Annotated in this window: 55 protein-coding genes, 14 tRNA genes and 4 rRNA genes (2 of these 73 running past the window's edge); 7 read left to right on the forward strand and 66 right to left on the reverse strand. The window is 50.2% G+C overall.

Features of this window, described 5'->3' with window-relative positions; genetic code table 11:
* Positions 1-830, forward strand: partial view of an AraC family transcriptional regulator gene (locus NST43_RS27150; RefSeq protein WP_339220460.1) — the 3' portion only. 34 nt of this gene lie to the left of the window's left edge; only the last 830 of its 864 coding nucleotides appear in the window; its start codon lies beyond the left edge, outside the window; the stop codon is at positions 828-830.
* Here NST43_RS27150 and NST43_RS27155 read toward each other — a convergent pair.
* From NST43_RS27155 to NST43_RS27170, 4 genes are all read right to left on the reverse strand, one after another.
* Entirely contained in the window at positions 799-1,032 is a 234-nt protein-coding gene (locus NST43_RS27155) for an AAA family ATPase (RefSeq protein WP_339220462.1), read from the reverse strand. The two genes, NST43_RS27150 and NST43_RS27155, sit on opposite strands and share 32 nt — an antisense overlap.
* 366 nt (positions 1,033-1,398) lie before the next feature.
* Positions 1,399-2,844 (reverse strand): caspase family protein, encoded by a 1,446-nt coding sequence (locus tag NST43_RS27160; protein ID WP_339220464.1) that lies wholly within the window; start codon positions 2,842-2,844, stop codon positions 1,399-1,401.
* Positions 2,845-3,034: 190 nt separating this feature from the next.
* Entirely contained in the window at positions 3,035-3,535 is a 501-nt protein-coding gene (locus tag NST43_RS27165) for a hypothetical protein (protein WP_339220466.1), read from the reverse strand.
* 145 nt (positions 3,536-3,680) lie between these two features.
* On the reverse strand, positions 3,681-4,469 hold the full coding sequence (locus NST43_RS27170) for a hypothetical protein (RefSeq protein WP_339220467.1): 789 nt from the start codon (positions 4,467-4,469) through the stop codon (positions 3,681-3,683).
* Between the two features lie 180 nt (positions 4,470-4,649).
* Between NST43_RS27170 and NST43_RS27175 the strand changes: the two genes are divergently transcribed.
* A complete protein-coding gene (locus NST43_RS27175; RefSeq protein WP_339220468.1) occupies positions 4,650-4,889 on the forward strand; it encodes a hypothetical protein in 240 nt (79 codons plus the stop codon).
* Positions 4,890-5,183: 294 nt separating this feature from the next.
* Here the strand turns inward: NST43_RS27175 and glmS are convergent, their stop codons facing one another.
* From glmS to NST43_RS27235, 12 genes are all read right to left on the reverse strand, one after another.
* Positions 5,184-7,016: a glutamine--fructose-6-phosphate transaminase (isomerizing) gene (gene glmS / locus NST43_RS27180; protein WP_209991757.1), complete on the reverse strand. Its 1,833-nt coding sequence runs from the start codon at positions 7,014-7,016 to the stop codon at positions 5,184-5,186.
* Positions 7,017-7,672: 656 nt separating this feature from the next.
* Complete coding sequence (glmM, locus tag NST43_RS27185) at positions 7,673-9,013, reverse strand: phosphoglucosamine mutase (protein ID WP_339220470.1); 1,341 nt, start codon at positions 9,011-9,013, stop codon at positions 7,673-7,675.
* Between the two features lie 112 nt (positions 9,014-9,125).
* Positions 9,126-10,577, reverse strand: a complete 1,452-nt coding sequence (locus NST43_RS27190; RefSeq protein ID WP_339220472.1) for a CdaR family protein — start codon at positions 10,575-10,577, stop codon at positions 9,126-9,128.
* Positions 10,570-11,403 carry a diadenylate cyclase CdaA gene (gene cdaA / locus NST43_RS27195; RefSeq protein WP_209991754.1) on the reverse strand — a complete coding sequence of 278 codons (834 nt, stop codon included), beginning with the start codon at positions 11,401-11,403 and terminating at the stop codon, positions 10,570-10,572. The genes NST43_RS27190 and cdaA overlap by 8 nt, the downstream gene beginning before the upstream one ends.
* Positions 11,404-11,614: 211 nt before the next feature.
* Positions 11,615-12,229 (reverse strand): zf-HC2 domain-containing protein, encoded by a 615-nt coding sequence (locus NST43_RS27200; protein ID WP_036724508.1) that lies wholly within the window; start codon positions 12,227-12,229, stop codon positions 11,615-11,617.
* A gap of 99 nt (positions 12,230-12,328) precedes the next feature.
* Entirely contained in the window at positions 12,329-12,895 is a 567-nt protein-coding gene (gene sigW / locus NST43_RS27205; RefSeq protein ID WP_036696241.1) for an RNA polymerase sigma factor SigW, read from the reverse strand.
* 648 nt (positions 12,896-13,543) lie between these two features.
* Positions 13,544-16,336 carry a phosphoenolpyruvate carboxylase gene (gene ppc, locus NST43_RS27210; RefSeq protein ID WP_339225540.1) on the reverse strand — a complete coding sequence of 931 codons (2,793 nt, stop codon included), beginning with the start codon at positions 16,334-16,336 and terminating at the stop codon, positions 13,544-13,546.
* 299 nt (positions 16,337-16,635) lie between these two features.
* Positions 16,636-16,914 carry a holin gene (locus tag NST43_RS27215; RefSeq protein ID WP_209991898.1) on the reverse strand — a complete coding sequence of 93 codons (279 nt, stop codon included), beginning with the start codon at positions 16,912-16,914 and terminating at the stop codon, positions 16,636-16,638.
* Positions 16,914-17,624, reverse strand: coding sequence for a M15 family metallopeptidase (locus tag NST43_RS27220; RefSeq protein WP_339220475.1), 711 nt, complete (start codon positions 17,622-17,624; stop codon positions 16,914-16,916). Before NST43_RS27220 ends, NST43_RS27215 begins: the two co-directional genes overlap by 1 nt.
* Positions 17,596-17,988 carry a hypothetical protein gene (locus NST43_RS27225; RefSeq protein WP_339220477.1) on the reverse strand — a complete coding sequence of 131 codons (393 nt, stop codon included), beginning with the start codon at positions 17,986-17,988 and terminating at the stop codon, positions 17,596-17,598. The genes NST43_RS27220 and NST43_RS27225 overlap by 29 nt, the downstream gene beginning before the upstream one ends.
* A complete protein-coding gene (locus NST43_RS27230; protein WP_339220479.1) occupies positions 17,975-18,196 on the reverse strand; it encodes a hypothetical protein in 222 nt (73 codons plus the stop codon). Before NST43_RS27230 ends, NST43_RS27225 begins: the two co-directional genes overlap by 14 nt.
* Positions 18,174-18,485, reverse strand: coding sequence for a hypothetical protein (locus tag NST43_RS27235; protein ID WP_339220481.1), 312 nt, complete (start codon positions 18,483-18,485; stop codon positions 18,174-18,176). Before NST43_RS27235 ends, NST43_RS27230 begins: the two co-directional genes overlap by 23 nt.
* A gap of 287 nt (positions 18,486-18,772) precedes the next feature.
* On the opposite strand from NST43_RS27235, the gene NST43_RS27240 reads away from it, so the two are divergent.
* Positions 18,773-20,035 (forward strand): IS110 family transposase, encoded by a 1,263-nt coding sequence (locus NST43_RS27240; protein ID WP_339220483.1) that lies wholly within the window; start codon positions 18,773-18,775, stop codon positions 20,033-20,035.
* Between the two features lie 511 nt (positions 20,036-20,546).
* On the opposite strand, the gene NST43_RS27245 is transcribed toward NST43_RS27240, so the two are convergent.
* The 19 genes from NST43_RS27245 to NST43_RS27335 form a co-directional block, all read right to left on the reverse strand.
* The gene (locus NST43_RS27245) at positions 20,547-20,678 is read right to left on the reverse strand and encodes a hypothetical protein (RefSeq protein ID WP_339220485.1); all 132 of its coding nucleotides are present in this window, start codon (positions 20,676-20,678) and stop codon (positions 20,547-20,549) included.
* Positions 20,679-20,734: 56 nt separating this feature from the next.
* The gene (locus tag NST43_RS27250; RefSeq protein ID WP_339220487.1) at positions 20,735-21,208 is read right to left on the reverse strand and encodes an XkdW family protein; all 474 of its coding nucleotides are present in this window, start codon (positions 21,206-21,208) and stop codon (positions 20,735-20,737) included.
* 16 nt (positions 21,209-21,224) lie between these two features.
* A complete protein-coding gene (locus NST43_RS27255; protein WP_339220489.1) occupies positions 21,225-22,688 on the reverse strand; it encodes a hypothetical protein in 1,464 nt (487 codons plus the stop codon).
* 11 nt (positions 22,689-22,699) lie between these two features.
* Positions 22,700-23,311 carry a putative phage tail protein gene (locus NST43_RS27260; protein ID WP_339220491.1) on the reverse strand — a complete coding sequence of 204 codons (612 nt, stop codon included), beginning with the start codon at positions 23,309-23,311 and terminating at the stop codon, positions 22,700-22,702.
* Positions 23,312-23,313: 2 nt separating this feature from the next.
* Positions 23,314-23,649 carry a phage tail protein gene (locus NST43_RS27265; RefSeq protein WP_339220492.1) on the reverse strand — a complete coding sequence of 112 codons (336 nt, stop codon included), beginning with the start codon at positions 23,647-23,649 and terminating at the stop codon, positions 23,314-23,316.
* A 12-nt stretch (positions 23,650-23,661) separates the two neighbouring features.
* A complete protein-coding gene (locus NST43_RS27270; RefSeq protein ID WP_339220494.1) occupies positions 23,662-24,684 on the reverse strand; it encodes a DUF2793 domain-containing protein in 1,023 nt (340 codons plus the stop codon).
* Position 24,685: 1 nt separating this feature from the next.
* Complete coding sequence (locus NST43_RS27275) at positions 24,686-25,099, reverse strand: hypothetical protein (protein ID WP_036724526.1); 414 nt, start codon at positions 25,097-25,099, stop codon at positions 24,686-24,688.
* 2 nt (positions 25,100-25,101) lie between these two features.
* Positions 25,102-26,160, reverse strand: coding sequence for a baseplate J/gp47 family protein (locus tag NST43_RS27280; protein WP_339220496.1), 1,059 nt, complete (start codon positions 26,158-26,160; stop codon positions 25,102-25,104).
* Positions 26,153-26,581, reverse strand: coding sequence for a DUF2634 domain-containing protein (locus tag NST43_RS27285; protein ID WP_339220498.1), 429 nt, complete (start codon positions 26,579-26,581; stop codon positions 26,153-26,155). Before NST43_RS27285 ends, NST43_RS27280 begins: the two co-directional genes overlap by 8 nt.
* Positions 26,578-26,871, reverse strand: coding sequence for a DUF2577 domain-containing protein (locus NST43_RS27290; protein WP_339220500.1), 294 nt, complete (start codon positions 26,869-26,871; stop codon positions 26,578-26,580). Before NST43_RS27290 ends, NST43_RS27285 begins: the two co-directional genes overlap by 4 nt.
* Positions 26,872-26,876: 5 nt before the next feature.
* Complete coding sequence (locus NST43_RS27295) at positions 26,877-27,839, reverse strand: hypothetical protein (RefSeq protein ID WP_339220502.1); 963 nt, start codon at positions 27,837-27,839, stop codon at positions 26,877-26,879.
* 12 nt (positions 27,840-27,851) lie between these two features.
* On the reverse strand, positions 27,852-28,598 hold the full coding sequence (locus tag NST43_RS27300) for a LysM domain-containing protein (protein WP_339220503.1): 747 nt from the start codon (positions 28,596-28,598) through the stop codon (positions 27,852-27,854).
* Position 28,599: 1 nt separating this feature from the next.
* Positions 28,600-30,567, reverse strand: a complete 1,968-nt coding sequence (locus tag NST43_RS27305) for a hypothetical protein (RefSeq protein ID WP_339220504.1) — start codon at positions 30,565-30,567, stop codon at positions 28,600-28,602.
* 192 nt (positions 30,568-30,759) lie between these two features.
* Positions 30,760-31,182, reverse strand: a complete 423-nt coding sequence (locus tag NST43_RS27310; RefSeq protein WP_036696211.1) for a phage portal protein — start codon at positions 31,180-31,182, stop codon at positions 30,760-30,762.
* A 166-nt stretch (positions 31,183-31,348) separates the two neighbouring features.
* Positions 31,349-31,819 (reverse strand): phage tail tube protein, encoded by a 471-nt coding sequence (locus NST43_RS27315; protein WP_036724540.1) that lies wholly within the window; start codon positions 31,817-31,819, stop codon positions 31,349-31,351.
* Between the two features lies 1 nt (position 31,820).
* Positions 31,821-33,143, reverse strand: a complete 1,323-nt coding sequence (locus NST43_RS27320; protein WP_339220506.1) for a phage tail sheath family protein — start codon at positions 33,141-33,143, stop codon at positions 31,821-31,823.
* Positions 33,143-33,349, reverse strand: a complete 207-nt coding sequence (locus NST43_RS27325; protein ID WP_339220508.1) for a hypothetical protein — start codon at positions 33,347-33,349, stop codon at positions 33,143-33,145. Before NST43_RS27325 ends, NST43_RS27320 begins: the two co-directional genes overlap by 1 nt.
* Entirely contained in the window at positions 33,346-33,768 is a 423-nt protein-coding gene (locus tag NST43_RS27330; protein WP_339220509.1) for a DUF6838 family protein, read from the reverse strand. Before NST43_RS27330 ends, NST43_RS27325 begins: the two co-directional genes overlap by 4 nt.
* Before the next feature lie 376 nt (positions 33,769-34,144).
* Positions 34,145-34,642: an ArpU family phage packaging/lysis transcriptional regulator gene (locus NST43_RS27335; RefSeq protein WP_209991897.1), complete on the reverse strand. Its 498-nt coding sequence runs from the start codon at positions 34,640-34,642 to the stop codon at positions 34,145-34,147.
* Between the two features lie 304 nt (positions 34,643-34,946).
* Here NST43_RS27335 and NST43_RS27340 point away from each other — a divergent pair, with 304 nt between their 5' ends.
* Together NST43_RS27340 and NST43_RS27345 are read left to right on the forward strand one after the other, a co-directional pair.
* Entirely contained in the window at positions 34,947-35,387 is a 441-nt protein-coding gene (locus NST43_RS27340) for a helix-turn-helix domain-containing protein (RefSeq protein WP_209991737.1), read from the forward strand.
* 45 nt (positions 35,388-35,432) lie between these two features.
* Positions 35,433-35,846: an ImmA/IrrE family metallo-endopeptidase gene (locus NST43_RS27345; protein ID WP_209991896.1), complete on the forward strand. Its 414-nt coding sequence runs from the start codon at positions 35,433-35,435 to the stop codon at positions 35,844-35,846.
* A gap of 80 nt (positions 35,847-35,926) precedes the next feature.
* Here the strand turns inward: NST43_RS27345 and NST43_RS27350 are convergent.
* From NST43_RS27350 to NST43_RS27445, 20 genes are all read right to left on the reverse strand, one after another.
* Positions 35,927-36,000 (reverse strand) — tRNA-Pro (locus NST43_RS27350).
* 18 nt (positions 36,001-36,018) lie between these two features.
* Positions 36,019-36,092 (reverse strand) — tRNA-Gly (locus tag NST43_RS27355).
* A 17-nt stretch (positions 36,093-36,109) separates the two neighbouring features.
* Positions 36,110-36,183 (reverse strand) — tRNA-Pro (locus tag NST43_RS27360).
* Between the two features lie 29 nt (positions 36,184-36,212).
* Positions 36,213-36,289: transfer RNA gene (locus NST43_RS27365), tRNA-Arg, on the reverse strand.
* 8 nt (positions 36,290-36,297) lie between these two features.
* Positions 36,298-36,372: transfer RNA gene (locus NST43_RS27370), tRNA-Gly, on the reverse strand.
* Positions 36,373-36,379: 7 nt separating this feature from the next.
* Positions 36,380-36,463, reverse strand: a tRNA-Leu gene (locus NST43_RS27375).
* Between the two features lie 16 nt (positions 36,464-36,479).
* Positions 36,480-36,552, reverse strand: a tRNA-Lys gene (locus tag NST43_RS27380).
* A gap of 5 nt (positions 36,553-36,557) precedes the next feature.
* Positions 36,558-36,631, reverse strand: a tRNA-Gln gene (locus tag NST43_RS27385).
* A 53-nt stretch (positions 36,632-36,684) separates the two neighbouring features.
* Positions 36,685-36,760, reverse strand: a tRNA-Val gene (locus NST43_RS27390).
* A 36-nt stretch (positions 36,761-36,796) separates the two neighbouring features.
* Positions 36,797-36,871, reverse strand: a tRNA-Glu gene (locus NST43_RS27395).
* A 12-nt stretch (positions 36,872-36,883) separates the two neighbouring features.
* A tRNA-Thr gene (locus tag NST43_RS27400) sits at positions 36,884-36,959 on the reverse strand.
* 1 nt (position 36,960) lies between these two features.
* Positions 36,961-37,036: transfer RNA gene (locus NST43_RS27405), tRNA-Asn, on the reverse strand.
* Positions 37,037-37,045: 9 nt separating this feature from the next.
* Positions 37,046-37,162 (reverse strand): 5S ribosomal RNA (rrf, locus tag NST43_RS27410).
* A 77-nt stretch (positions 37,163-37,239) separates the two neighbouring features.
* Positions 37,240-40,168 (reverse strand): 23S ribosomal RNA (locus NST43_RS27415).
* A 224-nt stretch (positions 40,169-40,392) separates the two neighbouring features.
* A tRNA-Ala gene (locus NST43_RS27420) sits at positions 40,393-40,468 on the reverse strand.
* Between the two features lie 28 nt (positions 40,469-40,496).
* Positions 40,497-40,573: transfer RNA gene (locus tag NST43_RS27425), tRNA-Ile, on the reverse strand.
* Between the two features lie 47 nt (positions 40,574-40,620).
* A 5S ribosomal RNA gene (rrf, locus tag NST43_RS27430) occupies positions 40,621-40,737 on the reverse strand.
* 125 nt (positions 40,738-40,862) lie between these two features.
* A 16S ribosomal RNA gene (locus NST43_RS27435) occupies positions 40,863-42,421 on the reverse strand.
* The 16S, 23S and 5S rRNA genes sit together here with 14 tRNA genes alongside, the layout of an rRNA operon.
* A 350-nt stretch (positions 42,422-42,771) precedes the next feature.
* Positions 42,772-43,002, reverse strand: coding sequence for a hypothetical protein (locus NST43_RS27440; protein WP_036692450.1), 231 nt, complete (start codon positions 43,000-43,002; stop codon positions 42,772-42,774).
* Between the two features lie 194 nt (positions 43,003-43,196).
* Positions 43,197-43,862, reverse strand: coding sequence for a stage II sporulation protein M (locus NST43_RS27445; RefSeq protein WP_339220512.1), 666 nt, complete (start codon positions 43,860-43,862; stop codon positions 43,197-43,199).
* Positions 43,863-43,941: 79 nt separating this feature from the next.
* Between NST43_RS27445 and pdaB the strand changes: the two genes are divergently transcribed.
* Positions 43,942-44,745 (forward strand): polysaccharide deacetylase family sporulation protein PdaB, encoded by an 804-nt coding sequence (gene pdaB, locus NST43_RS27450; RefSeq protein WP_339220514.1) that lies wholly within the window; start codon positions 43,942-43,944, stop codon positions 44,743-44,745.
* A gap of 28 nt (positions 44,746-44,773) precedes the next feature.
* Here pdaB and NST43_RS27455 read toward each other — a convergent pair whose 3' ends face one another.
* Both NST43_RS27455 and NST43_RS27460 read right to left on the reverse strand, forming a co-directional pair.
* Entirely contained in the window at positions 44,774-45,595 is an 822-nt protein-coding gene (locus NST43_RS27455; protein WP_209994345.1) for a PPK2 family polyphosphate kinase, read from the reverse strand.
* A 132-nt stretch (positions 45,596-45,727) separates the two neighbouring features.
* Positions 45,728-46,318 (reverse strand): KinB-signaling pathway activation protein, encoded by a 591-nt coding sequence (locus tag NST43_RS27460; RefSeq protein ID WP_339225541.1) that lies wholly within the window; start codon positions 46,316-46,318, stop codon positions 45,728-45,730.
* Between the two features lie 128 nt (positions 46,319-46,446).
* Here NST43_RS27460 and gerD point away from each other — a divergent pair, with 128 nt between their 5' ends.
* Positions 46,447-47,160 carry a spore germination lipoprotein GerD gene (gene gerD, locus NST43_RS27465; RefSeq protein ID WP_339220517.1) on the forward strand — a complete coding sequence of 238 codons (714 nt, stop codon included), beginning with the start codon at positions 46,447-46,449 and terminating at the stop codon, positions 47,158-47,160.
* Positions 47,161-47,227: 67 nt separating this feature from the next.
* Here the strand turns inward: gerD and NST43_RS27470 are convergent, their stop codons facing one another.
* The 9 genes from NST43_RS27470 to NST43_RS27510 all read right to left on the reverse strand — a co-directional run.
* Positions 47,228-48,337, reverse strand: coding sequence for an Mrp/NBP35 family ATP-binding protein (locus NST43_RS27470; protein WP_209994349.1), 1,110 nt, complete (start codon positions 48,335-48,337; stop codon positions 47,228-47,230).
* A 95-nt stretch (positions 48,338-48,432) separates the two neighbouring features.
* Positions 48,433-49,179: an N-acetylmuramoyl-L-alanine amidase CwlD gene (cwlD, locus tag NST43_RS27475; protein ID WP_339220519.1), complete on the reverse strand. Its 747-nt coding sequence runs from the start codon at positions 49,177-49,179 to the stop codon at positions 48,433-48,435.
* A gap of 72 nt (positions 49,180-49,251) precedes the next feature.
* Positions 49,252-50,427: a sulfate adenylyltransferase gene (gene sat / locus NST43_RS27480; RefSeq protein ID WP_339220521.1), complete on the reverse strand. Its 1,176-nt coding sequence runs from the start codon at positions 50,425-50,427 to the stop codon at positions 49,252-49,254.
* Positions 50,428-50,536: 109 nt separating this feature from the next.
* Complete coding sequence (locus tag NST43_RS27485) at positions 50,537-51,229, reverse strand: phosphoadenylyl-sulfate reductase (protein WP_339220523.1); 693 nt, start codon at positions 51,227-51,229, stop codon at positions 50,537-50,539.
* A gap of 312 nt (positions 51,230-51,541) precedes the next feature.
* Positions 51,542-51,904, reverse strand: a complete 363-nt coding sequence (locus tag NST43_RS27490; RefSeq protein ID WP_339220525.1) for a hypothetical protein — start codon at positions 51,902-51,904, stop codon at positions 51,542-51,544.
* Between the two features lie 4 nt (positions 51,905-51,908).
* Positions 51,909-52,187 carry a hypothetical protein gene (locus NST43_RS27495; protein ID WP_339220527.1) on the reverse strand — a complete coding sequence of 93 codons (279 nt, stop codon included), beginning with the start codon at positions 52,185-52,187 and terminating at the stop codon, positions 51,909-51,911.
* Positions 52,188-52,777: 590 nt separating this feature from the next.
* The gene (locus NST43_RS27500) at positions 52,778-55,813 is read right to left on the reverse strand and encodes a hypothetical protein (RefSeq protein ID WP_339220529.1); all 3,036 of its coding nucleotides are present in this window, start codon (positions 55,811-55,813) and stop codon (positions 52,778-52,780) included.
* A 12-nt stretch (positions 55,814-55,825) separates the two neighbouring features.
* A complete protein-coding gene (locus NST43_RS27505) occupies positions 55,826-56,377 on the reverse strand; it encodes a phage tail protein I (RefSeq protein ID WP_339220530.1) in 552 nt (183 codons plus the stop codon).
* Positions 56,370-57,403, reverse strand: the 3' portion of a protein-coding gene (locus tag NST43_RS27510) for a baseplate J/gp47 family protein (protein ID WP_339220531.1). It continues 94 nt past the right edge of the window; the window shows 1,034 of its 1,128 coding nt (coding positions 95-1,128); its start codon lies beyond the right edge, outside the window — the gene reads right to left on this strand; it ends in the stop codon at positions 56,370-56,372. The genes NST43_RS27505 and NST43_RS27510 overlap by 8 nt, the downstream gene beginning before the upstream one ends.

Consider the following 57,403-nt stretch of genomic DNA (forward strand, 5'->3'; position numbering starts at 1 on the left):
AGCAATTGGCTGCGCTCATCCTACGCCATGCTCCATCTGCAGGCACCCACCAGACGCTCATTCCTTCCTTGCAGTTAATGCACGCAACAGATGTAGCAGAACCGCTGGAGTCTGTCTATAAGCCATCGATCTGCGTCGTTGCCCAAGGAGCCAAAGCAGCCACCCTGTCCAGCGAAACTTACCATTACGATCCATCAACGTACTTAGTCACCTCTGTCGAGCTGCCGATTAACGGGAGAATTACCGCGGCTTCGCCTGAGCATCCGTTTCTGGGCATCAAGCTAAGCTTCGATCCCGGCACCATCCTGGAAATTGTAAAAGAAATGAATGACTCCACCCTTGTACCGGATGTAACGCGTCTTGGGCTCACTGTAGTCCAAACCTCTGAGCATTTACTCGAAGCCATCGTAAGGCTCATCCAATTACTCGACACGCCTCAGGATATTCCTGTCCTGACACCACTCATTATCCGTGAGATTCTCTATCGCGTCCTGCAAAGCGACCAAGGCTCACACCTGCATCAATTCGCCATCATCGGCAGCCATGCGCACCGGATTGCTCAAGCCATCCAGGTGATCACTAAGCAGTACGATCAATCCCTTGTCGTTGAACAGCTTGCAGAGTCCGTGAATATGAGCACCTCCGCCTTCCACAAGCACTTCAAGCGCGTCACTGCCATGAGTCCGCTGCAATACCAGAAGGTCATCCGCTTGCAGGAAGCCCGCCGCCTCATGCTGACCGAATCCCTCCAAGCCTCCGATGCCGCCTTCCACGTAGGCTATGAGAGCCCCTCCCAATTCAGCCGGGAATATCCGTTGTACGAGTGGTAATTCGATGCTTGTGTGTACATTCGTCCGAACAGACCACTTCGATTTCGACAAACGAAATTCCTAGAGACTCTGCTACATTACTTACGACATCAACCAGAAGATACGGTGCCCGCAGTTCGCTTGCTAAAGCTGATGCTAATGTGGACTTACCGGTGCCTGGCAACCCGCCGAATATATACAGCATATCGATTTCCTCCTTCATGACAACTTGTTTACTGTCCTATGCCTACTGTCTCTTTGAAAATGATGATACCTTAACTACCCTTGGCCCTGATGGTGTAATCGTTTACACATAATAGCAGACTCTACCGGATTTAACGATGAAGTTGATTTATTCATTTGTATCTTACATCAAAAAAATAAGCCGCCCTAATTTCTCAGGACGGCTCAAAATGAATTAACTTAATTGTTGAATATCAACATTAATCAAAAAATTGTGGGGTGAAATAAATCTGTGAAACTAATTTTGTTGATTTTACTGATTCTATAGAAGCATCTAATAAACATGAAAAAAAGATAGTCTAAAACCACTATAATTTACCATAAAAAGAATATTTAAAACTACTTTTTAGCGAATTTGGCCATTTAACTCAATACGGCTTGGGTCAACATTAGAATATTGTTTTGTCCGGTAGCCGGTAAAAAACACTTCGGTAATAGTTCCATCTTTAATCTTAAAATTTAACTTTTCAATACGTTCCACAGTCCCTGTTAGTATCAAATATCCAACCGTCATTACACGTATTCTGCTAATACTGTATCCTTCATTCTGAAGACTTGAAATTATATTCGGTACAACTTTAAGGCTACCGTTTATAGGGCTATTTATCAGGCTTTCTAAAAACATATCTCCTAAAAAAGAGGTACGATCTTTTTCGTCTCCAAACAATATCCGCTCTGCACGAATAGTGGCAATTTGATCAGAAGTAAATTTTCTCCCCGATCCCCCACCATACTGCATTTCCATAGAGGCTGTTTCATGCTTTCCTTCAACCTTTTTTAATTCAACCTCCATTACGTCATCTGAACTAGTTGAAGAAATAGTTATATTTTCTATTTTCACCAGATACGCTTGGTTTCTTATTGCAAAAACGACTACTGTTTTCTGATCATTAATCTTACGAAACTCATTCTCCACTTCCGGGACAGGATTCTTAATATTTAGCTTATATACTCCCGTCCTGAGCTCTGAAAAGCCGTTGTGTTCACTACTTATATTGCCCAACCAGTAACTCGTTCCTGAATTATCCATGATTGTCTCCTCATCTGACTTAGGAGCTTGATTCTCTACATCGCTTCTTAATATAATTCGCTTTATTTCGATAGGCTGCCCATCGAGTGTTGAGCTACAAATTGCTGGGACTTGAACACCAGATTGAAATTCAGCGGTTAACTTGGAAGAGATAAAAGAATAAAGAGTGTAAATATCTATTTTCCCTTCTAAATTAGCGGCTGCTCCCGATAATCCTTGGATTAAATAATCACTGAAAGCACCATGACCATTTCGATCATACGCATATTGATGGGCTTGACAGGCAGCAATCACTACTTTACCTGTACCTGTGATCTGCAACCCTCTTAAAATATCTTTACTTCGAGTAATAGAACCACTATGGCATGTATCTAAAAGGCTAATAATTGCTTTTGCTTTTGAGTTGTCTATCATATCTTTTAATTCAGCCATTCGGATCATTGAAGTATCTGTTATTGCAGTATCACCATCAAACGGTACTAAATATCCGACTCCCTCATGTAAATATCCATGTCCTGCCCAGAACAGGAAAAGTATATCTTCACTCGTGGCACTTTCAAAAAAAGCTCTCAATTCTGTTTCTACAATTGATTTTTTTGCAATCGTTCCGGTAAATTCTTGCACATTATCATCAAAAAAGTTCGAGGGTCTCTCCATTAATAATCGTTTTACTTCACTAACATCATTAAGAGTGTTCGGCAAACTAGAAAAATCAGGAGAAGCATTTTTATCTACTGCTACTAAAAAGGCTTTATATGCCATCAGAAGCACCCCTCATTATTAAATGACCTCAGACATTATTATATAGTTCATTATTAAGGAGAACAATAAATACTGATAACGCATATTTACAATGATCAATATTTCAACACTAATTCGAAACATGTATTAGCATACAATATTGTAGCAATCTTCGAAGAGTGATTTATAACAACCTCATTAATACAAGCGATTAATTTGTCAATATAGTATTCTTCATCTTTAAATATCGTTTGAATTCAGGATACTCTGTCATTCCTTTATCCTGCATCCATTTAAAGTATGAGGGATTGTTCATAGCTACCTCTTCAACCCTTTTTCCTTTATATTTTCCAAAGGTCATGTCACCAATAAATGCTTTTAGCACCTCGATCATCTTCTTTGTGTTAATTACAATTAGTTCACGAGTTCTAAATGGTTTAGTTATTCTTTCATCATAAAAGCACTCTTCTAGTTCTTTGCTTCTCTCATCAAACAATAAATCTATTAGCATACTAAACTTCCCATTCTTCAAATGGTCATCAATGAAATAGACATTTGCTCCAATACCACCAAACACATATTCAAGCGAGATTTGAGAATCCAGGTGTTCATTTAACGCACTTTCCGCAAGGTACTTATTTAGAATATTTTCATAATAAGTTGAAATATCCTTATCATAATCAGCTACTAATAATACGATATCCCTTTTCATAAGTAATTCTCCTATTCATTCTCCGTAAGTCTAACCACAATCTATGACCACCATAAATTTACAGCCCCAAACGTATTTTTTACATATAAAACAACTTAGTTCTAATTCAAGAGAACTGCGTTTTTTCATGATTTTTTAAAAGGGATTATTCTCTATCCGGTTCACCGATTTCTTCTAAAAACATATCAATTATGCGGTTAAATTCCACTTTATCTTTTTCAATATCCCAGACAAAGGTTAATAAAGTTTCGAATTCAGCTCTTGTGTATCTTTTATATTGGTTTTTCCTATTTTTACAAAAGAATTCTTTTAACCTCCCTACTTTAGTTTTCTTATCATAGTATAAATTATTCACTTTTTCGAAAGTCTTTATGTTTGAAAATTGTTTATCAAAATAAAAATTGTAACTTATAAATTGAGTTGCTACATTAAAGCTACCAAAAAAACTAAGACTAGCCATCCATACTATATATAACACCTCATATCTAACTATATTTCTTTTAAAATCCTCATCAAAAAATTCCATTTTCTTTGAGTGCTTTAATAACTCATCTAGTGTTATTAAGAACATTTCAAGTTCACGTAACATACTTTCCCCGTCAGAAAAATCTTCATAATAATCATTCTTCTTTACATTATGTAACGAATTTAAAAGTCTTGGAGAAGCATACATTAAGTTGTTCGCAACATGTTTTTTTATATTTTCCTGGATAGTTTGTTCGCTTACATTGTCTTTAATATCATGCATTTTTCTAAAATTGGTAGCAATATCAAAGTAACTGATTACATCTAAGATAACAGGAGCATATAGTTTTTGGTAAATCTCACGTACATTTTTTTCCTTTTCCCTTCTTTTAGTCAACCAATGTGAAACTATTTGCGCTGTTAACGCCGCTGAAGCCCCAATACTAGCTCCTAACAACGGAATATTCAATACAATTCCCCCTCCAATCATTCGCACTATCGATATTTAACAGACATCAATAATATATAAAAGAAGTTATTTAATTACACTCTAACTCCTAATATAACAGTGATTATTTCGATATCAACAAGGAAATACCTTCTATTTTGTAGAACTTTATACCTATAGAACAGGATGGAGGTGAATATTATGACTGATAAGAAAAACCTGCTTACTCCGGGCGAGAAGGCTCCTATTTCAGGACAAGCAAGAGAGGTTGGTAGAAGAGGCTGGCAACCAAGTAAAACCGAAGTAACTCTGGTTAAAGGGAAACGAGTACCATCTACCAGCTCTTCAGGTAGGAAGTTACAGATCATAGATCCAACCGTTCACAAGCGAAAAAGTAATACAAATAGCCGCCTCGAACAGATATTCGCAAGGCGGCTTTAATATTATTATTAACGGCAATCATATAATGCGCGATGCCCCAGCTTTTCGGATACATTTTATTCTATATCCAATATTAATCATCTATTTCACCGCCACATCTCAAATAAAAGACAATTACCAAATTCCAAATGAAAAGAAGGCAACCTGAATTATTCCTTCAGGTTGCCTTCTAGATGTAATATCGGTTTTACACTTTTGTCGTTAGTTTCACTTATTTCTAACTGGTTTTACTCTATTTTTACTGGTTTCACTGTTTTATTTCACTGAACAAAAACATATCCAATTTCCCAAATCCTACTCCACAGTAACACTCTTAGCCAGGTTTCTTGGCTTATCCACATCATGACCCAGGGCCAGAGATGCATAGTACGCCAGCAACTGCAGGGTAACTACAGACAGTGCAGCAGTCAGCAGCGGCAGAGTCTGAGGGATTACGAATACCTGGTCAACGGAGCGGAGCAGGTCGGTTTTGTGCTCTTCGTGGGTGATGGCCATGACATGGGCGCCACGGGCCTTAACTTCTTTGATGTTGCTGACGGTCTTCTCCAGCACGGATTCCTGAGTCGCCAGAGCGATGACCGGAACGCCTTCTTCGATCAGTGCCAAGGTACCATGCTTCAGTTCACCCGCAGCATAGGCTTCGGAGTGAATGTAGGAGATTTCCTTGAGCTTCAGCGAACCTTCCTGAGCTACAGCGTAATCTACGCCGCGGCCGATGAAGAACAGGTGCTTGTGCTCAGCGATTTGCTCGGCGTAGGCTTTGATCGCGTCTCTTTGACCCAGAATGACTTCTACTTGCTCAGGCAGAGATTGCATAGCGGCCAAAATCTTGGTAACTTCAGACTCAGACTGTGTGCCGCGTACTTCAGCCAGATACAGACCCAGCAAAGTGAATGCGATCAGTTGGGAAGTGTAAGCCTTGGTCGAGGCTACAGCGATCTCTGGACCAGCCAGCGTAACCAGTACACTGTCTGCTTCCCTGGCAATGGAACTGCCTACTACGTTAGTGATTGCCAGCACATGAGCTCCGTTCGCTTGACCTTCACGAAGAGCGGCCAGTGTATCTGCAGTTTCACCCGATTGGCTCACTACGATAACCAGTGTCTCCGGAGTTACGATTGGCGAACGGTAACGGTATTCAGAAGCGATATCATTCTCTACAGGAATACGTACCAAGGATTCAATCAGGTTACGTCCAACCAGACCGGCATTATAAGCAGTACCGCATGCTACCACTTGGATATTGCGGATATTCTTGATTTGTTCTTCTGTCAGGTTAAGCTCAGGCAGAATAACCTTGTTGCCTTCCGCATTCATCCGTCCGCGCATTGTATCGCGGTAAGCCTTAGGCTGCTCGTGGATTTCTTTCAGCATGAAGTGCTCATAACCACCCTTTTCTGCGGTAACGGCATCCCAATCGACAGTAATCATTTCCCGAGAAATAAAGTTGCCTTCAATTGTCATTAATTCGACAGCATCCCGCGTCAATACAGCCATTTCGCCGTCGTTCAAAATATATACGTTGCGGGTGTATTCCAGCAGTGCAGGAATATCGGACCCGATAAAGTTCTCGCCTTCTCCAAGACCGATAATCAGCGGGCTGGCTTGACGTACAGCTACCAGTTTATCCGGTTCATATTCAGTCAGAACACCCAGTGCGAACGCTCCGCGCATGTAAGTGATCGCTTTTTGCACAGCCTTAACGATATCCCCATTATATTCGCGGGCAATCAGGTGGGAGATTACTTCTGTATCCGTTTCAGAAGTAAAGATGGCTCCTCCGGCAATCAGCTCTTCCTTCAGGTCCAGATAGTTCTCAACAATCCCGTTATGAACAACCGAGAATTTGTGAGTGTTATCTGTGTGTGGGTGAGAGTTCTCATCGGATGGCTTGCCGTGTGTAGCCCAGCGGGTGTGGCCAATGCCAGCGCTGCCTGTCAGCGGAGTCGCGTCCAGACGGGATTCAAGATTCGCCATACGTCCCTGTGCCTTCACAATCTGCAGACCTTCCGTGGTGAACACGGCAATACCTGCGGAATCATACCCGCGATACTCCAGCTTCTTAAGTCCCTCTACCAAGATCCCCTGCGAATTCTGATTACCAATATATCCTACAATACCACACATTATATTTTCCTCCGTCCAATTTATCGTAATTAGGCGCGCATGAGGAAAGAAACGTGCCGTGCGGCATGTTTTGAAGAAAAGCAAATATGATGTTGTCCATTACACCCAACATGATAACCTGTCAATTACATCGTTAGTCACGATTATGCACAGTCTTCTCCTCTGCCGTGGCAGAACCGTCTGCGTTCCTGCAAATGCGCATACCCATGATTTGTACATCTTTAAGTTAGCACCCACAAAAGCGTTGTGTGCAAGGTCGCCCTCGCATTTTCCGCTTCCATTTACGGCTCTGGTGCATCACCGGGAGGTCCCCGCCGAACATTTCGAACACCTCCACCTCGTCAGCTTACATCTGCCGTGATCCGTTCAGACCGTCCTGCACTACTACGCAGCCACCGGTCCTCCCTTCTCTCCCGCGCATGATCAAGCTCTGGCGCTTGTGTTGCAATAACCTTACGATCCCCGCTTTCCTTCTGGAATGACACTTAGTCTATTATATGCACCTCAACCCGTTTTTGCAACGATGTGGCGAAGAAAACCTTTTTCATCCATTTCATGCTTTTTCCAAACAGCCATGACCTCATTAATAATTCAGCCGGTGAACGAATCGGATTGATCCATCCACCGGCTACCGTTCCTGCTACTTCAGTGAGTGATTAGACCAGCTCGCGCTGAACCACTTCAACAATCTGCCCTACAAAAAGATCCAGCTCTGCCTTATCCGGCCCTTCGGCCATTACACGGATCAGCGGCTCGGTTCCCGAAGGACGCACCAGGACACGCCCGTTGTCGCCCAGCTTGCTTTCCACTTCTATGATCGCGGCCTCAATGGCCGGATTGTTCGGATAATTGGTTTTGTCCTGCACACGCACATTAACCAGCACCTGCGGATATTTAGTCATCATGGACTTCAGTGAGCTTAGCTTTTTACCGGAGGACTTCATGGTATTCACCAGTTGAATCGCAGTCAGAATTCCGTCACCTGTAGTATTATAGTCCAGGAAAATCACATGGCCGGATTGCTCCCCGCCCAGATTATAGCCGCCGCGGCGCATCTCTTCCATGACATAACGGTCGCCGACCGCAGTCTTCGCTGTATTCAGCGACAGCTTCTCTGTCGCCTTGTAGAAACCGATGTTGCTCATTACTGTAGATACAATAGTGCCATCCTTCAGCTTTCCTGCACGGTTCATCGCATCCCCGCAAATGCAGAGTATGAAGTCTCCGTCTACTTCGTCGCCGTTCTCATCAATCGCAATCAGGCGGTCTGCGTCCCCGTCAAAAGCAAGTCCCAGATCCGCACCATGCCGCAGCACCTCTGCACGCAGAGTCTCCGGGTGTGTGGAGCCGAAGCCGTCATTGATATTAAGCCCGTCCGGCTCTGCCCCAATGGCAATCACTTCCGCGCCCAGTTCCTTGAACAATCGTGGTGCCAGCTCATAGGCTGAGCCGTGTGCGCAGTCCAGCACCACCTTCGTGCCCTTGAAGCTCTGGTCGACGGTGGTCTTCAGATACTCCAGGTACAGATACTTCGCTTCATCATCTGTCCGAAGCGTGCCGAGACCTGACCCTACGGGACGCGGCAGTTCATCCTGCTCCGCATCCATCAGCTCTTCAATCCGCAGCTCCGTCTCGTCAGTCAGCTTGAAGCCGTCTCCGCCGAAGAACTTGATTCCGTTATCCTCCACCGGATTATGTGAAGCAGAGATCATAACTCCGGCATCTGCCTGGAGCAATCTAGTGATATAAGCTACAGCCGGTGTAGAGACTACACCCAGACGGATTACATCCGCACCAATAGACAATAACCCGGCAATCAGTGCCGATTCCAGCATCGGACCGGAGATCCGTGTATCCATCCCGATGACCACTTTAGGCTTTTCCACATTTCCTGCCAGCACATATCCCCCGCAACGTCCAATGCTGTAGGCCATTTCTGCTGTTAATTCACGGTTAGCCACCCCGCGTACGCCATCTGTTCCGAAATACTTACCCATCTTTTTTTCTCCTTTTGAATACGCTGCTTCAGCTTAATAAATTATAGTATGAATGATTCGATATTTCGTGTATGTCAGGTGCATATAAATAGACTCGCACATGCCCGGAAAGTTACGTTCCGCCCGTACTGTCGGCATTATTGCCACTTGCGGGCGGCGTTGGTTCAGCCTCCGGCGGAATATGTGTTGGTGTCGGTGTCTCCTCTATAATCTCGCTGGTATGCTCAGGGGTCGGCTCTATAAGCGTCTCGTCCCCAGATGCAGGCTCAGCACTGGGCTCCGGCGTAGGCGTCGGGATAGGGCTACTGTCCGGCGCGGCAGTCGCGGCCGGAGCAGCAGGCGCTACCAGCTCCACCTTCGCAACAAGCTGCGAGGCGGCATTCTGCAGGGTAATGAACCGGGGGAGCGACACCTGGAGAGTAACATCGTAAACACCAGCCGTAAGCCCCCCGACATCTGCAACCACACTGATGCTATCCTGGTCGAGCTGGTCCAGCAGTGTTGGCGCACCTGATAGGGTCAGATCCATAGCGGCGCTTCCAGGGTCTAAGATACGGGCTGTCAGCCCGCTGCTGACGCCCTCCAGCTTAATGGGGATGGCCGGGAGGGTCCGCTGGGTAATCTCCGCCGCAGAGACCGCTACGGTCATTGCCGCAGGTTCAATCTTGCCTGTACCCTCCGGAGGCTTAAGCTCCAGCTTCATCTGCTCTGTGCCCGCATTCTTGATAGCACTCAGATCCAGTACAGCCTCATACGAGGATAAGGTCTTAAGGGTCTCTGCACTGCCGTACACCGTTACCATGTCCTGTTCAGGCGTTACCCTGGACAACACCAGTGAACCGGGCAGACTGCCGGTGAAGCTGATGTCCAGCGGCAAGGTTTTGGACGGGAGGGTAACAGGCACTTCTACCGCTACTGTAGAGGGTTCAATGACCGCATCCTCCAGCTCATTCCCCTTACTGTCCAGAGCAAAGAGCTTCAGCCTCTTCTCGCTAAAAGTCTCATTCTGCCCCTCCAGCTCCACCTTCCCCTGCACCTTCGCTACCCGCCCAAGATCACTTGCCGGAAGAGTAACCTCTACGGATACCGGGTCAATCACAGGACTGCCTACTTCATAGCCTGCTGCCGGCTCTCCCGTAATATTCAGCGAGACGGGAAAAGACTTCGTCGTCCGCGCCTCGATATGCACATTCACCTGATTCGGGACCATATCATCCAGGGTTACACCGCTCGGTGTCGAATACATCAGCGGAAGCGTGTTATCGCCGGGCTTCACATCCTTCAGATCCAGCCATACCCGATACGCATCGGAGAACTTGTAGGTCAGATCGGACTTCTTGCCTCTTACTTCCATCCTGACGCTATCCACATCCTTGGTCAGTACATAATTCTCACTGTCGAAGCCTTCAATCTCCACTTTGACATTCTCAATCGTCTTCGATTCGGTATTAACCGTAGTCTGGTACGCTGGCGCTGTATCCACATGCACAATGGTCCACAGAATAATCCCTAGAGCCAGGGCAAGGATCTTGTTGAAGTTGTTGTTCTTCATCCATTTATCCATTGTCTTTATTCCCCCTCCGTTTCCAGAAAGCGGAGCTCTTCTCCATCAGGGGCGAGCTGCTTGCACTCAGCTCTTGGTGCAGCTTCGAGATCAGGGACTCTTCCTTGATATCCCGGACAATTTGTCCATTAATAGCCAGTGAGATCTGCCCCGTCTCCTCGGAGACCACCACAGATACCGAGTCTGCAACTTCACTGATACCGATGGCAGCACGGTGCCGGGTTCCCAGCTCCTTACTGATGAACGGATTCTCGGACAACGGCAGGTAACAAGCCGCCGCCGCGATCTGGCTTCCCTGCATAATCAGCGCCCCGTCATGCAGCGGCGTGTTGGGGATGAAGATATTAATCAGCAGCTCGGAGCTGACCTCAGAGCGCATGGCGATCCCGGATTCCGTATATTCATTGAGCCCCGTGGCCCGTTCAAATACGATCAATGCCCCGATTTTGCGCACAGCCAAATAATTCACGGCTTTAATCACTTCACCGATTAACTTGCTGATCTCCTCATCGCTCTCCGCATTCCGCCCGAAGAACTTACCCCGCCCCAGCTGTTCCAGCCCCCGCCGCAGCTCCGGCTGAAAAATAATAAAGATCGCAAACACCCCGAACGTAAACATCTGGTTCATCAGCCATTTCAGCGTGTATAAGTCGAGGAGCGTACTGCCGCCCCAGATCACGACCAGCACCAGAATTCCCTTCAGCAGCTGAACTGCCCGCGTCCCGCGCACCATATTGAGCACTTTATAGATAATGTAGCTGACAATTAGAATATCGATTATATCTTTAATGGATTCTTTCCATGTAAGGTCAGTGAAGTAGCTCATGGCCGAAAACCCCCGTCATTTCAAATTAGCTGGGTTTATGTAAATTGTCTGTTAAGCTTGAATCTTATTCTAGGTTATAACGTTCCGCCTCCGGTTGCAAGTTTAGCGGCTGGTAAATTGCAGAACCTGTATTTTCAGGCAACAAAAAAGCGCCATCTTTCCGGAAAAAGAGGCGCAAATGAGTTATCTGCTACAAGCGACCAACATTTAGCTATCGGTAGGCAACTTCAGAGAACATGTTCGTCACTTTATACCAGATCCAGCTTACTGCTTGGTCTATACTTTTGACTTGCCCGGAGATATGGGCGGTTGAAGCCTGATACAGCGAGCCGTCGATTACCGTTACGTTCCCGTTGACTTCCCCGTAGACTTGAGTCTTCCCGTTCTCCACCGTCAGATCGCCGGAGATAATTTTGCCGGAGGGTACAATCACCGTATTCCCCTTGATCACAACCTGGTCGAGGTCTGCCCCTCTAACCACAAGCTGCCGATCCTGATTCCAAAAGGTTACGGAGCTCATCAGCATCACAAGAATGAACATGGACGCCGCCGTCAGGGCCGGATGTCGCTTGATCCAGGTGATGAAGGCTCTTTCCTTCTTGGGTTTCGGTAATGAATCCATAATCCGGCCAACCAAATCCTCCGAGGCCACAGGTGTCTGGTGCATCAGGGAAAACATCAGCATATCGGTCTGTTCCAGTTCTTTGAACCTCGCACGGCACTCCGTACAGGATAAAAGATGCTCCTTCAATTCCCTCTGCTGCAGGTCGGGCAAGTCGTCATCCAGGTAGTCGTGCATCATAGAGACGGCCAGTTTGCATTCCATAGGAGCCAATCCTTTCATACGTGCTAATTTAGTGCATAAGACTTGCTTAACTTACATACGTCCCTGCAATGCAGGAGTTTCATAAAAAATAATCTATTTTTACAATTTGGGTCCTAACTTCTTACGTAAAAACTCACGGCCCCGGTGCACCCGGGTCTTGATCGTCGTTACAGGCATATCCAGCACATCGCCGATCTCCTGAAGCGACAAATCCTGCAGATAGCGCAGAATCATAACCGACCTGTACTTCACGGGCAGGCTGTCGATGGCTTCATAGATGAGTCTCTGTGTCTCCGAGAGCAGCAGTTCCGTCTCCGGGGTCACATTATCGCTCGGAATCATCGAATACCCGTCAATCCCCTCCTGGTCGTTCATCTCGGCATCCAGGGAATAGGTCGGACGACGCTTACGCAGCCGGTCAATGCAGAGGTTCGTGCCAATCCGGTAGATCCATGTCGAGAACTTCTGCTTATCATCATACCTGTCCAAATTTCTGTAGACGCGCAAAAAAGTCTCCTGAACAACATCCTCCGCCTCATGGCGGTTATTCAGCATACGGTAAGCCAAATGATAAATTTTGTCTTTATATAGTTCCACAAGCTCGGCAAATGCCCTTTGGTCACCCTTCAGGGCGAGCTTTGTCAGTCTGCCTTCCAGATTCTCCACCTGTTAACTCCCCCAGACTTGCCGCCCTTGGACTGTCAGCTCTTCGAAGACCACGGTACAAGCATTTAAATCGTAAATCATGTGCCTTCAAAAATCAAGGTTTGTATTGTTACCTTCTATATAATGTGCTGGAAAAGCTTGCTGCGGGACGCTGGCGGCTGATCGCTGAAGGAACCCCCTGGCCCCCTGGCGGCTGATTAGTCGCGGGCTGCGCAGAACATTTGGACTTCCGGTCGCTGTTATTGGCAGATTTCCTGATTGGAACCGCAGGCTGCGGTTGAAATCTGCCAATAAAGGCGAACGCTATCGCTCCTACAGTTCCAAATTTCCGCTTCGCCCGCTCTATCAGCCTGGTTCCCCCACTGCTTTTCTTGTTGCCCAAGTATATCTCAGGCAACAATGGGGTGGGGCATGGGCTCGGCCGGGTCCCTGCCCCCCGGCCTCCCTTGAACGACAAAAACCCCGTCCCTCCTCTAGGTAAGAGGCGAACGGGGTTGAAGAACAACGCCTTCAAAATCTTATAAAGCGGCTTCGCCGACTTTGAAAATCAAAACCTTAAAGCGGCTTCGCCGACTTTGAAAATCAAACCTTAAAGCGGCTTCGCCGACTTTTTAGATCAAGATCGTCAGAGCGAGTGCTCACAAACCATCAGCCGGTATTCCGAAGACCGGCGGCAATACCATTGATCGTAAGCAGCACTTCACGCAGCAGCTCAGCGTCATCTCCCTCAACCTCACGCAGGGCGCGAAGCTCGGCGAGGAGCTGAACCTGCAGGTAGCTGAGCGGATCAACGTACGGATTACGCAGGCGGATCGACTCCTGAATGACTGGAACATTATCCAGAATGTCCTGCTGTCCGGTGATCTGGAGGATCAGCTCGGAAGTCAGCTTGAACTCGGCCTCAATCTGGCCGAAGATTCGCACACGCGCCTCCTCGTTCTTGCCCATACCAGCATATTCCTTGGCGATGACCAGATCCGCCTTCGCAAGAGCCATCTGCAGCGTATCGATCAGGGTCGTGAAGAATGAGAAGTTAGCATACATATGCTGCATGATCTTCATATTCTCTTCCTTGCCCTCATAGAAGCTCTGCAGACCGGTTCCGGCGGCATACCATGCTGGAAGCAGATAACGGCTCTGCGTCCAGGCGAATACCCAAGGAATTGCACGCAGGTCCTCGAAGCGCTCGCTATTCTTCCGCTTCGAAGGGCGTGAGCCGATATTCAGCTCGCCTACCTCCGGCAACGGGGTTGACTCTTTGAAGTACATAAGGAAATCCGGATCACGGAAGATCAGATCCTGATACTTGTTCAGCGAGACTTCAGAGATACGGGCAATAATCTCATCCCACTTGGCTTCGTACAGATCCGCTTGCGGCGATCTGGCATGAATAGCCGCTGTAATCAGCGCAGACGTCGCCTGCTCCAGACTGCGGTAAGCAATACCTTTCATCGAATACCGGGAGGAGATAACTTCGCCCTGCTCGGTAATCTTAATCCCGCCGCCAATGGTGGAAGCCGGCTGGGCCAGAATGCTCCGGTTGAGCGGCATACCGCCGCGTCCGAGGGCACCGCCGCGCCCATGGAAGAACTTCAGCTTAATGCCGAACTCATCGGCAGCCGCTGTGATCTGCTTCAGGGCCACACGCAGCTCCCAGTTCGCTGTAACCACGCCGCCGTCTTTATTACTGTCGGAATACCCCAACATGATCTCCTGCAGATCATTCATCGCAGTAACCGCATCGCGGTAGATCGGCATACTGAGCAGCGTACGCATAATCTGCGGCGCATCATGCAGGTCGTCAATCGTCTCGAACAGCGGCACAGCCTGCAGAGTACAGACTACCGTACCGTCGTTATCTTTGCGGAACAAGCCGACTTCCTTAGAGAAGACCATAACCTCCAGAATATCGCTTGCCGCCTCCGCCATACTGATTAGATAGCTTGTAATACACTGCTTGCCGTATTCCTCCTGTGCCTCATAGATCGCACGGTATACCGCCAGGCATTCCTCTGTCCCTTCACTATACGACTGGTAAGGGGAAGTCAGCGGACGCGGATCATTCAGCAGCTTCTCCAGCAGCACAATCTTCTCTTGCTCCGACAGCTTGGAGTAATCCGGTGTAATATTCATCTTGGCCAGAACCTCTGTCATCGCATTCTCATGCTCTTGGCTGTGCTGGCGGACATCCAGCGTAGAAGTGTGGAAGCCGAACAGCTCCACCTGACGAATCAGCTTCTTAATGTAGGTATCTGCTACATAATCGGCGTAGTGATGCCGCAGGCTGCGGTCAATCACGTTCAGGTCGTCGATGAATTGCGCCGGGGATGCGTAGCGCTCTGGTGTTCCTTTTTTCTCATCGTCCAGCACATTCTGGGTCTTCGAGATCATATAGCTAAGCTTAATCCGGTAAGGCTCGTTATCATTACGCCAGGCATCGACCCGGTTGAGATTGATAATATTCCGGTCTGCCTCAATGGATTCCAGCAGCTCCGGCGTCACATTCACAATGCTTGTACTAAAGCTGAGGTACTGCATCAGCTCGCGCATAATACGCTGGTATTCACGAATAGCCAGCTTGCGCTGCAGACGGAGAGTCTGCAAGGTAACGGATGCCTTCACGGACGGGTTACCGTCGCGGTCTCCCCCGATCCATGAACCAAAACGCAGATAGGTCGGCACATGCCAGTTCTGGCCCGGATAATATTTGCTCAGACAGCGCTCAAGCTCCTGATATACATCCGGCAGGACTTCAAAAATCGTCTCATGGAAGTAATACATCCCGTTACGCACTTCATCCAGCACCGTAGGCTTGCGGTCACGCAGTTCATCGGTCTGCCACAAGGTAATTACCTCATTCAGCAGCTTCTCCCGGAGTTGTTCGCGTTCGCGGAAGGTTAGTGTCGGATTATCCAAGCCCATGACGTCGTCGGAGATCCGTTTGTGAATATCGAGGATCGCACGGCGCATAGCTTCAGTAGGGTGAGCGGTCATAACCAGCTCGAGCGACATGCCGCTCATGATCTCAAGAACCTCTTCGTGGGAGAATTCCCGCTCGCGAAGCTCTTGAACCGCGCTCTCAATTGACCCCGGCTGTACAGTCTCCCCGGCAGAACGTTCGTAGTCGCGTTTACGGCGAATCCGGTGGTTCTGCTCGGCGATGTTGACCAGCTGAAAATAAATCGCGAAGGCACGGATCACCTGATGGCGATTCTCCGGGTCCAGTGAGCTGATCAGCTCTTTAAATTCGTTGTGCAGTTCAGGCAAAAACAATGAGCGCAGCGATTTGCTGGTCTCGCGGATCTTCTCCACAATCTCCAGCAGTTCGTTGCCGCCTTGGTGTACCAAGACTTCACCCAGTATGTTCCCCAGGAACCGTACGTCTCGCCGCAGCAGATTGTTGGAGTTGCTTTTGCTAACGGTAGTCGTAAGTTCGGTCATGCTGCTCCCCCCATCCTCTTCCGGATCAATGCTCTTAACATTGTCTATTTGAAAAGCTTTCTTCATATCATACAATAAAACCGCCCGGAAATCTTCAACTTTATTGCGCGGTAAAGCAGTGCAGTGATTTCGATTATACACCAAACCGGCCATTTATGCAGTCTCAAAAAATTATGTATTTCTTCCTGTTATATTCTCTCTTTGATATATGCTGTATGCAGTGATCATGTGAAGTTATATGACGCAAACGACAAAAACAGCCAGCTCCGCAGAGCCGGCCGTTCATCGCAGGTTAACTTTTATTTCATTGTGTGCCCTGAGCGGTTGTTGAATGCCAATTCGAATAATCCGGTAGCCGATAACCCGGCCAATCCTCCTGCCCACAGACGCAAGGTCAACTCCAGCTCTGTAAAAGGATACGCCGCCGCTCCAACCAGCAGCCCGATGGCAAGTCCGATAAAAGGGATGCTGTTACGCGGTAAATGGGTATTATTTTTGATCAGCTGCACCAAGGCAAGAATAAATACGGCCAGTATGGAGGCAAAAGCCAATACATGATCCAGCAGTTCGCGGTTCATCATGAGATTGCTCCTTTCTGCGGTGTGGTAGTGATTTCAACGGTGTTGGCTGCCGGATGGTAAGCAATCTTAGCTCCCAGCGCCTCCGCAATTTTACGTGCAGGAACGTAGGTAACCCCACCCTCCAGCCACCCGTCCGCAATCTTCCTTCCATTAACCTGTATTGCAACTTTCAGCTGAGTCTTCACCGCTTGTCCCTCCTTGGGCTTGATCCGTTCAATCACCGCCTCCACGGCCGCAGCCGCAGGCTTTTTCCCCGTCCGCAGCTCCGTCAGACTTAATCCGAAGCTCATCTGCAGATGCGGGTAATCCTTGAAGCTAGTCCAGTCGCCGCCCCATTCGAACCCAATGGCCTTAGCGTGCTGCACCACCTCCAGCCAATCCGTGGTCCCATTCTGATTCCCGTCCCTGTTCATATCCCAAGAGACGCCCCAACCATTCGGAAGCAGCAGCGCAAAATCCACTGCCAATCCATAATTGTGATAACTGTACCCGCCACGCGCATTCGTCACGATCGCTCCAGGCCGGGTTCGCCCCTGGGCATAGAGCGCATCCTGTTCGGCAATCGTCCGCAGGCCTTGCGTGATCAGGATGGGAATCCCGCCAGCATAACTGCGTTCAATCAGTGTGGTCGCTGCGGCAAGGACGGCGGGATGAAGCCCGGACAGGCGGGCAGCGGATTTATTCAGGACTTGAGCCAGCGTCAGCATGCGATTCCTCCCCTTTCCTGATTTCAGAGAGGACCACGAACAGATCCTGGCGTCTGGTGTACATCAAGAGGGTTAGAATGACTAGCCCTATGGTGGTTCCTGTCTGGGCAATAGCCCAGGCATCCGATTGCAGCGAGCTTCGTATAGCGTCCGGGGCGGGAGCGGAGCTGAATCTGATCCAGAAGGCCACCGCCATTTTAACCGTATACGCCCCTAGGAAAAAGAACGCCGCCAGCATAAACAGACTGACCACGCGCACCCGGAATCTTCGGCGGAAATACAAAAAAAGCGCAGCCATCAGCAGCAGCGCACAGATAAAGGATATAGAATAGGCCAGTAACAACACAATATCAATGCTGCTCATCTTCTGCCCCCCGATCATAGATTAGGAACTCTGCGAACCCGTTGTTCCTGATTTCATCCTGAATATCTTTCGAGACATTCTTGTACCTGCGGATAGAGAGCGATACTTTATGTCCTGCCAGCGCCAGCCTACGCTCTCTGTCCCGGTGCAGGGGCGATAGACGCTTGATCCACGCACTCAGCACGTTATCCCTCCCTGTCTTCTTCATTAGTACTACTGGTGTGGCTGTTTGCGGAATGGTCTATTTTCAATCGCTGCAAGACTTCAAGCGTGGGTGCCATGAAGTCTGACCGTTCTTTGTCGAGGATATTCTGCAACCGGTCCCGGTCCTCCTCGGCACGCTCCAGCAGTTCACGCGGCACCAGATTCCCCTTCACAATCGACCGCAAAAGCACAAGCATAATCATGAGCAGAATCAGAGCGATAATATAAGCCAGTCCATACTTATCTGCAAGCGGCAGCAGCTTCTCCAGATTCGCAACATCGTTGCTGTCCATTGCTTCACTCCCTTCTGTGTGGTTATTAAAGTAGTTATTAAAGTAGTTCTATAAGACGCACTTAAGATTTAAACTTGAAGCTTCATCGTCACTGCGGTGAACATTTGGACTTCCGGCCGCTGTTGTCTCCAGATTTCTTGAATTATACCGCTTGTTGCGGTGGAAATCCGGAGACAAAGCATTCCTGTATCCCCTTAAATTTGGGCTTTGAAATTTAACGAGCACCTCCTTATGATAAATGGTGTCCACGACGACAGCCAATCATCTATAAGGAAGGTGCTCTTACTATGAAGTTTAAACAATCGGCCCAACAAAATCAACGCATTGAACGTATTACCCCTCATCATCTTATTGTGGGGATCGACATCGCCAAATTCACTCATGTCGCTCGTGCCACCGACTACCGAGGCATCGAACGTGGAGCCTATCTTTCCTTTTCCAATGATCAGGAGGGGTTTGAAAAGCTGTTTCAGTGGATGCAGGCGCTCCAGATCCAATTTCACAAAACCGATGTCATTTTCGGTGTGGAGCCCACCGGTCACTACTGGTTCAATCTGGCGCTCTGGCTTCAAGAGAAGCAGCTCGAACTCGTTCTCGTCAACCCTTTTCAGGTGAAACGCAATAAAGAAAACCGGGACAACTCCCCAACGAAAAATGACGTCAAGGATGCCTTAGTGATTGCCGACATGGTCAAGAATGGCTACTACAGCGACCTATACCTGCACACGGGACCGTTTCAGGCGCTTCGGCAACTGGTCAACACCAGAGACTACATTTCCAAACAAGCTTCCAGTATAGTCAACCAAATCTACCGCTGGACTGACATCTACTTCCCTGAGTTCCAGCAGGTCTTTAAAGACATCACTTCGAAGACCGCTCTGGCAACGTTAGCCGAATTTGCTCACCCTTCCGATCTTTGCACCTTGTCGGTTCAAGAGGTCATTGTAGGGTGGAAGAAGCGTTTAAAACGTGCCGGTAGCCACAAAGTCGCCGTCGCTCTCCTCCACGCGGCACAACGAACGGTAGGCAGCCCAGAGTCCGTCGAAGAAGCTAAATTGAGTCTATCGATGCTTTTACAGCAACTACAGTTATTTCACGACCAAATGGAGCTACTGAAGGAGAAGATTCATCACATCCTTCAAACCATTCCCGCGACGAAGAGCTTGCGATCGATTAAAGGGATCCATGACATTACCTTGGCGGCGTTATACAGTGAAGCAGGTGACTTCAGCCGCTTTGCCCACGGCAACCAATTACTTCGTTTAGCTGGTTTACATCTGTCGGAGAACAGCTCAGGCATCTACAAAGGCCAAGTGAAAATTACGAAGCGAGGGCGACCTGGACTGCGAAAAATTCTCTTTATCGCCGTATTTCAGATGGTCTCCGTCAATCCGGAATTTCGGGCACTTCATCAGCATAACAAACGAGTGAAACACATGACTGGCATGAAGTCCATCATGAAGCTGTGCGGGAAGCTCGCACGCATGCTTGTAGCGATGTCCAAGAAGGGTTCCGACTATGATGTGTGCAAGGTAAACTCTGCAGCCTAAGACCGAAAGTATTCACTTGCCAACTGGCTCATTCGCAGGATTCATCATGAAGCATGAGTACCGTTACGACCGCCTAAAGGGCTCAGACCCGTGGACAAAGCACTGACGGACTCCATCTCCTTGATAGGTGTAACGAAGGAATGTAAGGGCATCGACCCGTTGAGACATGGGAGGGTAAACCACAAGGTTAAAGATGGAGCATGCAAATAAAGGGATTTAATGGGAATTGTCTTGTGTCCCCTTATTTGGTTATGCCCGTACCGCCACCTTAACCCCCACCCGCTCTGCTTCGTTACTGCATTTGTATTCATAACGAATGAAATCCTGCGAATTAGCGAGCTAGCGTAAGAAAACTGAATCATAAGGAGGGAGGCGGACGCTACCGCTCCTACAGTTCCAAATTTCCCCTCCGCTTCTTTTGCTTTTTGTTTATTTCTTCAGTGCTTCTCATATAACCCCCGGACGGGTCCGAGGGCAAAATAAAAACGCCGTGAGCGGCGCCTGTGGCAATCTACTCTTCAGTTACAAGGAACGTAAGTCCGTTCTCCACCAGAATCTGCTTGACCGCAGGCTTCAGCGTAGAGGGGACCTCGCTATACTTCGTCTTCCCCAGCGTAACGCGTTGTGCGAAAAATAAGGCCATTGCTCTCACCACCTTTCTATTAATATGCGTAAAGCTTAGGCGACCCCGCCGAACGTTTAAGAATAGACCTGGGTTGCCATTTCAGCAATAATATCCTCGATGAAGTCCGCACGCTCGGACAGCGCATGATTCTGCGCTCTCAGCATCACATTCTTTTGCTGCAGCTGCTCCATCTCCGTCAGCACCGGCGGCTTGTTCGCCTCGGCTTCTTGGTACGCTTCCCACGCCGCCTGCAACTCAGCCTCTGTCGGCTGCGGCACATCCAGCTTCCAGACCGCAATATGCGGCCCCCGTTCCACCAGATCATAATCCTCGCCTTCGACCAGTAGATTGTAGTCAATGCCATGGCGGTAGTGGACGCCCTCTACGGGTTGTTCGGCAATTTCTGGCGGCTTGATCTCGTAGCGGACCCGGCCTTTGGCTTCGGCTCCCAGCCGCAGGACGGGTTCCGGTCCGTTGTCTTGGACGATGAAGTCCTGCAATGAGACTGCTGTTGGGTATAAATGCATGATTGATAGAGCTATATTCATATCTTGACCCTCCTTCTTAAGATACTCTCGTTACCCTGAACCAGTTGTACAAATTACTGCCTGTTGTGGACAAGCCGCTTGAATGACTCTGGTGGAGATAAATACTAACAGGTTGACCAGCCGTTAAATCTGTTGTCACATGTCCTGAAGTCACAGAGACCGACGAACCTGAATTAGTATTACGACCTATACACTGATCTTCGGTGCCGTTTTTAAACATGTGCAAGCTAATGACAACCCCGTCAGGCACTCCTTGAAGTGAGCACAAGATGTCGAACGAATACATCCCTGTGCGACTAGGCGTGAACGTCCCTGTAGCTGGATTCCATTCATTTAAATAGTCAAAGTATTTTCCGTTATATACTAGCTTGGTCATTGTGTTTGAAACCATATTCTGTGCAGCAGTTGAACCACCCGCCGCCCCGGTACGTGACTGAGTATTGTTATCTCCCCATGGGTTGAGTACACCCATCCCTGGAACAAGCATACCTCCATCCTGTGCCACCATATTACCAGCCGGAACTGTACCTGAATACCCAAAGTAGGAGGCGAAACCGGACAGATACGCAGCGCCATTATTCACGCCTGTATTGTTCGATGCATAAGCCACACATTCTGCCAGAATCACTACAGCATTACCACGATTCGATACGTTACAACGATCAACGAAAACGTCTGAGGCACTTACATATACTCCGGCTTGTGCGCTCTGCGTAGTGACTACACAAGATTCAAACACAACGCGCCTGGAGGCAGAGACTTTAAAAGCTCCCACCGCTGTCGTAGACGTTGCTGTAAACCCCTTAATTACAAAGACCCCATGACTGTTGTTGACCTCTATAGAGGTCACGCTCACATTTCCCGAAGCGGTAAGAGCAAACAAGTCTGATGTAACAAAACCCGTGATAATAACCGCCTCAGCATAGGTCCCTGCCGCCACATTGATATTTATGGTATTATTAGCCATTTTTGGAATCGCTTTAACCGCTCTGCCTATCGTCCTGAAAGCCCCACCCGCCGTATTCCCCAACCCCGTATTCCCATCATTCCCATCCGTCCGGACGTAATAGGTAATATCCGCTGTAGTCTGCTGCGGTGTAGTCACTAGATTTGCCTTGCCATTCCAGGCCGTCTTCTCCGCATCGGTTACGAAGCGGTTGGACGAGTCCTGGACGATGACCGATGGCGAATGCGTGGAAGGATGCACATAATTATTAGCCCCCTGCGCCACACTATCCAGCTTCGACTTGTCCGCTCCAGCCATTAGCCCCGCAGCAGTCGTGGTCGCTACCGACGTAGAAGCCTTGGCGTTCCATGCCGTGCGCTCCGTCGCCGTGATGTGCTTGACTGTATCAGCGGTATGATCCTGCACAGCCTTGACGGCGGTGTCCAGAATATCCATATTGCCGTTCAGATCGGTGATATCTACAATGTCTGTGCCATCGGGCTTTTTCAGCCCCAGATTACCCGTTGTTTTCATCGCTCACACTCCTATTCATATACTCTTAGTTCGTTCCAGGTCTTGCCGTGCGCACCGTTCCAGGTAAGGGACTTCAAGGAGTCCCACCAGGTGTAACTGTACACGAAGCTATAGTCCAGATGGGCAGGCTTAATCTCTTCCATGATCTGAATCAGCCCTGCCATATTGGCCGGGATGCCCAGCGTGCCGACGAAGCGCACCTCGAAGCTGTACGCTCCGGGCACCTCGACTACCTCCACATCTCCCTCGGAAAAAGCAGACGCCGTCCGCCTAATCATCTCCGGCGTAGTTGTTCCACTGCCCCGCAGCTTGGCCTTGATCATCTCCCGCCGGGTGGCGTAGGACTTGTTCGGATCTGAGGCCAGTCCCAGCATCCGCTCCCAGCGGGACAGCCCCCAGGTAGCCGACTCCAGCGTCTTCTGATCGTCACTGTCGGCCATAGCGTAAGCCACTTCACCGCAGGCTCTACCTGCGCTGGCCTGCACAGCCTCCATCTCAGGCACGCCCTGATAATAATCGGGCAGGTACTTCATCAGATCGGGAGCGGTAATCTCCGGCCCTTCCCCTGGCACACCATCTGCCGAATACGCCACAAGGCCATATATACTGTCTCCATAAGCCATAGCTATACCCCCTTCAGCTGGTTCCAGGTCAGCGGACCCTTGGGCATATAATCATGGGTATGTGCAGCTGCCGGATAGACAGCAGGCTTGCCGTCCACCCCTGACCAGGGAACCGTATCCGCAGCCTGGGCATAATCGACCTTGCCGTTGTTATTCGTGTCGTAGATGCTTTTCAGCATATCGCCTGTGCTTTGGCCTGCCGCCAGCAGCATATTGCTGCTCCCGCTGCCGATGAACAGCTTGCCGCTATCCGTGCAATAGCCCAGCTCGCCTGCGGCCAGCGTACCCAGCGCACTCTCCAGGCCGCGGCGGATTTGAATCAATGTCTTCCGTGCCATGGTCACCGCCTCCTAGAATGTTCCGCCATCGATAATGCTTACCGTGAGCTGGTTGCCATTGGCCGAATCGTAGACGATACTCGTGCCGTCGATGTTGACCTCGATGCCAGTCGAGTTTACCAGAATTCCCTTACCCGGCTTGGCCGCAACACTGGTTGAGCCGACAATGATCCCGTTGCCTGCCCCGACGGTCAGCGTGACACTATCCGCCTGCCCGCCGCCGGTAAGACCATTCCCAGCCGTGATCGTCTGTAGCGCGCCGCCCGTCCGCACCCAGGCGCTCCCGTTCCAGCTGTAGATTTTCTGCTCATCGTCCACATAAGCCGTCCAGCCGACAGCCGGAACATAATAAGCCCAGCTACCTGCGGCATATTCCGCAATCTGACTGCTTTTACCCGCCCAGACGCCGGTTGCGCCGGAAGGAATGATATACCGGTCAGCTTCCACGGGACTTCCTGGCGGAGCCGTCAGGTGCTGATCCTTCACCGAAGCCTGAGGCTCGATATTATGCTTGGCCAGCTCGATTTCATTTTTGATTTTTTGCGCGGACCACAGATCTGTAATCGTCGAACCACCATCGTTAATGATTCTGTGCTTCGCGGCATCGTTAAGATGCGTTGCAATTTCTGCGGCGGTCTTCGTATTCGTGCCGTCCGACACTTTATTAGGGTGCCCTGCTGTAAGATCTGCCTTGAGCACCTTGGCATACGTGGAGCCGTCAGCGATATCGTCCACCGTTCCGCTCACATCTGTTAATTTCTGCGCGTTAACCCGGCGCCAGGCGGCCCCGTCATCGAAATACAAATACCCGTTGTTACTCCCGCTGCTCACATAGTATAGACGCCCCGCCGAGGCTGCCGCAGGACGCGAAGCTTCAGGACCGGACAAGGCCCGGCCCACCATGGAGTTGGAGCTACCGTCTCCGATATAGACCTCCTTCGTGTCTGTACAGAAGCCCATTTCTCCCGCCTTCAGCATCCCGTAAGTGGACAGCTCGGCCCGGGTACCACGTTTGACCTGAATGGTCTGTGCCATATTACACCTCTCTTCTAAAAGATCCGCCGTCAATCAGACCGGCCTGTTTATACCGCTCCAGTTCACGCTGCGTAGCCGTAAGCCCGCCCTGTAACTGGTTCACATCATCCGCTTCCACAGTGTCTCCCGGTGTCTCGTAAGTCACATAGACTTCGGGCACATCCGCATAGATGTTAATGAGCCGCCGCCAAGGAGCTTCGTCTGGGAAAGAGACCGAGTAATTCCGTACCTCTGTCCCGCTGAAGCGGGAGCCTGTGTACACCGCCAGCGTCTGATTGTTAATATTGTCGTGGGCCAGCAATCCGCTGAATACACCACTTGTAAGCCGAAGCTTCTCCTCTACAACATGACTGCCGCCGTTTGCCTTTTTGTTCAGCTTATCCTGAAAGACATCGATCTGCTCCGGATATCCCATGCCTACACCTCCAGTACGACATTGCCGAACAGCGGCACTTCTGTCTCCAGCAGAGGGATATTTGCCGTCCCGCCGTTCAGCTTAAGTAAGCTATAATCCACCACGCCCTCCGTATTCAGCAGCAATGCACCAATGACCGATTGACTGATATAGGTAGCGGCAAAAGCCTTCTCCTTACGATACTTCTCCAGGAGCGCCGTAAAAGCTTGAACAACCGGCTGCAGCGCATAGCCAGCAGCGAGCGTAACCTTAGCTGAGACACCAACCACCTTGCCTGTGGCCGATTGCACCGTCACCACCGCCCCCACCGGAGCCTGGCCCTCGCCAAGACCCGGCGCAGGATCAATGAACTGCTGCACCTGGGAGACCAGCAGCGGGGATGCGGGCTGATGCTCCGCGTTCACAATGACCACCTTGACCGTCTTCGGTCCGGCCCATAGCGGGAAGACCCGCGCTCCCCCTACGCCCTGAATCTGCTGTGCCCACTCCATATAATGATATTTATTACCGCTCGTTGCCGGCCGACGGGCCGAATCGAAGTACCGCTGCCGCAGCGCTTCATCCGTCTCCGCATCCGTGCCGGGAACCAGCAGGCCCGTAATCTCTCCCCGGGCCAGTCCCGGAATATAATCAATCGGCAGCAGCGCGCCAGAATACTGATTCCCCTCAGCCCCGGCAGTCTCACTCTCCAGGCGGTACGTCCCGGGAGCCAGCTTCTCTGCCGCACTATAATGAAGCAGTCCCAGGGAGAAGCGGCTGCCCAGCGGAATATCCATAGGCTGTTCGCCACTGGTATAGAACCTCGCACCAAGCTGCGCTTTGCCTGCGGGCTGACGCTTCAGTCCCGTCCACGCAATGGTTCGTTCCAGATATTCGCCGTCCGCCGTATCCGGGAAGAACAGATTATTGCTGACCTCAAGCTCAAGATACATCTGGGCCATTTCAGCCGCCGCCGGCGCAAGCGCATCATAGATAATACTTCCCTCGCGCTTGTCCAGCCCCTCTGGAACCCGATCCAGCATACGTTCCAACAGAGCCTCGTAAGTCTGATCCTCATACACTGGCCATCCCCTCCTTTCTAAGCTCCAAATCACCGTATACTGTGACAGCCGTACAGCTGAAGCTAACCGTATCTCCGTCAAAAAGTATCTCCACATCCTCAAGCGCCTGAATCCGCTCATCCTGGAGCAATGCATCGCTGATCAGGCGGCGCAGCTCCGGCCGGGCCAGCAGCCTATCCTGACCCAGCACCAGCTTCCACTCCGTTCCGTAGTCCGTACTATAGATCAGGTGCTCATAACGGCTGGTCTGCAGCACCTTGATTGCTGCCTGCTTCACCGCTTCCAGCCCGTCTACCCGTCCGCCGATCCGTCCGTGCTCCCAGTCCATCCGGTACGTCAGGCTTGGAGCATTCCCAGGAACGGTCACATTCCCTTCCAGAGCTCCCGTCACCGGACCGGATCTGCCTATCGCCGGAATCATAGGTCCACCAGCCGATCGAGGACAATATAGCTCTGTCCGCCTTGCATCCGCACGAGCAGCACGCGGTCTCCCGCTTCAAGTCCACGGCGCAGCAGAATCTCCCGGCCTTCGATCACAGCCTTGCTCTCCATCACGGATTCAACCACAACCAGTGCGGCTCCTGTCAGCAGCAGCCGCTGCTCCACCTGAACCTGCAGCGGCTGTGCCAGAACCACCGTCCCATAAGAAAAAGCCACCGGATTCGTATTCGATACGGCCCCGAGGCTTGCCTGTTTAATAATATCGAGCATGTTGTCTACACCACCTTAATGTCTAGGGACATCGTATGCTCCCCTCCGGAAATTTTATGGCTGCATTGATCCACCAGGAACAGCTGTGTCTGGAATTCATCCAGCAGCACATAAATGAAGTTCCCCGCCCTCACCCGTATATCACCAATAGCCTGCACGGAGAGACTTACCTTCTCACGGTTATGCTGCTTGAGCAGGTTGCCTGCCTTTTCCTGAATCTGCGCAGCATTCGCCTTATCATCTGCCTTCTGGTAGAGATGCAGAATACCCCAGCGCTTTACATTTTCTTTATCTGTGACCGGATAGAACTCGCGTTTGCCGGTCTTTTCGTTGTCCTGGTAGAGCAGAATCGTATTGTACGTATTATCGTCGATGCTTCTTTTCAGCGAATAATCATACAGGTAATGGCCTGCCCCCAGAATCACCTTCAGCAGCATGGACTGCGGACTGCGCAGCGTCAGCTTGCCGAAATCATCATAGAAGGCCATCAGCTGGCCCTTATACTGCAGCTCACTGCCGACCGCACCCATAATAATATCGAGCAGCTTCTTGCCGTCTTCGATCAGTGAGGGAATCTTGTACTCAGCCGGTTCCAGTAATCCAAGCCGCAAACCGCGGTCTTTGGCAATGGTGCTGATCACCTCAGCCGCAGTAACGTCCTGAAGCACATAACTGCCATTGCCCAGCAGATAGCGGATCTGATCGTACGCCGTCAGCTTGATCTCCTGATTCGCACCCGTGTCGATGCTGAAGACGAAGCCGTAGAATACATCAACCCCGTCTCTGCGGAACTGCACAATATCCCCGTTGCTGATCGCGAACTTTTTATGCTGATACATACCGCTGTCCACCAGCGTAAGCTCAAGCGTCGCAGGCTTGCCGGTCCGGGTGGTTTTCCACGTGATATCCGTAACGATTCCGGCAATATTCCAGATGGCGCCTTCCTTATTGATTACGATTAATTCCATCGCCATGGCCTCCTAAGACAGCTTGATTACTCGGCCAATTTTGAGCTTCTTTAGTTCGCTGTCCGAGATATTATTAAGCTTTTGCAGCGTTTTGGATTTACTGCCGTCACCGAGTTGCTTTTGGGCCACCGACCACAGCGTATCCCCGGCTTTGAGCGTATAGGTAGCGGGCGCTGCCTTCTCGCTTGACCGTTTCTGCTGCTTCTTCACTTCACCGGTGCTGCCCACCTTCACGGCTAACGCCTGATAGAACACATACTTTTTGAGTCCAAGTGTATATTCGATATCCCCCGAGGACCCCGCACTCAGCTTCCAGGAGAAGTTCTCAATACTGACCGCCATATTAATGCCAATATCCCCGGTAAAAGCCTGCTGCGCCTGCGCCCTGGCCTGCTTCAGCCAATCTGGGGTCTGCGTATTCTGCACATTTGCCGACTTCAGCCCTGAGAAAACAAACCGGACCGGCCTGCGGCTGAGCATCCATTTGCGGATCAGCTCAACATACTCATAAGGCTTCAGCAGCTTGCCGGCATTCTCACCGGAATACACCACGAACGGATAATACTGTGCCGGGAACATACTCTCAATCGTAATCTCCGTCAGCTTCGGATAAGCAATCGCATTGATTTCGCCAAAATCAACAATGGTATAGCTTTTGCCGTCGCCAATCTCCTTGATCTCCAACGTCTCAGGGTTCACCGGAAGCCGGATCACCTCTTCATAATTATTGAAGCTAAGATAGAATCCATACTCCTCCATGTTACGTGTACACCCCCTGCGCCGTAGAGACGAACTCCTCTTTCAGCTTTTGCCCGATCTTCGTGATAATGGAGTCAATATCGCCGGAATTATTAATATTCCCGGTTGTTACCTGCACCGTCGGCGTCAGCTCGACAAAATTCTGAATCGACTGAATCTCCGCCAGCTCCCGCAGCATATCCAGATCATCGCTGGAGATATCGACCTTTTCATTGATCTTGCCTACCTCGCCTACCTTGTTGACGTTGTTCAGACTGCCGTTTTGACTGCCCAGAACTCCAGTAGAACCTCCCGGAATATTCTTAGGAGACTTAGGGGTAATAAACTCCTTGGCCGTATCCGCCATTTGTTGTCCCTTGTCCATGAATTTGTTCATACCATTCATTCCTGTTTGATTCCCCTTGCCAAAAGCCGCTTTTGTGTCCTTATAATCTCTCTGCTTGGACAATTCAAAGACAACTTTGTCTGCCGGTTTATACACCTCAAGTCCTTGGCGGTATTTAGCAATAATATCACTGGCACCATGAGGAGTCTCGGGTTCTTCTATATCAACTTTGACCTTGCTGATTCCTAATGTGTCGAAGAATGGAATATTGCTCAGCATATCAACCAGCGAGTTGAATTTGTCGATCACCCACTGGATTGCCCTTGCCATTACCTTCATGAATCCTCCAGCGAATCCTTCTGCGCCTACAGCAATACTATACATAACATCCAGCGCACCAGCGGCAAGACCATAAAAGAATCCCTGCACTTTATTGACAGCCCAATTAAATATATAAACTAACCCATCGCCAGCCAAAGTGAAAAAATTCTGGATACCAATGGCTATATTCTGTACAACTGCAGCCAGATAGTAGAACGATCCTACGATAAATCCAACCACCTCACCCGCCGAGACGCCAAGATGCTGCAGAATCATCAATAAGACTGCTATTACGGCAATGACGATTAAGATCGGCCAGTTCGCCACCAGCCAGGCGGCAGCAAGCATATAGACTTGAACAATCATGGCTGCCAGGAAGACAACGGCTATCGCTTCAAGGATAGGCTTAATAAATGACCAGTTATCCTGAACCACCTGAGCCAGCCATAATAGCCCGTCAACCACCATTGAGATCACATTCGCTATGAAAAGAAACCCGTTAGCCATCGCATCAATAAGCGGCGCCAGCTGTCCCGAAGTTAATGCCGTATTAATGGTGTCCATCACCGGCCGCAGAGCACCTAGCGCTTTGGCGCCAATCTGGCCAAGTACAAGATCAATATTCTTGTTCATCTGGTTCCATTTTTCAATATCCTCAGGCTGTGCGGCCTCCTTCACCGCCTTCTCTCCGAAGGATTTAATTGCATTAAAAGGCTTTACCACATCAGCCGTTTTGAGGAACTTCATGATCTTGGAATCCCCGCTCGGTGTCGGTGGGACTGGAGGTGGTGGCGGCACTGGCGGTGGCACCGGGTCTTTCTTCAAATTGATCCTAGGCTTAGGTAGAACCTCTGGTTCTGGTTCCGGTGGTTTAACATCCTCTTTTTTTACCTCAGGCTTTTTTTCTTCCGTTTTCTTTTTTTCTTTAAGCCCTTTCCACCATTTTACCTTTTTGGCCTCTTCCGCTTTCTCAGGCTCCTCTACAACAGGCGCGGCGTTAAGCATCCGTACCCCCAACTGCTGGGATTGCGCAGCCCTTTGGCTTTGCTGCATCACAACTGTTCTGGACACATCCACTTTGACCGGCAGCCGTTTGAAGCCTTCCAGCAGCGTGTCATTGATCTGTTGCAAGGATTGAATAATCCGATCCTCCGAGCGGATGATTTGTTCACTGGAACGTTTCACCGCCGCCTGAAAACCCTTTACCGACCGGTTAACCATGTCGAGATTATTATTCATCCGCAGGCTTTGTTTATGGACGGCTTTCCATATCGTAACCGACCTGCGCGAGATAATGACTGCTTTGGAGCTATCGATTTCCATTCTTTCACCCCCTTCATCGCTTCTTCCCCTTGCTCCGCGCACGCTCCCGCTTCTCCTTGTCCACGCGTACGGAGATCATGGCATAGATTGCTGCGCGTTCGCGGACGGAGAGCTTCATCAGTTCATGCGGCAGAATATGCAGCTCATGGAGGGCGTAATAGGCCAGATTGGCCTCACCATCGCCCTCGTTGATTAGTTTTTTACGTCATCCACCAGTTCGTTCATATCTGTGGCGAAGCCGTTCAGAGCCTGAACCCGCTCCCCAAGCGCAGCGAATTCTCCGGGCAGCAGCATTTTGCGCAGCAGCGATTCGGCGCCCATGACCCCGTAGGAACGCTGAAGCTCCGTATTCTTCAGATCCGGATGCACAATGCTTGCCGTCATGAGCTTCGCCATATATTCGTTGGGATCAATATCCGTAGTGTAGGTGCCGTTCTTTCCCTTGACCTTGCGGGTGGCCGCTTTACGGCATTCCTGGTTCTCTTCCTCATTCATACTGCGCAGCTTCCAGACAGCAGGGTTACCTTCCTTGTCCTTGAACCGCAGCGAGACCGCGAATTCCTCTGTTGTATCACAAGCCGCATTTTGCGCAAAAAATAAACTTAATTCACTCATGTTGTTCCTCCCGGATTCTTATTGTGTTAGGGCAGCGAAGAGGCCCGCCGCAGAATACCGCCGCACAGCGGCTATGGCTTCAATGATTATCCAGATACTTTGCGGGGCCTCCCGAACCTATTCATTCATTTACTCTTTTACAACCTGCGAATAGCCCGCTTATGCTTTATTGACCGGCATTTGCCGGAGCCGCGAAGGGCTGCACCAATTCCACATCCTCGAAGGTAAAAGCAACCTCTTCCTCCAGCGCATCCGACTCCGTATCCAGCGAAGCCATAATGACACTGTCCAGATTGACATCCTTCAGCATGATGCGCTGGGCGCCCACGGTTGAGGACGGATCTTCATTGGTCACGATAATGCTGAAGTATTGGTCAATCCCTGTCTTCATGTACTCCAGCATCATCTGGCGGAAACGGCTCGTCATATAAAAAATCGTCATCGTACCGCTGCCCGACCAGCCTGTCGCCTTATGCTGCACCCCGCGGCGTCCAAGCGTCTTCACTTCCGCCTTCTGCTTCTCTACAGTGGCTTCCAGGGTTTTAACATAGAACATTTCTTCCGTCTGTCCGTTAATCGTGGCATAGGCCCGGCCCTCCTGGCCGGACAGCGTATCGCTGGCTCTCAAGAATGTCATCTTAGACCACCTTCACTTTCATATATACTTTTTCTACGGAATCCACCGGCTTCACCGCTACCTCCAGCACTACGCTGTCACTGTCCGCTCCGGGAGTCACCACAATGTCGCTTTGCGCATTGAAGTTCTCAATCGCCCCGAGGTTCTGCAGATCATTCATATAAGTGACGCACTGTGACCAGAAGAGCGCGCGCCCGTCCTCATTATTCGGCAATTTGCCAATGAAGTAGCTCTCAAAAATCCGCTTCAAATCACCAGCGATCCCATCCAGCACACGCAGCACGCGGTTCTTGGAGAAGGCCTTGCCTTTGTCTGTGGAGAAGGAAGTGAACGTGTTAATGTCCTGCTCCACTACTGCCCGGCCTCCGCTATAGGTGAACAGCAGCTCTCCATCTGTAAGTGCTTCTACCGTCTCGGAATGGCTGAAGCGCACATCTGCGTCTACAGCATCGTCATAGGCCTGATAAGTTAGGGATTCGTTCACCGCAGCAGCGGCAGTAGCACCGGCAACCCAAGCCACGGCATGAGCTTTATCCACTACCGTTCCATCACTCAAAATAACGCCGTTCGCCACACTGATGATGCCTTCATGGTCAGCCGTAGCATAATCGGACAAGACCGCCTGCACCTTCTTGCCTTCCGTATTACGCAGACGCTTCACATAGGCGCTATACAGGGACTTCAGCGTGTTATCCTGCGATACCAGACCTACCGTCTGGAAATCCTGAACCTCCAGCGCCGACAAGAACGCACTATGCTCCGCATTTGTGACTGTTCCATTCGCACCGCCTGAGAGCGGCAACCCGGCTGTCACCGTCAGCGCACCGGATTCACTAGGCTTAAATTCTACATAAGCATTCGCAGCCAGGCTGGAAGCAGCGCCTACCGTCTGCTTGTCCACCTCACTACCCTCCAGCAGCGTCCGGACATCGAACTGAGTGCTGTCATCGATATTTTTCTCGATCACAACCTTAAGCGCATTCCCTCGTTCCCCGCCATACAGCGCAGTCGCCTGAACTCCGTTATTGGTCACAGCAGCCTTCACACCCTGATTCAGACGGTAGAGCAGCAGTGTGCCTGCCCGCTTCAGCACCTCTCGCACCGGCAGCAGCTCTGCAGCCGTCAGATCATAGCCCAGCTTTTGCTGAAAATCATCCTGAGCCGTAAGCTTCAGAATGACGCCCGCGGGCCCCCAAGGCAGTGCAAGCGCCAAAGCAGCCGTACCGCGTTCCCCCATTTTACCTGCCACAATGCCGTTTGAGGCTACATTTACGTATACCCCCGGACGCACCTTGTTTTGTGTTGTCCATGTTCCTCCAGCCATTAGATAACCTCCTTATTTAGATACAGCTCCATCAAATGCTTAGCCTCTTCCAAGGTGTAGCTCCCGTTCTCTTGCAGAACTACCTCCAGTACATCCTTTTCCCGCGGCGCAAACAGAGCGGAGTTCATCATCTGCTTCTTTCCAAAAGCATCCGGTCCCCCGCTGCCGCGTTCCCGCTCACTTGCCGTCATTTCCTTAGAACTCATTTCAGCCGCGCCCCTTCCGTGAAGTGTCCCATCAGCTCTGCCTCTTCCTCCGGCTGCTTCTGCTTCTGAAGATAGAGCATAAAGTCCACGGTGAACAGCGCCCCCCGTCCCTCTGCTCCGGCTACCCAGGACTGGCGCACCACCCGATAAGCGGGATTAACACTTTCTCTTGCGTCCAGTGCCTCACAAAGCCCGTCAGCCATAGCCTCTGCGTCCAGCAGACTTCCTTGCTCATAGCGGATACCGAAGCGGTAGACCGCCATGTATCTGCCTTCACGCTGCCTGTCGTAGGTTGCCGAGAGCAGCTCCAGCCTGAAGTAAGCTGACTGCGGCTTATCCCCTTCCACATAGACAGGAATATCCGGGAAAAACTGCCCCAGCGCAGCAGTGATATTCCCCCGTAGTTGTTGTACTGTCATGATTTCATTCCTCTCATGATTAGATGTGGTAATCCCTCCTGCCTTACTTGAAGTCACCCACGGGTTCGATTCGGGAAGAATAGGACCCGTCTTGTACCGGGCAAAGACCGAAGGAGCTTTCACCGCGCTTGTCTGCCGGCCTGTCGTAGGCTTCGATGATGTGGAGCATTCATGCTCCTGCGGTGTCCTTCTGCTTCATTTGCCATGTTATAATCATAGACCCCTTGAGACCTTGCGCAGGCGCTATTACAGATGAGTTAACGATAACTTCCGGTGGTAAAAGGGATGGTAAAAGGCGGTTCCCGTCCAACAAAAAAGCCGCATCACCCCAGCGGGCAATACGGCCTTCTCATTTATATATGGTAGTTGCATGTTGTCAAAAGGATTTCGGCCCCTTAGATCCATTCCCGCCAGCCGGGGTTTTCGTGAGCGTAGCCAGAGACAACAGCTGCAGATCAGCGAGCGCCAGCGCCATCTTATAGAACGCCTTCGACCTTATTTTCACATAAGTATCCTTGCTCACCGGAGGATCGAACACATGATTGTATATCGTGTAGTCGTAGCTCTCCTCTCTGCGCATGTATCTCTCCCGCACCAGTTGTTGTTCCCTCTGGGTAAGCCGCTCTACAACCGAATCAATCACAGCACAGTACGCCCGTCTTGCAGCAGGCACATCTACATTATGCGTGGCAATTGCTGCTGTCTGATCGGTAACCGTATTAGTCGCGCCATGGAACCGCTCCGTGTAGGAGTACGTAATCCCGGCCTCTTTAGCCTCGAACGTGACAGATTTGAAAATCCGATATTTCTCCAGCATATTCTCTATAGTGACCTGAGTCCGGCGGCGGTCAAGCTCGGGCAGCGAAGATATAATCATCATCATTTATACCACTCCTTAGATGTTATACAGATTTAAGAACTTTGTTGCGGACCTTTCCGGCCAAATGTGTTAAAATTCTACTTGTTCGTATACTGTTCGCCTTTTTTCACAATATACCACTTATCTACCAATTCAGTAAAACCTCATTTTGGCCCGTTTTGCAGCATAAACAAGCTATATGCAAGTCTATTCTTACCTTTTGGCAATATTAGACTCTTTATTGTTTACCTATTGGCATAAATAGCTTATAGTAAGTACAACAGCTTTTTAGGTGATTAGGGATAAGGAGTGGTTATCGATGGCAGAGGAATTCGGATACTATCTGAGACAGCTTCGGGAAGGAAAGGGATTGACCATTAATCAGCTGGCAGCGCTTGCCGGTATCAGTGGAGCCCAGATCTCACGGATCGAGAATGGATTACGGGGTGTCCCCAAACCGGCTACACTGCGCAAGATTGCTGAAGCGACCGATGTGTCTTACGAGGAGCTAATGGGCCATGCTGGTTATTTAACCGAGACTGAGGGCAGTACAGAGGGCTCTGTGCCTGCCTGGGCCACCAGCAAGGATAAGCGGGACTTCCGGCAAATGCTGGAGGATGATGGTGAGCTGATGTTTGACGGGATTCCCCTGAACAAGGAAGATAAACAGCGGATCAAGGACGTATTAACCGGCTTGTTCTGGGAGGCTAAGCAGATGAATAAGCGGACCAAGCCTAAGCACCATCCAGGTAAAGAGTAAGTACCAGGCATTCCAACTACTATTAACATGCTGCGGGTGAAGAATATGGATGAGCTAATCAAGCGTTTGGTCAAAAAATACAATACCAGCAGCCCCTTCGAACTGGCTGAAGCACTAGGGATTCATATCCGGTTCATGCATCTGGGTGACGGCACCAAGGGCCTCTACTACCGTAAGCTAAGAAGAAGGTTCATCGTCATCCATAACCAGCTGCCGCTGGAGTGGCAACGATTCGTATGCGCACATGAACTCGCGCATGACCGTCTGCACAAAGGGGTCAACCGTTTTTTTCTGGAGGAGAATTCTTATTTCTCACCAGGCAAGCTGGAACGGCAGGCTAACCTATTCGCGGTCAAGCTGCTATCGGTCGGCACTGCCATTGAGCAGGATGAATCGGTACAGAGCTATTATGCAAGAATTGGCATCCCGGCTGAGGTTGTCTTTTTTTTAGACGATTAAAGGAACGTATGTTCCTTTAATGACGCAACAAAAAACTCTTACCGCAGTAAGAGTTCGTTGGCCAGCCATAAGCTGTTCGATCGGGATGACACGATTTGAACATGCGACCCCCTGGTCCCAAACCAGGTGCTCTACCAAGCTGAGCTACATCCCGAAACTATGAAATTTAATATGGAGCGGGTGATGGGAATCGAACCCACGCTATCAGCTTGGAAGGCTGAAGTTCTACCATTGAACTACACCCGCACAGGTGAAATGAAATATCGGGATGACACGATTTGAACATGCGACCCCCTGGTCCCAAACCAGGTGCTCTACCAAGCTGAGCTACATCCCGTTAATACAAGAAACTCTTCTAAAAAATAATGGTGCGCCCTGAGAGATTCGAACTCCCGGCCTTTTGATTCGTAGTCAAACGCTCTATCCAGCTGAGCTAAGGGCGCAAAAATTTTGGAGCGGACGACGGGAATCGAACCCGCGACCCTCGCCTTGGCAAGGCGATGCTCTACCGCTGAGCCACGTCCGCAAATAAGTGGTGCGCGTGAAGGGACTTGAACCCCCACGTCTTACGACGCCAGATCCTAAGTCTGGTGCGTCTGCCATTCCGCCACACGCGCATGAATCAAATAAAAGTGAGCCATGAAGGATTCGAACCTTCGACACCCTGATTAAAAGTCAGGTGCTCTACCAACTGAGCTAATGGCTCATAATTGGCAGGGGATATAGGATTCGAACCTATGATGACGGAGTCAGAGTCCGTTGCCTTACCACTTGGCGAATCCCCTACAATAGATACCTATATAATGCCCACAATCTCCCTGAAATATCAAGAACATTATGGTGGAGGCTGAGGGGTTCGAACCCCCGACCCTCTGCTTGTAAGGCAGATGCTCTCCCAGCTGAGCTAAGCCTCCATATGTATGGTGACTAATTAGGGTGCTGATTAGTAATGGTGACCCGTATGGGATTCGAACCCATGTTACCTCCGTGAAAGGGAGGTGTCTTAACCCCTTGACCAACGGGCCTTAATAAATTTGTGGAGCTCTCAACCGGATTCGAACCGGTGACCTCTTCCTTACCATGGAAGCACTCTACCTGCTGAGCTATGAGAGCATGGCTCCCCGAACAGGACTCGAACCTGTGACAACTCGATTAACAGTCGAGTGCTCTACCAACTGAGCTATCAGGGAATATTGTCCGCTTGGCAACGTCCTACTCTCCCAGGACCCTTCGGTCCAAGTACCATCGGCGCTGGAGGGCTTAACGGTCGTGTTCGGGATGGGTACGTGTGGAACCCCTCCGCTATCGCCACCAAACGGGCATTTACAGCGTAAATGCTTCAGGAATTTGATTCCTGAAAACTGAATCCGAAATGAATCTGCGTGTTAGAAATTTGGATAAGCCCTCGACCGATTAGTATTGGTCAGCTCCATGCATTGCTGCACTTCCACCTCCAACCTATCTACCTCGTCGTCTTCAAGGGGTCTTACATACTGGGAAATCTCATCTTGAGGGGGGCTTCACGCTTAGATGCTTTCAGCGCTTATCCCGTCCGTACGTAGCTACTCAGCCATGCTCCTGGCGGAACAACTGATGCACCAGCGGTACGTCCATCCCGGTCCTCTCGTACTAAGGACAGCTCCTCTCAAATTTCCTGCGCCCACGACAGATAGGGACCGAACTGTCTCACGACGTTCTGAACCCAGCTCGCGTACCGCTTTAATGGGCGAACAGCCCAACCCTTGGGACCTACTTCAGCCCCAGGATGCGATGAGCCGACATCGAGGTGCCAAACCTCCCCGTCGATGTGGACTCTTGGGGGAGATAAGCCTGTTATCCCCAGGGTAGCTTTTATCCGTTGAGCGATGGCCCTTCCATGCGGTACCACCGGATCACTAAGTCCGACTTTCGTCCCTGCTCGACTTGTAGGTCTCGCAGTCAAGCTCCCTTATGCCTTTGCACTCTGCGAATGATTTCCAACCATTCTGAGGGAACCTTTGAACGCCTCCGTTACTCTTTAGGAGGCGACCGCCCCAGTCAAACTGCCCGCCTGACACGGTCCCCGTACCCGATTAGGGCACCAGGTTAGAACCTAGATACGATCAGGGTGGTATCCCAACGGCGCCTCCGCAGAAGCTTGCGCTCCTGCCTCACCGGCTCCCACCTATCCTGTACAGATCGTACCCAAATTCAATATCAAGCTGCAGTAAAGCTCCATGGGGTCTTTCCGTCTTGTCGCGGGTAACCTGCATCTTCACAGGTATTAAAATTTCACCGGATCTCTCGTTGAGACAGCGCCCAAGTCGTTACGCCATTCGTGCGGGTCAGAATTTACCTGACAAGGAATTTCGCTACCTTAGGACCGTTATAGTTACGGCCGCCGTTTACTGGGGCTTCGGTTCACAGCTTCGGGTTACCCCTAACCACTCCCCTTAACCTTCCAGCACCGGGCAGGCGTCAGCCCGTATACTTCGCCTTACGGCTTCGCACAGACCTGTGTTTTTGCTAAACAGTCGCTTGGGCCTTTTCACTGCGGCCCCCTCGGGCTATTCACCCTACCGAGGCACCTCTTCTCCCGAAGTTACGAGGTCATTTTGCCGAGTTCCTTAACGAGAGTTCTTCCGCGCGCCTTAGAATTCTCTTCTCGCCTACCTGTGTCGGTTTGCGGTACGGGCACCTTCTCCTGGCTAGAGGCTTTTCTTGGCAGTGTGAGATCATGACCTTCGCTACTGTAATTTTCGCTCCCCATCACAGCCTGGCCTTAGTAGTGTGCGGATTTGCCTACACACCAGCCTCACTGCTTAGACGGACATATCCATCAGTCCGCGTCACTACCCTCCTGCGTCACCCCATCGCTCATAGCGGATTACGGTGGTACAGTAATTTCAAACTGTTGTCCTTCGACTACGCCTTTCGGCCTCGCCTTAGGTCCCGACTTACCCTGAGCGGACGAGCCTTCCTCAGGAAACCTTGGGCTTTCGGCGGATCAGATTCTCACTGATCTTTTCGTTACTCATACCGGCATTCTCACTTGTATGCTGTCCAGCGCTCCTTACGGTACACCTTCAACCTACATACAACGCTCCCCTACCCCAGATGCAAAGCATCTAGCCATAGCTTCGGTGGTGTGTTTAGCCCCGTTACATTTTCGGCGCAGAGTCACTCGACCAGTGAGCTATTACGCACTCTTTCAATGGTGGCTGCTTCTAAGCCAACATCCTGGTTGTCTGTGCAACTCCACATCCTTTCCCACTTAACACACACTTGGGGACCTTAGCTGATGGTCTGGGCTGTTTCCCTTTTGACAATGGATCTTAGCACTCACTGTCTGACTCCCGGCAAGAAGTACATGGCATTCGGAGTTTGACTGAGCTTGGTAACCCTTGCGGGCCCCGCACCCAATCAGTGCTCTACCTCCACGACTCCATTCACCGAGGCTAGCCCTAAAGCTATTTCGGGGAGAACCAGCTATCTCCGAGTTCGATTGGAATTTCTCCGCTACCCCCACCTCATCCCCGCATTTTTCAACATGCGTGGGTTCGGGCCTCCAGTGCGTGTTACCGCACCTTCACCCTGGACAGGGGTAGATCACACGGTTTCGGGTCTACGTCCACATACTAAATCGCCCTATTCAGACTCGCTTTCGCTGCGGCTCCGGCTTCTCACCTTAACCTTGCATGTTAAACGTAACTCGCCGGTTCATTCTACAAAAGGCACGCCATCACCCATAGAAAGGGCTCTGACTTTTTGTAAGCACACGGTTTCAGGTTCTATTTCACTCCCCTTCCGGGGTGCTTTTCACCTTTCCCTCACGGTACTGTTTCACTATCGGTCGCCAGGTAGTATTTAGCCTTAGCAGATGGTCCTGCTGGATTCATACGGGGTTTCACGTGCCCCGCACTACTCGGGATCCGTCTCGGAGAGAACACAGTTTAGGCTACAGGGCTTTTACCTCTATCGCGGGCCTTTCCAGACCTCTTCGCCTACCATATTCCTTTGTAACTCCATGTGAGACGTCCCACAACCCCAAGAGGCAAGCCCCTTGGTTTAGGCTGTTCCGCGTTCGCTCGCCGCTACTGACGGAATCACTATTGTTTTCTCTTCCTCAGGGTACTTAGATGTTTCAGTTCCCCTGGTCTGCCTCTGCGTATCCTATGTATTCAGATACGAGTAACTGCGAATTACCACAGCTGGGTTTCCCCATTCGGACACCCCCGGATCAAAGCTTGCTTACAGCTCCCCGAGGCAGTTTCGTTGTTCGCCACGTCCTTCGTCGGCTCCTGGTGCCTAGGCATCCTCCGTGTGCTCTTAGTAGCTTAACCAACGCTCCGGTATTTCGCTTGTTCGCACAATCGAAAACCTTCGCTTAGTAGCAACTAATAACTATTTCAACTTGTTTACACAAGTTTCAGCTAAAAGATGTTCTAAAACGCAAATTCATTTCGGTATCCAGTTTTCAAGGATCAAGATGCTGTTATTGTGAAACAATCACGGCTGTGATGTTCGGAATAACAGACAATGTGCATATACTGTTGTAAAGAATAATTGGTGGAGCCAAGCGGGATCGAACCGCTGACCTCCTGCTTGCAAGGCAGGCGCTCTCCCAGCTGAGCTATGGCCCCAAAGTAAGTATTCAATTGAAGTGTTATATGGTGGGCCTTGGTGGACTCGAACCACCGACCTCACCCTTATCAGAGGTGCGCTCTAACCAACTGAGCTAAAAGCCCATATAACAAAACATACAGTAGTGAAGCAATCAATGAATTGATTGTTCGCTTGGCGGCGTCCTACTCTCCCAGGACCCTTCGGTCCAAGTACCATCGGCGCTGGAGGGCTTAACGGTCGTGTTCGGGATGGGTACGTGTGGAACCCCTCCGCTATCGCCACCAAACGCATACGAAAGAGACTTGCTCTTTCAAAACTGAACACGAGTGAGTGTTCGAACCCAAAGGTTCTATTGTGGAAGCTTTAGCTTCCGATTTGAATGTTTCCGTTGCAGGAAACGATTCTCCATAGAAAGGAGGTGATCCAGCCGCACCTTCCGATACGGCTACCTTGTTACGACTTCACCCCAATCATCTACCCCACCTTCGGCGGCTGGCTCCCTTGCGGGTTACCCCACCGACTTCGGGTGTTGTAAACTCTCGTGGTGTGACGGGCGGTGTGTACAAGACCCGGGAACGTATTCACCGCGGCATGCTGATCCGCGATTACTAGCAATTCCGACTTCATGCAGGCGAGTTGCAGCCTGCAATCCGAACTGAGACCGGCTTTGCTGGGATTGGCTCCACCTCGCGGCTTCGCTTCCCGTTGTACCGGCCATTGTAGTACGTGTGTAGCCCAGGTCATAAGGGGCATGATGATTTGACGTCATCCCCACCTTCCTCCGGTTTGTCACCGGCAGTCACTCTAGAGTGCCCAGCTCAACCTGCTGGCAACTAAAGTCAAGGGTTGCGCTCGTTGCGGGACTTAACCCAACATCTCACGACACGAGCTGACGACAACCATGCACCACCTGTCTCAACTTTCCCCGAAGGGCACCTGATGCATCTCTGCTTCGTTAGTTGGATGTCAAGACCTGGTAAGGTTCTTCGCGTTGCTTCGAATTAAACCACATACTCCACTGCTTGTGCGGGTCCCCGTCAATTCCTTTGAGTTTCAGTCTTGCGACCGTACTCCCCAGGCGGAGTGCTTACTGTGTTAACTTCGGCACCAAGGGTATCGAAACCCCTAACACCTAGCACTCATCGTTTACGGCGTGGACTACCAGGGTATCTAATCCTGTTTGCTCCCCACGCTTTCGCGCCTCAGCGTCAGTTACAGCCCAGAAAGTCGCCTTCGCCACTGGTGTTCCTCCACATATCTACGCATTTCACCGCTACACGTGGAATTCCACTTTCCTCTTCTGTACTCAAGTCACCCAGTTTCCAGTGCGACCTCAGGTTGAGCCCAAGGTTTAAACACCAGACTTAAATGACCGCCTGCGCGCGCTTTACGCCCAATAATTCCGGACAACGCTTGCCCCCTACGTATTACCGCGGCTGCTGGCACGTAGTTAGCCGGGGCTTTCTTCTCAGGTACCGTCACTCCGGCAGCAGTTACTCTACCGGACGTTCTTCCCTGGCAACAGAGCTTTACGATCCGAAAACCTTCATCACTCACGCGGCATTGCTCCGTCAGGCTTGCGCCCATTGCGGAAGATTCCCTACTGCTGCCTCCCGTAGGAGTCTGGGCCGTGTCTCAGTCCCAGTGTGGCCGTTCACCCTCTCAGGTCGGCTACGCATCGTCGCCTTGGTGAGCCGTTACCCCACCAACTAGCTAATGCGCCGCAGGCCCATCCCCAAGCAGCAGATTGCTCCGCCTTTCATTCTCTCTTCAGGAGAGGAAAGAAATTATCCGGTATTAGCTACCGTTTCCGGTAGTTATCCCAGTCTTGAGGGCAGGTTGCCTACGTGTTACTCACCCGTCCGCCGCTAAGTTAATCAGGAGCAAGCTCCATCATAACTCCGCTCGACTTGCATGTATTAGGCATGCCGCCAGCGTTCGTCCTGAGCCAGGATCAAACTCTCCAAATTGGTATTTAGAAAGAGCGATTGCTCATTTTGAAACATCTGACGAGAATTGTTACATTCTCTCATTTTGGATCTCGCCGAAGCGATTTCCCACTCACTCGTTGTTCAGTTTTCAAAGATCAATGTCTCATTTTAGCTCTTCACCGCATCTCAGCGGCGACCTTCATAATATATCATAGTGTTTCGTTGTTTGGCAAGCTTTTTTTTGAAAAAGTTATTTTTCATTATTTCTTGCCTGCGTCTTCTCTTTAAACATTCAAAAGGAGCGCGAGATATAATGTATCATGTCGGCTCCCTTTTCGTCAAGCTATTCGATTCATTTTATTTATTCCGGTTATCAGCCCCATCCAAACCTAGTGCTTGAACTGCGAAGAACGTCCACCCCACGCATACTTAGACAGCTCTTTCTGTGGAGCAAAACGCGCATACATACGGAAAACCGTTTTATATCGATTGGCAATCGCATGCCTAATGTTCTGATCTAAACGCTGGTCACTCATATCCAGTAGCATCTCATCCAGCTCTTTGCGCAAAACATAGTCCAGTTCCTTACATTCCTTCTCATTGAATAACATTCCCAACATAAGCCTGGCCTCCTTCATGAAATTCATAGTTATCCAAAATCATCAAACGCTATTTCATCTCACTCAAAAAAGCCATTTGATGTGGGAAGCTCTTATTGAAGTGCTTACACTAAATTAACCGGAGTACTGAATCTATAACCATAATACAGATTCAAATGTTTCGGCTTTACTGTTATGCACAATTCCCCGGGATTTTATGATAAAAGCCAAAATGTAATTGTGCTCTCGATGATTGCTGCAACTAATAACAGAATCACGATCCAGACAGAGGCGGTGAAGGTCTGCCGCATAAAGGCCTGCCAATTCACCGTCTCTGCCCTGCTCCGCTTCATTACTCCCAAAAGTGCAGACAGCACCTTGCTGCCGAACTTCAGCCCAAAGGCGCAGGCAATAATGATGGCCGGAATCTCAATAATGCCATGCGGCAGCAGTCCTTTTACAATCAGCGTGAACAGATCCTGTCCCTGTATTGCGGACAAATGAATCAGATAACCGATAACCGCACCGTTGATTAACAGGAAGAACGCGGGTAAGAGGCCGAATAAGGCACCCAGATAAATGATGACTACGCTTTTGATACTATTGTTCAGAAAAATGAATACGAAAAAGCTCCACTGCGGATTGGACGACTCTCTAAGGTTCCCGCTAATCTTACTGATCCCCTTCAATTGCTCATTCAGCAGCTGCTGCAGACTTCCTGTGCCGATCCATCCCAAGATTCCCCCTGCTATGAACAGTACTGTAGCCAATAGAAGTGCTGTGTGAATTGTCCTTAAATCCTTGATAAATGTATTAAAAGATAACATGCGTACCTCCTGATTTGGACTCAGCCTAATTGCAATTCGTATCGATTGATTCATATCTGAGGTCATAAGCGCCCTGTACGAGCATACATTTAGAACAAACAAGCATTTCGCATGGGAGAGGAGCGCTGACTTTATGAATTCTTTTTATGTATTTAGCGGCAAAAAGATCAAACGGTTCCTGTACATCTTTGCCGCTGCGCTTCTTACCGCCGGCGTTGTCTATGTGGAGAGGGGCAATATCACTGTATTCTCTGAAGCTGCCCCTTCTGCCATTTACAGTGTTCCGACGGAAAAGAAGCAGATTGCCTTAACCTTCGACATTAGCTGGGGAGAGAAAAGGCCCGAGCCGATTCTGAAGGTGCTGGAAGACAAAAAGGTGGATAAAGCGACATTCTTCCTGTCCTCACCTTGGAGCAAAACCCATCCTGAGATTGTTACAAGCATCAAAGACGCCGGGTTCGAAATCGGCAGCCACGGCCACAAGCATGTGAACTACAGTACGCTAAGCAATGATGAAATACGCACACAGATCAGTACGGCCCATACAGTATTGACGGAGTTAACCGGTTCTCAGCCCAACCTGATCAGAATGCCTAACGGTGATTTTGACAAAAGAGTCCTGCAGGTGGCTACCGATCTAGGCTACAAAGTCATTCAATGGGACACGGACTCACTGGACTGGAAGAACATAGGTGTGGATAACATCGTTAACCGTGTAACCAGCAAAGCCCATCCCGGAGATATTGTGCTGCTGCATGCCAGCGACTCCTGCAAACAAACGCATGAAGCCCTGCCTCAGATCATTGATAAGCTGCGCAGCCAGGGGTATGAGTTCGTAACCGTCTCTGAGCTGATCAGCCAAAGCAGTGCAAGCGGCAAGGAAGTCCGCGATTCCGCATGGCTGGATGATGGCCTGGAAGATGCTGCAGGATTGTAGCTCGTTTAGCCCTGCATAACATTTAGCATTAGTGGCGCGGAGAGATCAGCTGAGAGATATCCGGCGTCGGCGTATTCAGCTTCGGGTAGCTCAGGTCAAGCCCCTCCAGGGTTTTGACCACAATCTTGAGCGCCAGATAGTTGCGGTACCAGCGGTGATTTGCAGGAATCCAGTACCACGGGGCCTTATCTATGCTGCTCTCCCGGAAAACATCCTCATACGCTTTTTGATAATCGTCCCAGTATTCGCGTTCCTGCAGATCACTGGCATCGAATTTCCAGTGCTTCGCCGGATCGTCAAGCCGCTCCTTAATCTTCTCCAGCTGCTTCTCCTTGGAGATATGCAGAAAGAGCTTAATGACCGTCGTTCCCTCTTCCGCCAGCATTTCCTCGAACTGGCGGATGTAGCGGAACCGGCGCTTGGCATCTTCTTTACTGAGACTGTCATGCACGCGGGGCACCAGCACATCCTCATAATGCGAACGGTTGAATGCGGCGATATAGCCTTTGGGCGGGGTCTTCATATGGACTCTCCACAGGAAATCGTGTGCTTCCTCCTCCAGTGAGGGCTTCTTGAAGCTGGTTACGATGAACCCCTGCGGATTAATGCCGGAGAATATATGTTTGACGGTTCCGTCCTTTCCGCTTGAATCCATTCCTTGCAGGATGACCAGCAGCGAGTGCTTTTTTTGTGCAAAAAGGATATCCTGCAGCTTGACCAGCCGTTCCTTCAACTTCTCCATTTTGGCTTCGGCTTCTTCTTTGGATTTGAAGTCTCCCCGTTCATCTGGATCGAGGTCCTTCAGGCGTGTTTCACTTGTGTCTTTTATCATATAGCGCTTGATGTTCATATATTCCCTCCTCCACTCTGTTCTTTAAGATTAACCTCTTCATCTTCATTCTAACCGCTCTCTACAGGCAATGCCAAAACCCCGCTCCCTGGTTGTATACAGAGGGGCGGGGTTTTGGCGCGATTGCTATTGTTAGTGTGGGGCCGGCTTCAGTACACGGTGCAGCATCAGAATCTGGAACGCATTACAGGCGACAAGCGGTACAAGAATAAAGATGGTGGCGCTGTCCACCCCGATCCGCAGGACGCCGATAATCTCCACTATAGTAATAGCTGTCATGAAGAAAAAAGTCGGGACCCAGGCCGAAGCGTTCGTACTGCGCATTTTGAACCAGGACACAATAAGTGCGGTTAACAGAATAGCCAGGCCCAGCGTCAAATCCGATCGGACGCTGCGGTCTCCGCTGACAAAGGTGCGCAGGAACATTAGCTCAAGCAGAGCTAGCACAGCCAGCACCAATTGTATGTAACGCCAAGCCTTACGCGGGAACACCCCGATGCCCGTATAGTTGAGAATCAGATAAGCAAAAAATCCGAGCTGGGCGTATACGCTTACAAGCGCTCCGTACCCAAGAAGAATCAGGGCGTAGAGGAAAAAGTCGGCGGTGCTTTTAAATTGAATTCCGCCATTCACTATCTGCAGAGCAAGACCGGCAATCACGGCTCCGCCTGCACCGATCAAAAGCGTGGTCCAGAACAAATAAAACCATTTTCTTAAGCTCAGCGCCTTCACCTCCCCGTGTCAGATTTATTTTACCAAGGTTACCGTCAAAAAACCATTACACTTCAACATAAATGTACCTGCGGGCGGCATACTACAATCATTGATTCTAATAAAGGAGGGCAGCGCCAATGAAATGGAGGGCTCTATGGTCTGGAGGCTTGGCACTCGGCTTGGCGATCACGTTAACCGCCTGCGGAGGCGAACAGAGCAGTTCTTCTTCCGGTGGACAGGGCGGATATAAGGAAATGAAGACGATGGTTGTAGATATATTGAAGAGCGACGAAGGTAAAAAGGCAGTAGAGGAAGCCCTGTCTACCCCCAGCTCAGATGAGGGTGGCGGCGGCAGTGGCGGAGTAAGCATGAAAATGATGCCTATGCAGACGACAGAGCAGGTCCGGATCGCCGTTAAGGATACCCTCACAGCACCCGAGTATCAGAAGGAAATCGAAAAAATCATGACCGACCCGCAATTTGCCGGGGATTTTGCCAAAGCGATTAATAAAGAGAGCAAGGAATTACATCTTCAATTGATCAAGGACCCGACTTATCAGAAGTCTGTTGGAGAAATCATGAAATCGCCCGAAATGATGAAAATGTTCCTCGATCTTACCAAGACTCCGGATTACCGCAAGCAGTCCATGACCATTATGCAGGAGGCTATGCAAAATCCGCTGTTCCGTATGGAAGTCCTTACTCTGCTCAAAAGTGTAGTTCAGGATGAGCTGCAGCCCAAGGTTGAGAAAAAGGATGCAGGGAAAGGCGAAGGCGGCGGGGAGGAAAAAGAAGGCGGTGGAGAAAAGCAGGAAGGCGGCGACGATTCCGGTTCAGGATCTGGTTCGTAATTCAAATAAGGCCTTGCCCCAGGAATGGGGCAGGCCTTATTTTTACATGCGCATCGCGGAATGTTACTTATTGCTCGTATTTGGCAATCAGCTTGTCTGCAATGTCTGCGAACAATATTCCGGTAGCCGTGTCCGCCTTATAGACCGACGGTGAGAAGTCCGGCTCGGAGATATGGTTATCCGGTGCACCCAGCGGCACCTGGGCCAGCAGCTCTGTATGCAGCGTTTCAGCCAGACGGGCTCCACCGCCGCGTCCGAAGATATAATCCTTTTTGCCGCAGGAGGAGCACTCATAATAAGCCATGTTCTCGATGACCCCAAGGATTTCATGCTCGGTCTGCAGAGCCATAGAGCCCGCTCTCGCCGCCACAAAGGCAGCCGTAGCATGAGGGGTAGTGACAATGATCTCCTTGCTGTGCGGCAGCATCTGGTGGACATCAAGGGCCACATCGCCCGTACCTGGAGGCAGATCCAGCAGCAGATAATCAAGCTCGCCCCAACCCACATCGGCGAAGAACTGGCGCAGCATTTTGCCCAGCATCGGCCCTCTCCAGATCACCGGACTATTCTCACGGATAAAGAAGCCCATGGACATGACCTTCACTCCAAAACGTTCTACCGGAATAATAGTTCCTTCATCAACGACCGGTCCCTCTTCAATCCCCATCATATCCGGGATACTGAAGCCGTAAATATCTGCATCAATCAGGCCGACTCTCTTGCCCTTGCGGGCCAGTGCCACCGCCAGATTCACGGTTACTGTTGATTTCCCGACCCCGCCCTTGCCGCTGGCAATTGCGATGAAGTTCACCCCTGAGTTCTCATTAATCAGCTCATGCCCCTCAAGGCCCGCTGCGTGCCCTTTGAGCTTCTCCCCTTGATCTGAATCCGGCTCGTCTCCCCCGCCCTCTCCGCGAAGAATAGCCCGTTCATAATCGGTAGCATCACGCAGACGAATATGAATCTGCTCTGCCCCACCCTCCGTAAGGAGATCACGAACCTGCTGTTCCAGCTCCATCCGCTTCTTCTCATCTGAATCCAGACATACGATGGATAACGAAATACGGTCCTCTTTGATCATGATATCGCGGATTAACTGTAGTTCGATCAGGCTTTTTCCGGATTCCGGGTCTGTAAGCGGCTGTAAAAGTTCCTGAATTTGTTCCCTGGTCTGCATGGAAAGCACCTCTGTTCCTATCCGGTGGTAAGCCCCGGTATTTGTACCCATTATAGCATTACCCCCTGACGGAAGAGTAGTCCCACCCTATGCCTCTATGGCTGCTCGGAGCTGTATCGCAGGATGCCCCGGTAGATGCTGGTTGCCACCTTCCGCTGGTACAGATCATCCCCAAGGAGCAGGGACTCCTGGGGATGTGACAGGAAGCCTACCTCAACGAGCACGGACGGCATTTTTAGTACTTTTAACAAATAAATGGTGTTCGCTGTCTTCGCCACACGGTCCGTATTCTCAAGCGTAGCCCGAAGTTCATCCTGTACCAGCCCGGCCAACGCCTTGTTCCTCTCGTTGCTCGGATAATAGAAGGTCTGCGCCCCGCTCCAGCGGTTGGAAGGAATACTGTTCATATGTACGCTGACAAACAGATCGGCCCCCTTCTCTTCAATACTCCGCACCCGCTGCTTCAGATCCTCTGTCTTACGCCTTGCGTACCCCTTGGTGCTGTCCTGGGCCAGATCATAATCCCCTTCACGGGTCATCACCACAATCGCCCCAGCCTGCTGCAGATAATCGCGCAAGTACAGCGACACGGAGAGATTGATATCCTTCTCAATCAGGCCTGACCGGCTTACCGCTCCCCCATCCGGCCCCCCGTGACCTGCATCAATGGCAATGACTTTGCCGGAGAGCGGCAGGCTCCAATAATTGACCGTCTTGGCAGTCGGCATGTCGTAGGCGATGATACCGATCATCACAGCGAGCAGTACAGCGCCTAAGAAGCTTTTTTTGATCCCGCGCCAAGAGATCCAGACCGAGACTTTATGCTTCTGCCCTCCTGACATAACAAAGACCCCCTCGTCCCGATAGATTCTACTCATCTATATGGGACAAGAGGGCCAAATAGTACTGGCTGTTTAGGACTTTACAGAGACTTCCGGTGACATACCTTCAATCAGAATCTGCGCCACCTCAGGGCGCGTGAATTCAGGAGGCGGGCAGTGTCCGTCACGCAGCAGCGCCCGTACCTTCGTACCCGAGAGCGTCAAGTGCTGGTCAGCCGGGTGCGGGCAGGTTTTGCTGGAGGCCATATTCCCGCATTTCACACAGAAGAAGCTGTGCTCGAAGAATAACGGTGTAATCCCAAGCTCCTCAGCGGTGAAGTTAGCAAAGATCTCCTGCGCTTCATACGTACCGTAGTAGTCTCCCACACCTGCGTGATCACGCCCGACAATAAAGTGTGTACAACCGTAATTCTTGCGCACCATGGCATGGAAGATGGCTTCACGGGGACCTGCATAACGCATCGCTGCCGGGAAGACGCCAAGGAAGGTACGGTTCTCCGGATAATAATTCTCCAGCAGCGCGAGATAACTCTTCATCCGCACATTGGCCGGAACATCGTCCGATTTGGTCTCCCCCACCAGCGGGTTCAGGAAAAGAGCGTCTACAACCTCCATAGCGCACTTCTGGATATACTCATGGGCCCGATGTACCGGATTACGCGTCTGAAAGCCTACAACCGTTCTCCAACCCTTATCTGCGAAGATCTGTCGGGTCTCGGCGGGGTCAAAATAGAATTCAGCGAACTTCTCCGGCTGCGGACGGTTCAGTACCGTTATAGGTCCGCCTATATACGTTGCCGGCCGGGACAGCAGCTTGCTGACTCCGGGATGCGCCGGGTCAGTTGTCCGGAACACATTGTGTGCCTCAACCTGCTGATCTACAGTATAAATACTTTCAATATCCAGCAGACCGTAGATAACACCGTCGTCTTCACCCGTAAGTGTAACTCTGTCTCCCACTGCAAGAGTTGCAGCCAGATCATCACCCACCGCCAACGTAACCGGTATACTCCATACGGTCCCATCAGCCAGGCGCATGTTGCTTACTACCGAGTGATAATCCTCTTCGTTCAAGAATCCGGTCAGCGGCGAGAATGCTCCTACACCGATCAGATCCAGATCCGATAAAGTCCAAGTATTAAGGGCAATCGATTGCTGGGCTGAAGCTTGCTTCAGCAGTTCTTCTCTCTCTTCTCCGCTTGCTATACGCCGGATCAGTGTTCCTCCGTGAGGAAGTATTGAAGTCATCCCTGTTCTCTCCTCCTGTGCAATGCCTGTGCAGTGCTGTATAGAGTGCTGGTAACTTAGTGCGGATAAATTAGTGATCATATCTAAGCGATACTTATTTAGGCGTATCTTATTTATGCAATCCGCATTCTGTCTTGTCCGAACCGGACCATCTACCCGCACGCGGATCTTCACCAGGCATAACCGCCCGGGTGCACTGTTCACAGCCGATGCTCGGGAAATTGCGGTCATGAAGCGGATTATACACTACCTCATTCTCGCGGATATAATTCCATACATCCTCTGTAGTCCAGTTGGCAATCGGATTGAACTTGACGAGTCCAAATTTGTTATCATATTCTACCTTTTTGGAATTAGCACGGGTAGGTGCCTGATCCCGGCGGATGCCGGTAATCCAAGCGTCGTATTGTGAGAGAATACGGGTCAGCGGTTCCACCTTACGAATGGCGCAGCACTGATTCGGATCACTGTTCCATAGAGACTCCCCGTACTGAAGCGCCTGCTCTTCTACCGTAATCTGTGGAGACACACGTACGAACTCCATGCCGTACTTCTCGGCCATGATATCTCTAGTCTCATAAGTTTCCTTGAAATGATAATCCGTGTCCAGATAGAACACATCTGTCGAGGGACTCACCTTCTGGATCATATCCACCAGCACCACATCCTCCGCTCCAAAACTGCAGGCAAAGGTTATATTAGGAAAAGTCTCCACCGCCCAGCGGATAATCTCCTCGGGAGTAGCATTCTCCAGCTCTTCCGCTTTAACTTTGATTAAATCCTCTTTCTCGAGCAGGTTCATCTCAGTTTCCTCCATCCGGATATTTCATAAAACATCAGGCTTCCGCTAATTCCAACTATTCTTATATGGAATAGTATAAGGCATATGGGGCGGATGCACAATGGTTTTATCCATTTTGGGCGAAAGTTTTGGATGGAGGTTTGGGTGCGGATTAAGTTGATCATTTGCGGGACAAAATGATCCTGCTGTTATAGTCGGAAGGAATCTTACTGAATGGTCCTGCTCGATGTATCGTCATCACCCTATAAAAGTCATAGCTGTTGCCGGAGATCCAATCGATCTAACCGGAACTATGATTTAAGCTCTATCTGTTCAAGCGTCAACATCGCAGTTCTCTTCCTTTAACAAGGCCGTTGGAATAACCATAAACAGATCCTGCCGCCGAGTATACATAAGCAATGTTAAAATCACCAAGCCTAATGTTGTGCCAGTTTGAGCCACTGCCCAGGACATGGACATGAGTGCAGTATTCACAGCATCTCCGCCAGAGATGTTCGAAACCCGAATCCAAAAGGCGATAGCCATTTTGAAGGTATAAGCACCCAGGAAAAAGAATGCTGCCAGCATGAACAGGCTGACTACTCTCGCCCGGAACCTCTTGCGGAAGTACAAAAAAAGCGCGGCCATAAGCAGCATCGCACAAACGAATGAAATACCATATGCAATTAACAGCACGTAATCAATGCCCCTCATTGTCTGCACCCCGATCATAAATTAAAAATTCAGCAAATCTGTTATTTAAGATCTCGTCCTGAATTTCCTTGGAAGTATCCTTATAGTTACCAATAGAGACTGTAATCCTATCTGATGCTTGGTCCAGTTCTCTCTTTGGCACGGTACGGGGGAATAGTCGTTGATCCAATGACTTAAAACGGTTTCCGCCCTTATCCTCACCACTGCCGTTTACGGCATTTTGGTCAATTATGAGTCTCTGCAGTACTTCAAGCGTCGGTGCCATGAAATCGGAACGCTCTTTATCCAGAATCGCTTGCAGCCTGTCCCGGTCTTCTTCGGATCGATCCAGCAGTTCACGCGGTACCAGGTTCCCCCTTACGATGGATCGAACTAGTGTAATAATTATGACCAGCAGAATCAGTGCTACGATATAGGCCGAACCATACTTGTCTGTAAGTGGAAGCTATTTTCCTTTGTTTTATACTTCACTGCTGTCCATTCCCTCGCTCCTCTCTATGAAATGTTATACTGTCGAATTAGCCTAAAAATCGATATAACCTACCCAATTTCCTTTGTGGTCGAAGACTTTTCGGATTCGATTAAGGGCTTAATTCGCACATCGCTTCGGCCGAAATCCCAAAGGATACATCTTTGAAGTTTGCTCCGAAGACTGGCTCAATAACGATTTCGATTACCATTTGTATGACTCGGTCGTGTACCGTTGGTATGCCTGAAGCCCTTAGCCTCCCTTCTTTCTTTGGGAAATAGTGCGCCGTAACAAGCTATGGGTTGTAAAATACTCTCTTTCAGCTCTCACTCACAGTTTTTGAGGAAATTTCCTTTGAATTTTGAGTCCCCAAATTATATTATCATTTACGCATATAGTATGTTTCCATTGAGCCTGCATCCCGAATATGGGCTTGTACTACCTGCTTGGATACATTGCCAGCGTAGTTTAGTTGCTGCATTAACATTAAAATTCCCTGGCAAATTAACAGTTGTTCTGAGATTACCTCCACTTCCATTGGAACAACCAACTGTTATCGTTCGGGCAGCAGCATTAAAAAATATAGCGGTTATATCACGTCTAGTATTTACCCACAAAACGGACAGGAAGTTCGCAACAACCCCCTGATTGTCTACGAGTTGGAGATAAAGTTCCACAGCCCCATCTGTGGCATAGGTATATAGCGATGATGAGAGGTCCTGTATACCCATAGTACCAAACATAAATTTCCTACAGGCTGGGATAGTAAGTATATCCCATGTGCCAGTGACCCAAGCTCCTGGATAGAGATCATAATTAAGTTCCATCACCCCAGAGTTATCTGGCACCAGCGTCCCGAGCTGTCCGTATACCCAAACCCCAGCGCGAATATTGCCCGGTACAATATTACCATCTGCTCGTGCTTGGGCAGCCGATAGTTGAATTTCCGGATATCCTGATCCGCTTACAGTTTGATAAGCTCCTTGCGGTATACGTACATACATGTAATTGCCATCCCAAGCGGTTGATGCGGGTGTTGTGTATGCGCCTTGCCGTGGCATAGTGCCTTGAACACCCAAGATATTCTTGTCTGTTGGAATATTGTATGGTTGTATATCAGTAGCAGGGGCAACTACCCATGATTCTCCGCTATACCAACCACTAGGCGGCTGTAAGAAAACCTTGTCGCCTGTCCAAACAGTATATTGCAATGCAGGTATGTGATGATTTTCTGCCGACCGGTTGGGCATTGCGCCGCTAACCACACCGGAGTCTCTCCCAACAGTATAGCCGGTTAGCACCTGTGCCGCTTCGGCCGTTCCATACTCACCTCCTTCACCCTGTAAGATAAAAGCCGAGCCGTCATAGATGATCGTGTACACCCCGCCCTGTACTAACGGCTGGTTATTACCGTTTGACTTTTTGATGGGCTTGGCCCCCAACCCGTTAAGATTGAGTGTAAACGCACCTGTTGTGGCTAAATGGGCTTTGATAGATACCCGTAGCCCTGCGGAGAGAGCAGCCGGGGCTGGAGTGATTGAGGCAACAAGGGCTGCCGCGGTGCCAGTTGTGACTGCATAAGCAAGCGTACCTTGCACCACATCGGTAAGTTGTTTGCCGTCGAGTAAATCAGCATCCAGGCTACTCCCCGCCCCATCCACTGTCAATAATTTCGCAAGTACATCAGCAGCAGTATAGGCGCTAGCATTTAACTTTAGAGCACCTAACGCCGCAACAAATGCGGTTGTCGCTAACTGAGTACTGTTGTTTCCAGCCGCAGCTGTTGGGGCTGTTGGCACTCCGGTCAGAGCCGGACTTGCCAATGGTGCTTTAAGAGCATCAGCTGTTACCAGAGCCTGCCGTGCAGATTCCACAAAGGCTGTCGTGGCTAATTGGGTCGTATTGGTTCCTGCCGGGGCTGTAGGTGCTTTTGGTACCCCTGTAAAATTGGGCGCATCTAGTAAGGCAAGTTCATTTACCCGTTTCCCGCCATGGTACTCAACATTTAACTTATCTACTTGAGTTGCAGAGGCAACAGCAAACGGCGCGGTCCCCTGCTCTACTCTACTTTCAATGACTCCTTGTATTAATGCTCCTTTTTCAGGTTGTGTCCCAACATCCAACCCTGACTCAGAAACTACTAAACTGCCCACATGAATAACTTGCGCACTTCCGTCTACATTCCGAAATCCTATAGAATATGGTGATATAAAATCAGCATAAGGTGTTATTTCTAGCTTGTGTTCATAAGTATTGGTAGGGTCTTTTATAGTCATTCCGTTAAAACTTGGACTTGCGGTGGTGCGCACATCTTGGTTTAAATGGTAATTGTCAACTGTATCCGCATTTCCTCCACTTGCCGGTAAGCTTGTAGGAATGTCAGACTTATTAGCTTTGGCATTCCACGCCGTCCGCTCTCCTGCGGTGATATGAACTGTTGTATTTGCTGTATGGCTAGTTACATTGGCCTGGACGGTATTTGCCTTAGCCGCAGCATCCGTCGCAGCCGCTGCCTGGGCAACGTTCGCTTTCGTGGTTGCGTCCGTTGCTGCAGCAGCCTGAGCCGCGTCTGCCTTAGCCTGCGCTCCAGCCGTTGTCTCCTTAGCATTCCAAGCCGTCCGCTCCGCCGCCGTAAGGTGCCGGGTCGCATCATCGGCATGAGTCTTAGCCGCTTCTAGCGTAGTCGCCGGCGCAGTCCGCCAAGAAGATTTACCTGTAATGGATTTGATCATGTTGGCCAGCCCGCCGAACAGGGATGTAATCGTGCCAGTGTCTCCTGCCGGAGCTGTGGTATCAGATATCGTCCGGTTGCCTATAACCGCATCTGATGCAGATCCGGCGCCGCCTGCTCCAGCAGTGATCCCAGCCAGCTTATTCTTCTCAGCCGTTGTGTAGTCATTGGCGGACAGTCCCTTGCCGGATATTTTATCCACCTTCGATGCTGATACGGCATCCAGATCCTTTTGTAATGCAAAAATCAGTGAGTCATCAATGCTCGCTGTAATATTGGCCGCCGTCCCAACGACAACGACGCAGTCAAAAGCCTTCTCGATGATATCTGTTCCACCGCCGGGCGCGATATAATCCGCTGTCACTCCTGCATTGGCATAGGCGTACAGGATCTCCCCGGCATCCGGATCTTGAGCAAATACCCCAACCTCCCGGAAATAAAAGCCTGTGGTGACATCGGCGTTAGAAAGCGTCGTGCCGATAATCACTTTGTTAGGCGGTTGCATCTGAAGACGGGCAACCGGCAAGCTTTTCTTGGGGGATATCAGCGTGTTAAGTGCGGGTACCGATTGTCCACTAAGCGATCCGTCGCCAATCGCGATCCTGGTGTAATTGAGCTGTATCCCCGCCTGCGCTTTCCCTTGTAGTACCAATCCTTTATTCGTTAATGTCATGCCTCCAAATACTGCCACATGTTTCCCTCCCTAAATCGTAATGTGTTCCCCGAAATGTAGAAAGCCGCCGAAGTAAAAAGGCAGCTGCTCCGCTTGTGAAATGGTGACGCTGTCCAGCACAGCTGACAGCCGCTTGACCGCATCAACGGCGGCAATGAACTCCTGCGCCCGCTCCGCAGTCACATCAGCATTATTGGTGACCACCCGAAAATGATGCGGGTCACCGCCATACTGCCACCATTCTTCGACGGCTCCCTGGCCAAACAAGATCGCAATCAGATCCTCTACCGCTCCGGCTGTACCTTTGTGCCTGTGAAATGGAATGGCATTTTGGATCAGCAGCCGTTTCTGCTCCAAAGGCAGATCCGGATCATAATACGGCGGGCTGAATTGCCACGCCAGTTCATCTGTCTCCTCATTGGTCCACTCGGCTGACCGCCCGAATATGTCCAGGCCGGCAATCATACGATATGTCTCTTGCAGCTGTATATCCAGTGCAGCCGCAGCCGCGGCCATAGCAGGATCATTACGAATCGGAACAGGCAGCAGATCAACCAGGCTTACGGTCTGAATCTTAATCATCTGCCAACCCTCCATAAGTGATTGTCGTTGTGCCGCTCTGCGCAATCTGGGTAGCAGACAGAGCCGTATAGACAGGTGCTGACGCCACCACCCGCAGTGCCCCCGCAGCCATGACGCGGGCAATTAACTCAGATGGGTTAATATCCCGGCCCAGCTTCGAACGCTGCCAGAGCTGATAAGCAGCAACTGCCGTTGATACCGCTGCCTGGATAGCCGGTACCTCCGCTGCCCGGCTGCGGCTAATATAATAGGTTACCGCAGTGTTAAAGCTTACTGGTTGTGGAGCGCTCACGGTTACCAGATCTGTCAGTGGCCGGATCCCCCGGCCTTCCAAGGTCTCGGCGATAGAATTCAGTACATCCTCGCCGGGAATCTGTCCCTCTGCAAGTAAGGGAACAACAGTTACACGGCCTGGTGCCGGAGAGTAGGCATGAACATCCATAACTGCAGAGGACGCGGACTTGGCCCAGAATTCATAAGCTCCCTGTGGACCAGCCGTTGAATAAGATTCTGGTGCAAGGCGGATACGCTCCTTAAAAGCTTCATCCGTTTCTGCAGCGGCTCCACCGGAGCTGACTGTCAAATTGGTTATAGATTGAACAAAAGGCAAAGGGTCCATCTGAACATTAATCTGTCCGGGCAAGAACCCGTTTCCTACCGTTCCGGAGTCAGAACATTGTGCCGCTACTATCCCTGCAGTCTCTCCCGCCGGAATTTCCAGATACTCAGTAGTTGTAAAATAGATTGAACCATTGCCGCCCTGCGCCCCAACGCGCGTTCCCGCAGGAATCGAAGTCGCTGAAGCCAGCGGAATGGACAAAACAAACTGAAGGGTTACGATAGCTGCCGACGCCTTTAACCGCTTCGAACCTTGAAAAGCTCCCATATGATCCAAGAGCGTCCCGGAAGCATAGCGCAGCAGATTCCCTTTTGCCGTTTGATTGATAAGCACCTTCTGCTGGATAATGACCGCTGCGAGCGAAGACAAAAAGAGTCGCACCGGATCGGCGGGCTGCAAGGTTCGGC

Origin of the sequence: Paenibacillus sp. FSL H8-0332 (assembly GCF_037963835.1) — a bacterium.
In the GTDB taxonomy this organism is placed as follows: Bacteria; Bacillota; Bacilli; order Paenibacillales; family Paenibacillaceae; genus Paenibacillus_AQ; species Paenibacillus_AQ rhizoplanae.

Excerpts from the sequence above, each read along its gene's own strand:
- gerD (WP_339220517.1), top strand. The coding sequence starts at position 46,447 with ATGAAATGGAGGGCTCTATGGTCTGGAGGCTTGGCACTCGGCTTGGCG.
- NST43_RS27175 (WP_339220468.1), top strand. The coding sequence starts at position 4,650 with ATGACTGATAAGAAAAACCTGCTTACTCCGGGCGAGAAGGCTCCTATT.
- NST43_RS27325 (WP_339220508.1), bottom strand. The coding sequence starts at position 33,349 with ATGAGTTCTAAGGAAATGACGGCAAGTGAGCGGGAACGCGGCAGCGGG.
- NST43_RS27165 (WP_339220466.1), bottom strand. The coding sequence starts at position 3,535 with ATGAAAAGGGATATCGTATTATTAGTAGCTGATTATGATAAGGATATT.
- NST43_RS27155 (WP_339220462.1), bottom strand. The coding sequence starts at position 1,032 with ATGAAGGAGGAAATCGATATGCTGTATATATTCGGCGGGTTGCCAGGC.
- NST43_RS27470 (WP_209994349.1), bottom strand. The coding sequence starts at position 48,337 with ATGCAGACCAGGGAACAAATTCAGGAACTTTTACAGCCGCTTACAGAC.
- NST43_RS27440 (WP_036692450.1), bottom strand. The coding sequence starts at position 43,002 with ATGTTGGGAATGTTATTCAATGAGAAGGAATGTAAGGAACTGGACTAT.
- NST43_RS27190 (WP_339220472.1), bottom strand. The coding sequence starts at position 10,577 with ATGGATAAATGGATGAAGAACAACAACTTCAACAAGATCCTTGCCCTG.
- NST43_RS27260 (WP_339220491.1), bottom strand. The coding sequence starts at position 23,311 with ATGGCTTATGGAGACAGTATATATGGCCTTGTGGCGTATTCGGCAGAT.
- sat (WP_339220521.1), bottom strand. The coding sequence starts at position 50,427 with ATGACTTCAATACTTCCTCACGGAGGAACACTGATCCGGCGTATAGCA.
- NST43_RS27455 (WP_209994345.1), bottom strand. The coding sequence starts at position 45,595 with ATGAACATCAAGCGCTATATGATAAAAGACACAAGTGAAACACGCCTG.
- NST43_RS27230 (WP_339220479.1), bottom strand. The coding sequence starts at position 18,196 with ATGAAGAAGACAGGGAGGGATAACGTGCTGAGTGCGTGGATCAAGCGT.
- NST43_RS27485 (WP_339220523.1), bottom strand. The coding sequence starts at position 51,229 with ATGAACCTGCTCGAGAAAGAGGATTTAATCAAAGTTAAAGCGGAAGAG.
- ppc (WP_339225540.1), bottom strand. The coding sequence starts at position 16,336 with ATGACCGAACTTACGACTACCGTTAGCAAAAGCAACTCCAACAATCTG.
- NST43_RS27245 (WP_339220485.1), bottom strand. The coding sequence starts at position 20,678 with ATGGCCTTATTTTTCGCACAACGCGTTACGCTGGGGAAGACGAAGTAT.
- NST43_RS27220 (WP_339220475.1), bottom strand. The coding sequence starts at position 17,624 with ATGCTGACGCTGGCTCAAGTCCTGAATAAATCCGCTGCCCGCCTGTCC.
- cdaA (WP_209991754.1), bottom strand. The coding sequence starts at position 11,403 with ATGAGCTACTTCACTGACCTTACATGGAAAGAATCCATTAAAGATATA.
- NST43_RS27285 (WP_339220498.1), bottom strand. The coding sequence starts at position 26,581 with ATGATTCCGGCGATAGGCAGATCCGGTCCGGTGACGGGAGCTCTGGAA.
- cwlD (WP_339220519.1), bottom strand. The coding sequence starts at position 49,179 with ATGTCAGGAGGGCAGAAGCATAAAGTCTCGGTCTGGATCTCTTGGCGC.
- NST43_RS27250 (WP_339220487.1), bottom strand. The coding sequence starts at position 21,208 with ATGAATATAGCTCTATCAATCATGCATTTATACCCAACAGCAGTCTCA.
- NST43_RS27200 (WP_036724508.1), bottom strand. The coding sequence starts at position 12,229 with ATGGAATGCAAACTGGCCGTCTCTATGATGCACGACTACCTGGATGAC.
- NST43_RS27310 (WP_036696211.1), bottom strand. The coding sequence starts at position 31,182 with ATGAGTGAATTAAGTTTATTTTTTGCGCAAAATGCGGCTTGTGATACA.
- NST43_RS27345 (WP_209991896.1), top strand. The coding sequence starts at position 35,433 with ATGGATGAGCTAATCAAGCGTTTGGTCAAAAAATACAATACCAGCAGC.
- NST43_RS27235 (WP_339220481.1), bottom strand. The coding sequence starts at position 18,485 with ATGGACAGCAACGATGTTGCGAATCTGGAGAAGCTGCTGCCGCTTGCA.
- NST43_RS27330 (WP_339220509.1), bottom strand. The coding sequence starts at position 33,768 with ATGACAGTACAACAACTACGGGGGAATATCACTGCTGCGCTGGGGCAG.
- NST43_RS27295 (WP_339220502.1), bottom strand. The coding sequence starts at position 27,839 with ATGGAATTAATCGTAATCAATAAGGAAGGCGCCATCTGGAATATTGCC.
- NST43_RS27315 (WP_036724540.1), bottom strand. The coding sequence starts at position 31,819 with ATGACATTCTTGAGAGCCAGCGATACGCTGTCCGGCCAGGAGGGCCGG.
- NST43_RS27160 (WP_339220464.1), bottom strand. The coding sequence starts at position 2,844 with ATGGCATATAAAGCCTTTTTAGTAGCAGTAGATAAAAATGCTTCTCCT.
- NST43_RS27300 (WP_339220503.1), bottom strand. The coding sequence starts at position 28,598 with ATGGAGGAGTATGGATTCTATCTTAGCTTCAATAATTATGAAGAGGTG.
- NST43_RS27215 (WP_209991898.1), bottom strand. The coding sequence starts at position 16,914 with ATGAACCGCGAACTGCTGGATCATGTATTGGCTTTTGCCTCCATACTG.
- NST43_RS27340 (WP_209991737.1), top strand. The coding sequence starts at position 34,947 with ATGGCAGAGGAATTCGGATACTATCTGAGACAGCTTCGGGAAGGAAAG.
- NST43_RS27305 (WP_339220504.1), bottom strand. The coding sequence starts at position 30,567 with ATGGAAATCGATAGCTCCAAAGCAGTCATTATCTCGCGCAGGTCGGTT.
- NST43_RS27505 (WP_339220530.1), bottom strand. The coding sequence starts at position 56,377 with ATGATTAAGATTCAGACCGTAAGCCTGGTTGATCTGCTGCCTGTTCCG.
- NST43_RS27290 (WP_339220500.1), bottom strand. The coding sequence starts at position 26,871 with ATGCTCGATATTATTAAACAGGCAAGCCTCGGGGCCGTATCGAATACG.
- NST43_RS27265 (WP_339220492.1), bottom strand. The coding sequence starts at position 23,649 with ATGGCACGGAAGACATTGATTCAAATCCGCCGCGGCCTGGAGAGTGCG.
- NST43_RS27495 (WP_339220527.1), bottom strand. The coding sequence starts at position 52,187 with ATGGCACCGACGCTTGAAGTACTGCAGAGACTCATAATTGACCAAAAT.
- NST43_RS27270 (WP_339220494.1), bottom strand. The coding sequence starts at position 24,684 with ATGGCACAGACCATTCAGGTCAAACGTGGTACCCGGGCCGAGCTGTCC.
- NST43_RS27240 (WP_339220483.1), top strand. The coding sequence starts at position 18,773 with ATGAAGTTTAAACAATCGGCCCAACAAAATCAACGCATTGAACGTATT.
- NST43_RS27275 (WP_036724526.1), bottom strand. The coding sequence starts at position 25,099 with ATGGGATATCCGGAGCAGATCGATGTCTTTCAGGATAAGCTGAACAAA.
- NST43_RS27255 (WP_339220489.1), bottom strand. The coding sequence starts at position 22,688 with ATGAAAACAACGGGTAATCTGGGGCTGAAAAAGCCCGATGGCACAGAC.
- NST43_RS27320 (WP_339220506.1), bottom strand. The coding sequence starts at position 33,143 with ATGGCTGGAGGAACATGGACAACACAAAACAAGGTGCGTCCGGGGGTA.
- glmS (WP_209991757.1), bottom strand. The coding sequence starts at position 7,016 with ATGTGTGGTATTGTAGGATATATTGGTAATCAGAATTCGCAGGGGATC.
- pdaB (WP_339220514.1), top strand. The coding sequence starts at position 43,942 with ATGAATTCTTTTTATGTATTTAGCGGCAAAAAGATCAAACGGTTCCTG.
- glmM (WP_339220470.1), bottom strand. The coding sequence starts at position 9,013 with ATGGGTAAGTATTTCGGAACAGATGGCGTACGCGGGGTGGCTAACCGT.
- NST43_RS27445 (WP_339220512.1), bottom strand. The coding sequence starts at position 43,862 with ATGAATCAATCGATACGAATTGCAATTAGGCTGAGTCCAAATCAGGAG.
- NST43_RS27225 (WP_339220477.1), bottom strand. The coding sequence starts at position 17,988 with ATGAGCAGCATTGATATTGTGTTGTTACTGGCCTATTCTATATCCTTT.